Raw genomic sequence first — 56372 nt, forward strand, 5'->3', positions numbered from 1 at the left:
TCGTCGAGGCCATCGGCCCCGGCGTTTCGAATGTTCTGCCCGGCCAGCTTGTTTCGGTCTACGGCGCGCGCACCTGCGGGCTCTGCAAGCCCTGCCGCGAGGGCCGCGACAATCTGTGCGAACATGTTCAGGGCGTGCACGGTTTCCATCTCGATGGTTTCGCGCAGGAAAAGATCAATATTCCCGCCCGCCAGCTCGTGCCGGCCCCGCACGGCATTGACGCCGTTGCTGCGGCGCTTGCGCCGGTGACTTTCGGCACCGTCGAGCACATGCTGTTCGACAATGCCAAGCTCGAGCCCGGTGAAACCATCCTCATCCATGCCGGTGGTTCCGGCATCGGCACGGCGGCGATCCAGCTTGCCAAGAAGATGGGCTGCACCGTCATCACCACCGTCGGTTCGGACGACAAGATCGAACGGGCGAAGGCGCTCGGGGCCGATCATGTCATCAACTACCGGACCGACCGTTTCGAAGGCGTGGTGCGCAAGCTGACGAAAAAGAAGGGTGTCGACGTTGTCTTCGAACATGTCGGCAAGGATACCTTCGTCGCCTCGATGTTCTCGCTGAAGCGCGGTGGCCGTCTTGTCACCTGTGGCTCCACCTCGGGCGTTTCCACCGAAATCAACCTGATGATGCTGTTCCAGCAGCAGCTGAAGCTGCTCGGCTCCTTCGGCTGCCGCATGGAAAACATGGCCAATGCCATGCAGAAGATGGCGCGCGGCATCGTGCATCCCGTCATCGATACCGAAGTGACCTTCGACGATATCAACCGGGCGCTGGAGCGGATGGAAACGCGCCAGGTGTTCGGCAAGATCGTTCTGCGGATGGACTGAGCATCTTGAAGCTGTTCCTGACACGGATCGTCCTGAAACTGGACCACTTCCGGCAGTGGTTGATCGCGACATTCGCCTTCGGCCTCCTCAACCTGCTGAAGCTTTTTCCCGCCGATGCGGGTATCCGTGCCGCCGACCGGCTGGCGCGCTGGGTGGGGCCGAAAACCGGCCGCCACAAGCTGATGCTTTACAATCTGGCCCGCGCCTTTCCGGAAAAATCGGAAGAGGAGCGGCTGGAGATCGCCATGGACAGCTGGGCCAATATGGGCCGGCTTGCGGCGGAATATGTGTTTCTCGACCGGCTGTTCGATTTCGATCCGGAAAAGAACGAGCCCGGCCGCATCGAAGTGCAGGGCATCCCGACCTTTCTCGAACTGCGAGACAATCCGCGGCCCTTCATCGTTTTTACCGCTCACAGCGGCAATTTCGAGCTGCTGCCGGTCGCAGGCTCGGCCTTCGGTCTCGATGTGACGGTGCTGTTCCGGCCGCCGAACAATCCCTTCGTGGCCGACAAGGTGTTCAATTTCCGCAAGGAGCGCATGGGCAATCTCGTGCCTTCGCATGCCGGCTCTTCCTTTGCCCTGGCGCGGCAGCTGGAAAAGGGTGGCGGTGTCGGCGTGCTCGTTGACCAGAAATTCGCCAAGGGGCTGACGACGAAGTTCTTCGGGCTCGAAGTTCGTACCAATCCGCTGCTTGCCAAGCTGGTGCGGCAGTTCAACTGCGATGTTTATCCCGCCCGCTGCGTGCGTCTTCCCGACAATCGCTACAGGCTGGAAATAGAGCCCAGGGTTGAAATTCCGCGCGATGAAAGAGGCAATGTCGATATTCAGGCGACGGCGCAGCTTCTGAACGACAAGGTGGAAAGCTGGGTGCGCGAATATCCCGGACAATGGCTGTGGTATCACGACCGCTGGGATGTGAAGCACCTGATTTGACGTCGTTGCCGATTGACCGTATCAGCGTGGTTTTTTACGAAATTCGACCGCGAGATTGGGCATTTCGACGTTTTTCCGTATTCGTGGAACCTCATTTTTCGTTCATGGATTATCGAAATTGAAAAAATAGCGGCGGCTGTGATATTTTAAACAATAATCCCCGCGGTGTTTTTACGTTTCGTTACGTCATTTTTAAGCGCGAAGACGCTATAATCGGGGGTAGAGGGTGCATCCGTCCGCATTGGAAGCGGGGTGTTTGCCCGTTCAGGGAGAGTTGGGTTGAAAGATTTGATTGAGCTGTTCTGGCTGCGTTATACGGAACTGCAATCTGCCGTTGGTAAAAACGAATCCAACAAGATTGCCGTGCTGGAGCGTGAACTGGAGCAGCTTCTCGAGCGGATCGTCGGACGCGAGACCGGAGGCTCCGAGGATATTCGCGAGCAGTTCCGTTTTGCCATCGACCTCCTCAACCACGAGGCGGAAGATCTGGGCTGCGTGCAGCGTAACTCCGAGCTTCTCAGAACGCTTGTCGATCGATATGTCGGCATGCCGCCCAAGGCCAAGGTCATCGGTGACGAAGACGAGGATACGCTGGCGTGGCATCATCGCCATCTGATCCTCGACGAGGACATGCTCAACGATCTGGACGAGCCCGTGGTGGTCGTCTCTCCCGGTTACCGCGTGTCCTTCGCCAATGCCCTCGATGCGTTTCAGCGCAACGCCCCGGAAGGGCTCATCGGCTGCCACATCGCCGAACTGGTCGGTGTCCACCGTTTCCAGAACGACCTCAGGGAAAAGCTCGATAATTGCTTCAAGGGCGATACGTCGAAATATACCTATGCGGAAGACCAGAACGGCCGCACGATCGTGAAGTCGCTCGAAATGTCGCCCTGCTATTCTTCCGCCTACAAACTCGTTGGCGCCATGGTGGTGATCCGGGAGATCGCCGACCGCCGACGCCGCGCCACGGCGTGACATAAGACGCCCGCTGCCTGCCGTCTCAATGGCAGGCAGGCGCTCCGCTATCCCTTACTTCGGGAAGATGGTTTCCCAGATCGCGGCGATGGACCATGCGGATGAAGCATCCGCAAGGAGCTTTGTCGCCATGGCGAGACATGACAGAACGAGAAGCGGGCGAATGATCTTCGCGCCGTTTTTCATCGCGAAGCGGGATCCGACCTGCGCCCCGATGAACTGGCCGAGGCCCATGGCGAGGCCGAGCTTCCACAAAACCGCGCCACCAATCGCAAAAACGACGAAACCGCCAAAATTCGAGCCGAAATTCAGCAGCTTGGTATGGGCGGTTGCCTTCAGCATGCCGAAACCTGCCAGCGCCACGAAGGCGAGCATGTAGAAGGAACCCGCGCCGGGGCCGAAAACGCCATCGTAAAAACCGATCAGCGGCGCGACCACCAGGCCGAAGACGAAGGGCGTGATGCGGCGATGGCTGTCGATATCGCTGAGCTGCGGCTTGAAGGCGAAATAGAGCGCAATCGCGATCAGCAGAAACGGCATGATGGTGCGCAGGAGATCGGCCGGCACGAAGGCGGCCGTCAGTGCTCCGAGCATTCCGCCGGCCATCGCCATCAGCCCCATCGGCAGTTGCTCTTTCAGATTGACGTGGCCGCGTCTCGCATAGGCAAGCGTCGCGGAGGCCGAGCCGAACTGCGCCTGCAGCTTGTTGGTGCCGAGCGTATCGAGCGGCGCAATGCCCATGATCATCATGGCCGGAATGGTGATGAGACCACCGCCGCCGGCGATGGAATCGATAAATCCGGCAAAGATGGCGACGCAGAAGAGAATGACGAAAATGTTGAGGGCGATGTCTTGCACTGGGAATGTCCGGGCAGGCGGGAGGAGAGGGCTTCTTCTTTCACCGAAAAGGCCACCGCGCAATCTCTTTCTGCGCGCTTGGGCGCGGGCAGGGGGATTGCGGTGTGGCCGCTTATCGTTATGTTTCCGTGGCGCGTCGCCGGAAGGGTCGATGGCGCTTCAGACATACGGATGAGGGCATTATGCATAAAGTGATATTCGATACGGACCCCGGTGTGGATGACGCCATGGCGCTTCTGTTCCTGCACCGTCACCCCGATATCGATCTGATCGGCGTCACCACGGTCTTCGGCAACGCGCCCATCGACATCACCACCCGCAATGCGCTTTTCCTGAAGCGGGAATGGCAGATGACAGCACCGGTCGCCAGGGGGGCCGGCGTGACCTTCGATCCCGCCCGTAAGGAAGGCCATTGGCCGACCTTCATCCATGGCGAAAACGGCCTCGGCGATATCGATATTCCCGAAACCATCGATCTGCCGCTCGATCCGCGCCCCGCGCATCGCTTCATCATCGAGACGGTGAAGGCCAATCCCGGCGAGGTGACGCTGATCGCCGTCGGCCGCATGACCAATCTGGCACTGGCGCTGCGCGAGGAACCGGATTTCGCCGCGCTGGTGAAGGAAGTGATCGTCATGGGCGGTGCTTTCGATATGAACGGCAACGTCTCGCCGGCGGCAGAGGCCAATATTCACGGCGACCCGGAGGCGGCCGATTTCGTCTTCACCGCGCCCTGGCGGGTGGTCGTCGTCGGCCTCGACGTCACGACAAAGACCGTGATGACGAGCGCCTTCATGGCGGAGATGGCAGAGGCCGGCGGCAAGCCCGTGCAGCTTCTCTCCGACCTCTCGCAATTCTATATCGATTTCTACAAGACCCGCACCGGCGACGGCATGGTGGTGCATGACAGCTGCGCCTGCGTCTATCTCGTGGCGCCGGAGCTGTTTGAGACCCGCAGCGGCCCGGTGCGCGTCGTCTGCGGCGGTCTTGCCGATGGCCAGACCATTCAGAAGCCGGATGGTCGCGCCTTTCCGCCGGGCGACTGGGACGGGCATCCGAGCCAGCTCGTCTGCACGGATATCAAGCCGGAGCGCGTGCTTTCGGTCATCCGCGCGGCAATTGTGAAGGGCGAGCGCGGCTGAACGACAGGAATGGCCGTTCTTGAGCATGGCTTGCCTTGCATTTTCCCAGAATCTGGCGTTATGCAAGTTCCTTGATCCTATTGCGCGATCCGCCTTGCCAAAGGGGCTGAAAAGGCTGTGCCAGAGGCACGGGCGGATGATCGTGATGCCGCGTGGGCCCGAGAAAAGCCTTGTAGGTTTTCCCGTGCTTTGCGCTACAATGAATAACGCCTGCCGGGTCGGTTCGTGTCGGCGGCGTTTAAAAACAAAAGACGAACCTTCGTTATGGGCCGGCAGAACCGGTCCATTCCCATGAGGAAAGAGATGGAAGAGTTTCACAAGGTCCGGCGTCTGCCGCAATACGTCTTCGAACAGGTCAACCGTTTGAAAGCGAGCGCGCGAGCGGCCGGGGCCGATATCATCGATCTCGGCATGGGCAATCCCGACCTTCCGACCCCGAAGGCGATCGTCGACAAGCTTTGCGAGGTCGTTCAGGATCCGCGTACCCATCGTTATTCCTCGTCCAAGGGCATTCCCGGCCTCCGTCGCGCGCAGGCCGCCTATTATGCCCGCCGTTTCGGCGTGAAGCTGAACCCCGATACCCAGGTCGTCGCCACGCTCGGCTCCAAGGAAGGCTTCGCCAACATGGCGCAGGCCATCACGGCACCTGGTGACGTGATCCTGTGCCCGAACCCGACCTATCCGATCCATGCCTTCGGCTTCCTGATGGCGGGCGGCGTTATCCGCTCCATGAATGTCGAGCCCGATGACAGCTTCTTCGGCCCGCTGGAACGCGCCGTGCGCCATTCCATCCCGAAGCCGCTGGCGCTGATCGTCAACTACCCGTCGAACCCGACGGCACATGTCGCCTCGCTTGATTTCTACAAGGACGTCATCGCATTCGCCAAGAAGCACGAGATCATCGTGCTCTCCGACCTTGCCTATTCGGAAATCTACTTCGACGACAACAATCCGCCGCCATCCGTTCTGGAAGTTCCGGGCGCAATCGACGTTGCGGTGGAATTCACCTCCATGTCGAAGACCTTCTCCATGCCCGGCTGGCGCATGGGCTTTGCCGTCGGCAACGAGCGGCTGATCGCGGCGCTGACCCGCGTGAAATCCTATCTCGACTACGGCGCCTTCACGCCGATCCAGGTTGCGGCGACGCATGCGCTGAATGGCGACGGCTCCGACATCGCCGAAGTGCGCAATGTCTATCGCCGCCGCCGCGACGTCATGGTCGACACCTTCGGCAAGGCCGGCTTCGAAGTTCCGCCGCCGGCGGCGACGATGTTCGCCTGGGCGAAGATCCCGGAAAAGTTCCGTCATCTCGGCAGCCTGGAATTCTCCAAGCTTCTGGTCGAGAAGGCTGATATCGCCGTTGCTCCCGGCATCGGTTTTGGCGAGATGGGCGATGATTACGTCCGTCTCGCGCTCGTGGAAAACGAGCATCGAATTCGTCAGGCAGCGCGCAATCTGAAGCGTTTCCTGTCGAGCGCAGACGAAACGATGCACAACGTCGTTTCGCTTAACGCCCACAGATAAGGGCAACCGAAGGCGGCCGGGCCTCGGCCGCCACCATCACCAGCAAATCAGGAACATACCCATGGCAGATTCATTGAGAATCGGCATAGCGGGGCTCGGCACTGTCGGCGCTTCGCTCGTGCGCATCCTCCAGCAGAGAAGCAACGAACTTGCGATTACCTGCGGACGCGCGATTGAGATTATTGCGGTGAGCGCGCGCGACCGTTCGCGCGACCGCGGCATCGATCTCAAGGGTATTACCTGGTTCGATACGCCGGAACAGCTGGCGAGCGAAGCCGATATCGACGTGTTTGTCGAACTGGTCGGCGGTGCTTCCGGTCAGGCGGAAAATGCGGTGCGGGCAGCGCTGTCGCGTGGTCTCCATGTGGTGACAGCCAACAAGGCGCTGCTTGCAAAGCACGGTGTCGAACTGGCGACCATTGCCGAAGACAAGGGCGCACTTCTCAATTTCGAGGCGGCGGTGGCCGGCGGTATCCCCGTCATCAAGGCGCTGCGTGAGTCTCTCACCGGCAACCATGTGTCGCGCATCTACGGCATCATGAACGGCACCTGCAATTACATCCTGACCAAGATGGAAAAGGAAGGCCTGTCGTTCGAGGCGTGCCTGAAGGAAGCGCAGCGGCTCGGTTATGCCGAAGCGGATCCGGCCTTCGATATCGAGGGCAATGACACCGCGCACAAGCTCTCGATCCTGACCACGCTTGCCTTCGGCAACAAGATTGCTGCCGACGACATCTATCTCGAAGGCATCACCAATATCTCCATCGAGGATATTCAGGCGGCCGCCGAGCTTGGTTACCGTATCAAGCTTCTCGGTGTGGCGCAGGTGACCGACTCCGGCATCGAGCAGCGCGTGCATCCGACCATGGTGCCGCTCGATTCCGTTATCGCCCAGGTGGATGGCGTGACCAATGCGGTGGCGATCGAATCCGACATTCTCGGCGAATTGCTGATGGTCGGCCCGGGTGCCGGCGGCAACGCCACGGCATCCGCCGTACTTGGTGACATCGCCGATATCGCCAAGAGCCGTCCCGGCGCCCAGCAGGTGCCCGTGCTCGGCCGTCCGGCCAAGTCGCTGACGGATTACCGTCGCGCCAAGATGAAGAGCCATGAGGGCGGTTATTTCATCCGTCTGACGGTGAAGGATCAGGCGGGCGTTTTCGCCTCGATCGCTACCCGCATGGCGGATAACAACATTTCGCTGGAATCCATCGTGCAGCGCCAGCGCGTACATGTGGAAGGCGCGCCGCAGACCATCATCCTCGTCACCCATGCGACGATGGAAGATGCGATCCGCAAGGCGGTGAAGGCGATCAAGAACGAGAAATATCTCGTCAGCGAGCCGCAGGTCATCCGCATCGAGCGCACCTGAGACGCTTTATTATTTTGATGGCATCGAGAGCCGCGCTTCCATCCGGAGGCGCGGTTTTTTGTTGTGTGCCGGCCTGCATCGTGCCGCTCGTTCCACGCCCATAAAATTTGAGGGGATGGCGCCAGAACCGCTGGAAAACAAGGCGATTCGGCACTATGGTTAATCCTGTTCACCAAGCGAGGGAGGCGTGGCCGTGACATCGATCATCCTGTTCAAGGACAATAAGCACGCAGGCGTTGCCGCCGCCCATCACCGGGCGCGCCACAATGCCAATGACAATATTCGCAGCATGGAATTCGACATGGCGGAACATGAGCGCAACTGGTGTTCGCTCGCGGTCTTCTCGTTACTGCTGCTCGTCGCCACTGTCTCGATCATCAGCCCGTTTCTCTCGATTTTTTCGGCGTAGGTCCTGTCAGGCGCGTTTTTGCTTGAAAAACGCGCTGACGCCATTTAGCCCGTTGCTGAAGCGCGGATAAGTGCGCATGACAGGGCGAATGGACAGTATGGCAATGATGGAGCCGGCCGATACCGTGGCCCGCGCATTTTTAAGCGTGGAGCGGTCGGCGACAGAACAGCGTTGGGTGTCGCGGCTGGATCAGGCCGGGCAGAACCGTGCGTTGGCCATGTCCCAGATCCACGCCATTCCCGAATTGATTGCCCGCGTGCTTGCCGGGCGCGGGGTGGGTGTTGATGACGCCCTGGCATTCCTTGATCCCACCATACGCGCCCTGATGCCCGACCCGCATATGCTGACCGATTGCGAAAAGGCCGCCGAGCGGCTGGTGCGCGCCATCGACACCGGCGAGAAGGTGGCGATCTTCGGTGACTACGATGTCGACGGTGCTGCCTCTTCGGCGCTGATGTATCGCTTTCTCGGGCATTTCGGGCTGACGCCGGAAATCTATATTCCCGACCGCATTTTCGAGGGCTACGGGCCGAACCCGGCGGCGATGCAGCAGCTTGCCGCCAATGGTGCGACGCTGATCGTGACGGTTGATTGTGGCTCAACCAGCCATGACTCGCTCAAGGCTGCGAAGGATGCCGGAACGGATGTGGTGGTGATCGATCACCATCAGGTCGGCACGGAACTGCCGCCGGCCGTGGCGCTGGTCAATCCCAACCGGGAGGATGATCTGTCGGGGCAGGGGCATCTCTGCGCAGCCGGCGTTGTGTTCCTCGTGCTGGTGGCCACGTTGCGGCTGCTGAAGGACAGACGCAACCGGCAGGCCTTCACGCTCGATCTGCTGTCGCTGCTTGATATCGTCGCGCTTGCGACGGTCTGCGACGTGGTGCCGCTGAAGGGCCTCAACCGCGCTTATGTCGTCAAGGGCCTGATTGCCGCGCGGCACATGAACAATGCCGGGCTTGCGGCGCTATTCAAGAAGGCGGGGCTGGGTGGGCCTGTCACGCCCTATCATTTCGGCTTCCTGATCGGGCCGCGCATCAATGCCGGCGGTCGTATCGGCGATGCGGCCCTCGGCAGCCGCCTGTTGACCATTGATGATTCCTCGCAGGCGGAGGTGATTGCCGAGCGGCTGGATGAGCTGAACCGCGAGCGGCAGGCCATGGAAGCGGCAATGCTGGCGGAGGCGGAAGCCGAGGCGCTGTTCGAATATGGCGACGGCTCAGGTGCCGGCGTCATCGTCACCGCGCGCGAGAACTGGCATCCCGGCATTGTCGGCCTGCTGGCCTCGCGCCTGAAGGACCGTTTCCGTCGTCCGGCCTTTGCCATTGCCTTCGATCCATCCGGCAAGGGCACCGGCTCCGGCCGTTCGATCAACGGCTTCGATATGGGCCGCATGGTGCGCGCTGCCGTGGAGGCGGGATTGCTGGTCAAGGGTGGTGGTCATGCCATGGCGGCCGGCCTGACGGTGGAACGGGCCAATCTTGGCAGGCTCCGGGCCTTTTTCGAGGAAGCGGCCGCAAAGACGGTGAATGAGCTGGTGGAAAGCAGCGTGCTGAAGATCGACGGCGCCATCGGCGCGTCGGGTGCGACATTGCAGCTTGTCGACCAGCTGGAACAGGCCGGTCCCTATGGTTCTGGCCATTCGCAGCCGATCTTTGCCGTGCCGGCCCATCGCCTGCGCGATGTACGGCTTGTGGGCACAGCACACGTCAAGATCACGCTGGAGGCCATGGATGGCTCGCGGCTGGACGGTATCGCCTTCCGCGCCGCCGAAGCGCCTCTGGGGCAGATGCTGCTCAATGCGCGTGGCAGGAACATTCATGTTGCAGGCACGGTGGGCGCCGATCTCTGGCAGGGCCAGAGGCGCGTGCAGCTGCGGGTGCTGGATGCGGCTTTCGCGCCCTGACGGGGCTGCCGAACGATCCGGAATTCTGAGAAACAAGGGTCTTTGACGGGAGAGCCAGACGTGCGTCGAGGTCTTTACGCGATGCGTGAAGATTTTCGTACAGACTGCTGATTTTCAAGGAGAAGCAAGTGGCACGCCCTAGGGGAGTCGAACCCCTCTTTTCAGAATGAAAATCTGACGTCCTAACCGATAGACGAAGGGCGCGTGCGCTTGTGGTGTGGCGCCCTTATAGTCAGGCTCCGGTTGGTCCGCAAGCGGAAAAATTGATTTTTTTCGCTTCGGGACGAGTTTTTTTATGGAAGCCGAAACGCCTGTGGAAAACTGCATCGGGACTGGCCAAGGCCTTGAAATGTCGCCCCTATCACTGCGCGCCGACAATGCACTCACACGTCGTGGGAGGCCGGGCAGGTGGATTCCCAACCCTTAGCTGGCATCAGGCTGCTGTCTTGGCAGAAGAGACGCTGTGAGTGAGGTGAGGGGGGAAGGCAAGCCGGTTGATCTGCCCGGTGGCATTTCGTCCGGCTTGCCTTCCATCGGGGGGACGCCATTCTAACGTGCCGATAGAGAATCGGTTCCGCGCGATGATGACGCGCGACAAAATCGTAGCGTTGAATGAGGCGTTCACATTTTTGAAGGGGAAGAACACGAAGGCAAGTGGCACGCCCTAGGGGAGTCGAACCCCTCTTTTCAGAATGAAAATCTGACGTCCTAACCGATAGACGAAGGGCGCGTGCGCTTGTGGTGTGGCGCCCTTATAGTCAGGCTCCGGTTGGTCCGCAAGCGGAAAAATGCATGATTTGACAAAAAAATGACATGGGTGGCCAGAAGCCCTGAGAAACAAGGATTCTTGTTTCGTAACAAATGGTTAAATGGGCGGTGTGTCGAGTGGTGTGTACTGTTTTATGCGTTTCACTATCGCTGGGCAGCGATGGTTTCGCGAATCCAGGTATTTCAATCGTATCGACCCAAGGTGGATATTATGTCGAATAGACCCTGTATAAAACCAGAACGATGAGCATCACGATTGCCCCATTGATAAGACGTGCCACCCACCGGACGAACTTTGATTTTGAGGGATGGCCCGATGTCAGGTAGCCCAAAAGGTCTGCCAGGGACCCAACCAGATCGCTCATTGCGAAATCCGCCTGAAAATGTCGTTATCTCACCGCAGTAGTTACGTGAGGCCGACCATTCTCGAATTCAAGGTCCGCCTTGACCGAGAATCAAAGAGGGCCGTGGTTTTACTCACAGCCCTCTGTCACCCTTCGATAGAATAACGGGGCCGTATGGCCCCGTATCTGCGTCTTGGTCCGGAACTGGGATAGAAGTGCCCGTTGCGGACGCATGCCGTCCAAAAATCAGTGCAGAATCTGGCTGAGGAACAGCCGGGTGCGCTCGTGCTGCGGATTGTCGAAGAACTCGGCGGGCGAGTTCTGTTCGACGATCTGGCCCTGATCCATGAAGATGACGCGGTTTGCGACCTGGCGGGCGAAGCCCATTTCGTGGGTCACGCACAGCATAGTCATGCCGTCTTCGGCGAGGCTCACCATGGTGTCGAGCACTTCCTTGACCATTTCCGGGTCGAGCGCCGAGGTCGGCTCGTCGAACAGCATGATCTTCGGCTTCATGCAGAGCGAACGGGCGATCGCCACGCGCTGCTGCTGGCCGCCGGAGAGCTGGCCGGGGTACTTGTGCGCCTGCTCGGGAATCTTGACGCGCTTCAGATAGTGCATCGCCACTTCTTCGGCTTCCTTCTTGGGCATCTTGCGAACCCAGATCGGCGCCAGCGTGCAGTTTTCTAGGATCGTCAGATGCGGGAAGAGGTTGAAGTGCTGGAACACCATGCCGACTTCGCGACGCACTTCATCGATCTTCTTGAGATCATTGGTAAGCTCGATGCCATCGACCTGGATCGAACCCGACTGGTGTTCTTCCAGCCGGTTGATGCAGCGGATCATGGTTGACTTGCCGGAGCCCGAGGGGCCGGCGATGACGATGCGCTCGCCCTTCATGACCTTCAGGTTGATGTCGCGCAGCACGTGGAAATCACCATACCACTTGTTCATGCCGGTGAGTTCGATTGCCACGTCCGTTGTCGAGACGGCCAGTTTTTTTGCTTGGGTTTCTGCCATTTTGAGCGTCCCTTATCGTTTATGCCCGGTGTCGAGGTGCCGTTCCATGAACAGCGAATAACGCGACATGCCGAAGCAGAATATCCAGAATACGAAACCTGCGAAAATATAGCCAGTCATTGCCGTGACAGGCGTCGCCCAGTTCGCATCCGATTGGTTGAGTGTGACAATACCGAGCAGGTCGAACATGCCGATGATCGAAACCAGCGACGTGTCCTTGAACAGCCCGATGAAGGTGTTGACGATGCCCGGAATGACAAGCTTCAGCGCCTGTGGCAGCACGATCAGTCTCGTCTTCTGCCAGTAGTTCAGGCCGAGCGAATCCGCCCCTTCATATTGCCCCTTCGGAATGGCCTGCAGGCCGCCGCGGATCACCTCCGCCATATAGGCCGAGGAGAACAGCGAGACACCGACAAGTGCGCGCAGGAACTTGTCGAAGGTCCAGCCTTCGGGCAGGAACAGCGGCAGCATGATGCTGGCGAAGAACAGGACGGTGATCAGCGGAATGCCTCTGATAACCTCAATGAAGAGCACGCAGAGCATCTTGATGACCGGTAGGTTCGAACGCCGGCCGAGTGCCAGAAGAATGCCGAAAGGCAGCGACACCGTGATCCCGAAGAAGGACAGGATGAGCGTTACCATCAGGCCGCCCCACAGCTGCGTTTCCACCTTCGGCAGGCCGAAGACGCCGCCGATGAGCAGGAAAAACGCAATGAAGGGCAGGATGATGAAAAGCGCCAGCGCGTTGAGGCGCTTGAACGGCGCTTTCGGGATAAGCATCGGGATGAGCAGGATGGCGAATGCCACCATCACCACGATGGGACGCCAGCGCTCGTCGAGCGGATAGCGGCCGAAGACGAATTGCCCGAGCTTGGCCGATACGAAGGCCCAGCACGCGCCGGACTGGCCGTCCGGTAGCGCACCGCCCTGCGAAGCGGTCAGGCAGGCGATACGATCGCTACCGGTCCATACCGCATCGATGAAGAGCCATTCGATGATCGGCGGCACCAGATAGACGAGCAGGGCAAGGGCGATAACCGTAAGGACTGTGTCCTTCGGCGTGGCGAAAAGTTTGGTACGCAGCCAATAGCCAAGTCCGACGGCGCTCGAAGGGGCGGGCCGGGCTTCCTCAATGGTCTGGCGCACGAAGGCGTGATTGCTGATCGTCATCGATTATCGCTCCACCAGGGCCATTTTCGCGTTGAACCAGTTCATGACCACGGCCGTGAGCAGGGACAGCGAGAGATAGATGACCAGCCAGATCGCAACGACTTCGACCGCCTGACCCGTCTGGTTCAGGATCGTGCCGCCGACGGAGACGATGTCGGCGAAACCGACAGCGACCGCAAGCGAGGAGTTCTTGGTCAGGTTGAGATATTGGCTCGTCAGCGGCGGGATGATGATGCGCATCGCCTGCGGAACGATGATCAGACGCGTCGTGATGCTGGAACGGAGCCCCAGCGCTTCCGCAGCTTCCGTCTGGCCCTTCGCCACGGCCTTGATGCCGCCGCGAACGATCTCGGCGATGAAAGAGGCGGTGTAAAAGGAAAGCGCCAGAAACAGCGACATGAATTCAGGTGCGACGACCGCGCCACCGGAGAGGTTGAAGCGTCCGGCAATAGGGTAGTCGAATGTCAGCGGTGCGCCGAGCGCCAGGAATGTCGCGAGCGGCAGGCCGATGAGGAGCAGCGTGAGCGTGATGCCGGTGCGGAACTGCTGGCCGGTTCTTTCCTGTCTCGCCTTTGCCCAGCGATAAACGAAGAAGCCGATGACGATGGCGACGATAAAGGCCAGCGGCACGAGCCAGATGCCGTCCCCCCAGATGGGCTTGGGGAAGAAGAAGCCGCGATTGTTGAGGTAGCTTCCGAGCGGAAGCGACACCGATTCACGCGCCTGCGGCAGAACGGAAATGACACCCTTGTACCAGAAGAAGATAACGAGCAGCGGCGGGATGTTGCGGAAGATTTCCACATAGGCCTGCGCGAGCTTCGAGATCAGCCAGTTGTTGGACAGCCGGGCGATACCGACGATGAAACCGATGACCGAGGCGGCGATGATGCCGAAAAATGCGACCTGGATCGTGTTGAGAATGCCAACGAGCAGAGCCCGGCCATAGGTCTCGTCGCTGGAATAAGCGATCAGCGACTGGCCGATGTCGAAACCGGCTCTTCCATCGAGGAAGCCAAAGCCGGACGAGATGTTTGATCGTTGAAGATTGGTGATCGTATTCGTCACGATGATCCAGACGAAGGCGGCCAGGATGACGACTGTCAGAACCTGGTAGAAAATGCCGCGTATGCGTGGATCGTAGATAAGTGACGACGCGCTTTGCGCGCGCGATCGTTGCGAACTGACCGCGTTGCCTGCCATAGGCACCTTTCCCTTTTATATGCTCTTTGCGAGCTTATTTGTATAATTTTAAAATGGAGGCCGGGCGTTGCCCAGCCTCCTGTCATGATCCAGCCGATGATGGGCCGATCAACGGACCGGCGGTGCGTATTGCAGGCCGCCCTTGGTCCACAGCGCGTTCTGGCCACGCTCGATCTTCAGCGGCGAGCCCGCACCGACGTTGCGGTCGAAGACTTCGCCGTAGTTGCCCACCAGCTTGACGATGTTGTAGGCCCAGTCATTGCCGACGCCGAGATCGGTACCGATCTTGGTGCCTTCTTCCGTGCCGAGCAGACGCTTCACGTCCGGGTTGGCACTGGTCTTCTGCTCGTCAACGTTCTTGGAGGTGATGCCAAGTTCTTCGGCGTTGACCATCGCATAGTGAACCCAGGTCACGATGTCGAACCACTGGTCGTCACCCTGGCGAACGGCCGGTCCGAGCGGCTCCTTGGAGATGACTTCCGGCAGAACGATGTTGTCGTCCGGGTTCTTCAGCTTCAGACGGATTGCATAAAGACCCGACTGGTCGGTGGTGTAGACGTCGCAACGGCCGGCATCATAAGCGGAGGTCGCGTCGGCTTCCTTTTCGAAAACGACCGGGTTGTACTGCAGATTGTTGGTCTTGAAGTAGTCGGCGAGGTTAAGCTCGGTGGTCGTGCCGGTCTGGACGCAGACGGCGGCGCCGGAAAGCTCAAGCGCGGACTTCACGTTCAGGCCCTTCTTGGCGATGAAGCCCTGACCGTCATAATAGTTGACGGTGCGGAAGTTGAAGCCAAGCGAGGTGTCGCGGCTGATCGTCCAGGTGGTGTTACGGGTCAGAACATCGACCTCACCGGACTGGAGAGCCGGGAAACGGTCCTTGCTCGAAAGTGCGACGAACTTGGCCTTCGTAGGATCGCCGAAAACCGCAGTGGCAATACCACGGCAATAGTCGACATCGATGCCGGACCATTCGCCCTTGTCATCGGGATTGGAAAATCCCGGAATGCCAGCGCTTACGCCGCAGGTGACGAAACCTTTCGACTTCACGTCCTGAAGCGTCGCAGCCGAAGCGACCGAGGCTCCTCCCAAAACTGCTGCGCCGATGGCGGCTGACAGAATTGCCTTTTTCATTTTTCCCAACCTTTGTTTGTTATCGTCGATGGAAGGGGACCGGCATGTTTGTTTTACCCCAGCTCCCCCTTCAGCAAGACCTTTTCGATCCGCTTTTTCTATCACAATCGCAATTGGCAGCGGGGTCAAGACGTGCGGGCAATAATTGTGCCTATAAAACGGAATTTTCCAATTTTTGGTCGGGAAGTGTGCAAAGGGTGAAAATATAAGCATATTTTTGCGGAAAATTGCACTTGCACTAAATTTGTATACTTCTTGTATTCTGCTTCGCGATGGATCAATCGGCCATATTCGATGCCCGCTGCGGGACTTGACCTTGCGGTGCGCTCTCAGCATTGTCGCACCCGTCAATGTTCCTTCGAAAGCTGATCTGAAATGACCAAAACCAATGACCTGCTTTCCGCCGCAGGTGTGAATACGCGCCTGACCCATGGCGGCAACGATCCCGCGGACTGTTTCGGTTTCGTCAATCCTCCCATCGTGCGCGGCTCGACCGTACTTTTTCCCGATGCGGAGACGCTTTCGACCGAAAACCAGAAATACACCTACGGCACCCATGGCACGCCGACGACGGACGCGCTGTGCAATCTCGTCAATGAGCTGGAAGGTTCTTTCGGAACCATTCTCGTGCCCTCCGGGCTTGCTGCGATTACCGTGCCGTTTCTGGCCTATCTTAGTGCGGGCGATCACGCTTTGGTGGTTGATTCCGTCTATTTCCCGACCCGCCGCTTCTGCAATACGATGCTGAAGAAGCTGGGTGTCGAGATCGAATATTACGATCCGGCGATCGGCGAGGGTATTGAGGCGCTCATCCGGCCGAACACGAAGCTGGTGCATCTGGAAGCACCGGGTTCCAACACTTTCGAGATTCAGGATGTGCGGCTGATTACCGAGATCGCTCACCGGCACGATTGCGTGGTGACGATGGATAATACCTGGGCGACGCCGCTTTATTTCAAGCCGCTCGATTTCGGCGTCGACATTTCCATTCACGCCGCCACCAAATATCCATCCGGCCATTCCGATGTACTGATGGGCTTCGTTTCGGCCAATGAGAAGCACTGGAAGGCGCTTTATCAGGCCAATGCCAATCTTGGCATCTGCGTCACGTCCGACGATGCCTACCAGATCCTGCGCGGCATGCGCACCATGGGAATCAGGCTGGCGCACCATCAGAAAAGCGCGCTCGACATCGCCACATGGCTGGAGAGCCGGGACGATGTCGTTCGCGTTCTGCATCCGGGCCTGCCGAGCTTTGCCGGGCATGAACTCTGGAAGCGCGATTTCAAGGGCGCGAGCGGCGTCTTCTCCTTCGTGCTGAAGGCGGAAGAAGGCAAATACAAGCAGGCGGCGGCCGCCTTTCTCGATGCGCTGAGCTTCTTCGGGCTTGGTTATTCCTGGGGCGGATACGAATCGCTTGCCGTCTCGGTCTCGCTCATCGACAGGACCATCGCCAAGGGCCCATCGGAAGGGCCGGTCATCCGCCTCCAGATCGGGCTCGAGGATATCGCCGATCTCAAGAAGGATCTTGAGGCCGGATTTGCGGCGGCGGCCGGGGTCTGACCCAGCCCCAACCCTCAGCCCTTCGCGCGGTAGCCGTAGAGCCAGTCGAAGTCCTTCAGGAACGCTTCCGTGGGGCGGGTGGAAAACACCAGGTCGCGGGCAATCCGGACCGGACCTTTGGCATGATAGGCAAAACGATTGAGAGAGGCCCGCTTGCGGGCCTTTTCTATGCGCGGGAGACGCAAGGCCTCGAAGGCGGCAAGGGCCTGTGGCACGGGCAGGGGCTTTTCGCCATTACTGCCGGCCACTGCGCCCGCAAGTTCAAACGCATCCTCTATCGCCATGGCCGCGCCCTGTGCGGCAAACGGCATCATGGCGTGTGCCGCGTCGCCGATCAGCACCGTGTCGCGGCCATTGTGCCAGCGGCCGGGGCCGGCCTGATAGAGCGGCCAGAAGGTCGGGCTTTCGGATGAATTCAAGAGCCGCAGCAGATCCGGGCTGAACCCGCGAAACTGCTCCAGCAGCAGGGCTTTCTGCCGTCCGCTCGATTCCGCCCGCCATGTCGCGCCGGGATCGGCGCCGAGGGCGATGGCAACGATGTTGAAACCGCCGACTTCCTTCAGCGGATAAGCGACGATATGGCCGCCGGAGCTGAGATAGGCCGTGACGGCGCTCTTGTTGATGGCGGATGGAACATCGCTGTCGGTGACCGTAAAGCGCCAGGCCACATTGCCGGAGAAGGTGGCGGTGGGTGCGGCAGGCACGGCAAAACGGGCTGCCGACCAGACGCCGTCCGCGCCGACGACCAGGTCGTGATCGCGAAACGTCGTCGCGGCAATGACATCCGCGGTTGCATTCTCGATTCGTTTGCCAAGATGCAGCCGGCAGAGCGGATTGCGCTTGACCGCATTCAAAAGCGCGCCTTGCAGCGTCGAGCGGTGCAGCACGCCATAGGGGGCGCCCCAGCGGCTGCGGGCGACTGCGCCCATCGGCAGGGACAAGAGCGTGGCAAGGGATTTTCCCGAGGCGAGATCGACGCTCACCGGCTCGGTCCAGCGTGCCTCGATTTCCGGCAGCACGCCAAGCGTGGCCAGGATGCGGGCGGCATTGGGCGACAGTTGCAGGCCGGCACCCACTTCGGTCAGTTCGCCGGCCTGTTCGATGATGTCACAGTCGATGCCGTGCCGGGCAAAGGACAGGGCGGCGGTGAGACCGGCGATGCCGGCACCGACGATGGCCACGGATTTTATGGGCATGATGCGCCCCGATCGGGAAAGGTCAGGCGGCCTTCACGTGGAAGACGCAGCCGGGGGGATTGGTCTGCTCGGCCTTCAGCGACGGATTGTAGCGGTAAAGGGTGGAGCAGTAGGAACAGACCTTCTCGTTGTCGTCGCCCATATCGATGAAGATATGCGGATGATCGAAAGGCACGGAAGCGCCGGTGCACATGAATTCCTTGACGCCGATCTCGATCATGCGGTGTCCGCCATCGTTCTGGAAGTGGGGAATGGAATGCCCGGCCATGTTCGTCTCCAAATGCAATATCGTTATCGAGCCGCGATCCGTCTTCGCGCATCGGCTCGTCGTCGCGGATATGTAGCCTCAAACGCATTGCATCTCCATAAAAATCGTCAGCAAAACATGGTCAATTCATCGAATTCCTGCCATATGGTCCGGCAAAAAGGATGTCCTTGATGAATCTCAACACGCCGCAATTTTCCGATTTTTCCCATGACGGCCTTCGCCTTGCCTATTTCGACGAGGGCGATCCGGCGGGCGATCCGGTTTTGTTGATCCACGGCTTCGCCTCCAGCGCCAATGTTAACTGGGTGCATCCCGGTTGGCTGAAGACGCTGGGAGATGCGGGCTACCGGGTGATCGCCATCGACAATCGCGGCCATGGCGCAAGTGACAAGCCGCATGATCCGGAAGCCTATTATCCGTCGGTCATGGCGGGTGATGCGGTGGCGCTGCTCAATCATCTCGGCATCGCCGAAGCCCATGTGATGGGTTATTCCATGGGCGCGCGCATTTCGGCCTTTCTGGCCATGGCCCATCCGGAGCGTGTGCGCTCGCTGGTGTTCGGCGGGCTTGGCATCGGCATGGTCGAAGGTGTGGGCGACTGGGATCCGATCGCCGAGGCGCTTCTGGCACCTTCGCTCGATGTCGTCACCCATGAGCGCGGCCGTATGTTCCGCGCCTTTGCCGACCAGACGAAAAGCGACCGGCTGGCGCTCGCCGCCTGTATCGAGACGTCGCGGGTTCTCGTCAGCCGCGAACAGGCCGAAAAGATCGACGCGCCGACGCTGATCGCGGTCGGAACGAAGGACGACATCGCCGGATCGGGTGCGGAGCTTGCCGCGATCATGCCACATGCGCGGGCGATCGACATTCCCGGCCGCGACCATATGCTGGCTGTCGGTGACCGGGTGTTCAAGGCGGCGGTTCTGGAGTTCTACCGATCGCTGTGAGCGCCGGCGGCGAGAAACGGTTTTTCATGCTGCATGAAGAAAAACTGAATCCTTGCCGTCTTTAAAGTCGGCATTCGAATCCCATTTCTAATGCACGTCTTTTTCTGTATAAAGAACGACCACTGCAAACGAGGAGACCATTCATGGTCGCACGTACCGAGGCCCGTCAGCCCGAACAGCTGGCGATCGTCGATCCGATCTGGGGCAGCCTGCTCAATGAGGCGCGTAGCGCTGCGGCGCAGGACCCGCTGCTTTCTGCCTTCCTTTATTCGACGATCCTCAATCACCGGTCCCTCGAAGAGTGTGTGATCTACCGTATCTGTGAGCTTCTCGATCATCCCGACATGCAGGCCGTTCTTCTGCGCCAGACCTTCCAGGACATGCTGGATGACTGGCCGGAATGGGGAAGCGTGCTGCGCGTCGATATCCAGGCCGTTTACGACCGTGATCCGGCCTGCACGCGCTTCATGGAGCCGCTGCTCTATTTCAAGGGGTTCCAGGCCATCCAGACCCACAGGCTGGCGCACTGGCTGCTGCAGAAGGGTCGCAAGGATTTCGCGCTTTATCTGCAAAGCCGCTCGTCCAGCATCTTCCAGACGGATATCAATCCGGCTGCGCGCATCGGCAAGGGCATCTTCCTCGATCACGCCACCGGGCTGGTGGTCGGCGAGACGGCTGTCATCGGCGACAACGTCTCCATTCTCCATGGCGTGACGCTCGGCGGCACCGGCAAGGAGGGGGCGGACCGCCACCCGAAGATCGCCAATGGCGTGATGATCGGGGCGGGGGCGAAAATCCTCGGCAATATCGAGATCGGCAGCTGCTCGCGCATCGCCGCCGGCTCCGTTGTGTTGAAGCCCGTTCCGCCCAAGACCACGGTTGCCGGCGTGCCGGCACGGGTGGTTGGAGAAGCAGGGTGTTCCGAACCCTCGCGCCTGATGGACCAGCTTATCGGAGCCGATATCTGACGGGGCCTTTTACGCTCTGACGGCGCCTGCATTTTTACGGTCGTCCGTGTGGAAGACACGGATGACTTGCCGCTTTCACTTTACTTTGGCCTTTGTCCCATGCCAAAAGCGGGCCAACGCGAACCGCACAGGAGAATAGTGGTGAAAGCCGACGAAATCAAAAAACTCGACGCCTATTTCAAGCGCACCTTCAATCCGACGATGGTGGTCAAGGCGCGTCCGCGCAAGGACGATTCCGCCGAAGTGTATCTTGGCGAAGAGTTTCTCGGCGTCGTCTACATCGACGACGAGGACGGCGACCGTTCCTACAACTTCTCCATGGCGATCCTCGACGTCGATCTGTGATCGTCACCATCCGGTGACGGATGGGTTTTCGCATTCATCAGTCGCCCGTGGCGGTCTACGCTACGGGCGATTTGTTTTTTCGCTGCCTCACCTGCATCATCAGGCGGTTTTCCGGCCGCAATGTCACCCTCATCAGCGGCTCGACCCTTGCGGCGGAGCTGTTTTCAAGCTGGACGGTCTGCAAAACGACCGCGAGGATAGCGACAGCCTCCATCATGGCGAAGGCGTTGCCGATGCAGACGCGCGGGCCGGCGCCGAAGGGCATATAGGCATAGCGGTGGCGGGCCCTGGTTTCCTCGGGTCCGAAGCGTGACGGATCGAAACGTTCGGGTTCGTTCCAGAGCGCCGTGTGCCGGTGCACGGCATAGATCGGCACATAAAGGACGGTTCCGACCGGAATATCGTGTTCGCCAAGCGTGAAGTCCTGCAGCGCGGTGCGTGTGATGATGGGGGCGGGCGGGTAAAGGCGCATCGCCTCGGAAAACACCTGTCTGGTATAGGTCAGGCGGGCGATGTGTTCGGCGGCGACCGGTTCGCCGGCGGTGACGGCTTCGATTTCCTCGACGACCCTGCGTTCCTCCTCCCTGTTCTGCGATAGAAGATGGAAGGTCCAGGCGAGACCAAGCGCGGTGGTTTCGTGGCCGGCGGTGATGAAGGTCAAGAGATTGTCGACGATTTCCGTATCGCTCATCATGCGCCCGGTTTCGGGATCTTTCGCCTCAAGCAGCATGGAAACAAGATCGGTCTGGCCCATGGGGTTTTGCCGCCGTCCGGTCACCACTGTCGCAAGGCTGGCGCGCAGGTAATCGACCGCCGCGCGGGCCTTGCGCCGGCCGGGATGCGGCAGCCATTCCGGTGCGCCCAGCACGGCGAGCGCGAAGGTCCAACCCGTGGGTTTCAGATAATCGGTGATGCTTTGCTCGACGCGTCCTATGTCGATGCCATGGCCGCCGGACATCATGGTTTCGACGATGATGTCGAAGGTTGTCCGCATCATTTCATGGCTGATATCGATGTCTCCGGAAGGGGACAGATGCCAATGTTGCCCGGTTCGCCGCGCGGAATCGATCATGACAGGCAGCAATTCCAGCAGTTTTTCATGCCGGAAGGCGGCGGCGACGGATTGCCGTTGCCATTTCCAGTGATCGCCATCGGCCGTCAGCAGCCCCTGGCCGAGTGCGGGGCCAAGCGCCCGGCGCACATCCTCCCCCTTGGCGAGCAGATGGGCGTTCTTGACCAGGGCTTCGTGAATAAGGGCGGGATCGGCAAGGTGGACCCGCATCTTGCCGCCGAGACGGCTAAAGACCGCCGGTTCGCTGAAGATCTCCGGCGGCATTGCTTTCAGCGGATTGCGGATAAGCGACAGGGCAAGGCGTGCCGTGGCAAATTTGGAAAGCGACACGGTCCCGGGCGCTTCCGGGGAGGCGGTGCGAAGGTCGGTTCCGGTCATATTTACAGGTCCATTATTCGCGTTGGTCACTTAAATTTCCTTTTAAGGTGTATGCCTTATTTTTAAATATCTAAGGTGCCCACCTTATGCTTCAATGCCAGCTTCACTATCAATGACGAAAAACGGCACCGGGAAGATGACGAAACGCCCTTTATCCACACGCCAGCGCATCCTTGCCGCCACTCTCGCATTGTTTAACGAGCGAGGGCCAGACCATGTGACGACGGCCGAGATTGCGGCGGCGGTGAAAATCAATGGCGGCAATCTCTATTATCATTTCCGCACCAAGGAAGCGCTGGTGCTGGCACTGTTTGCCCGGTTTGAAGCAGATGCGCTGGCGATCGTCGCCAGGATCGACGGAGCCGATGAGGCGGCCTCGGCGACCTATAGCGGCCTTTTGCGGCAGTGGTTTTCGCTGGTGTGGAATTACCGCTTCCTGTTCCGTGATCTGATCGGTCTCGTTTCTTCCGCCCCGGCGCTGGTGGAACCGATAGGCGCCGTCAGCGCGGCCATGCGCGTTGCCGTCGGCGATATTGTCGGTCGTATGGAGAAGGCGGGACTTGCCGCTATTCCGGAACGGGAGCGCCCGGCCGTTCTGACGAATCTGTGGATCGTCTCCACCTATTGGGCGTCCTATCTCAATCTCCAGGAAGGGGTCACGGAATTCGGGCCTCAGCAGATCGACTGGGGCCTGCGCCAGGTATCGAGCCTGTTCCGGCCCTACCTTTCCCCGGAGGCGACGGCAGAACTGGAGGCTATGCTTGCGGCGGAGCCGTAAATTTCACCGAATGGTGACCATGCCGGACTGAAAACAAAGACGCCCGCGATGGATACCATCGCGGGCGTTGTTCATGGGCCGTATTTTCGAACTCTCGGCGACGTCAGGCCGCCTTCAGCAGATCGCCATGCGGATCAAGCACGAACTTGGTGGCCGCGCCCTGATCGAAGCTTTCATATCCCTGCACGGCATCATCAAGGGCGATGATCTTGGCGTTGACGATATCGGCAATCGGCAGGCGGTCGTGCAGGATGGCCTGCATGAGCTGACGATTATATTTCAGCACCGGCGTCTGGCCGGTGTGGAAGGACTGAGCCTTCGCCCAGCCAAGACCGAAGCGTAGCGACAGGGCGCCCTGCTTTGCAGCATTATCGACCGCACCGGGATCTTCGGTGACGTAAAGCCCGGGAATGCCGATCGAGCCGGCGGCGCGGGTGATTTCCATCATCTGGTTAAGAACGATGGCCGGCTGTTCGCCGCCGGAATGGCCGCGTGCTTCAAAGCCGACGGCGTCGATGGCGCTGTCCACCTCGTTAGTGCCGACGATGTCAGCAATCATGTCGCCCAGCCGGTCGCCCTTGGAAAGATCGACGGGTTCAAAACCGACACGTGCCGCGTGGGCGAGGCGATCCTTGTTGAAATCGCCGACCATGACGACGGCCGCACCCAGAATACGGGCGGAAGCGGCAGCGGCAAGACCGACCGGACCGGCGCCCGCGACATAAACGGTGGAGCCGACGCCGACGCCCGCCTTGACGGCGCCGTGGAAGCCGGTCGGCAGAATATCCGACAGCATGGTGAGGTCGCGGATCTTCGACATCGCCTTGTCGCGATCCGGGAATTTCAGCAGGTTGAAGTCGGCATAGGGGATGGTGACATAACGGGCCTGTCCGCCGATCCAGCCGCCCATGTCGACATAACCATAAGCGCCGCCGGCGCGGGCAGGGTTCACCGTCAGGCAGACGCCGGTATCCTGCGACTTGCAGCAGCGGCAACGGCCGCAGGCGACGTTGAACGGCACGGAGACGATATCGCCGACCTGCAGCATCTCGACGTCGATGCCTTTTTCGATGACTTCACCGGTGATTTCATGGCCAAGGACGAGGCCCGGCATCGCGGTGGTGCGGCCGCGCACCATGTGCTGGTCGGAGCCGCAGATATTGGTGGAAATCACCTTGAGAATGACGCCGTGCTCGATACGGCGGCCATCCGGCGCCTCGAGCTTCGGGTCGTCGATATCGCGAACCTCGACCTGACCCGGCCGCATGTAAACGACGCCTCTGTTCCTGCTCATATCCATCTCCTCCGTGGTTGAACACCGTGCCTGCCAGCTCCTCCGCGGGCAGGATGACTCCATGGCGTAGCAAACCATTTGGCGGGAGATGTCGCGTTCGGGAATACGACACGCGTTGTGGCCGTAACGACACCGGCTTTCACCGGCGTCGCAGTGGCGTTATCGGTCGAGCGGTTTTCTGAGGCGGCCAGCGGCATCCTGGATATATTGCCAGGCCACACGGCCCGAGCGGCCGCCGCGGGTCGTCGCCCATTCCAGCGCCTCGTGGTGCAGGGTCTCGCGGTCCAGCCCCAGATCGAAATGCGCGGCATAACTTTCGATCATCGTCAGATAGTCTTCCTGGCCGCATTTGTGGAAACCGAGCCACAGGCCGAAGCGATCGGAGAGCGAGACCTTTTCCTCGACCGCCTCGGACGGGTTGATGGCGGTGGACTGTTCGTTTTCCATCATGTGACGGGGCAGGAGATGGCGGCGATTGGAGGTGGCGTAAAACAGGACGTTGTCCGGCCGTCCCTCGATGCCGCCGTCGAGCGCGGCCTTCAGCGATTTATACGCCGTGTCGTCATGATCGAAGGAGAGGTCGTCGCAGAAGACGATGACGCGCTGGCCGGACGCCTTCATTATGTCGAGCAAAGCGGGCAGGGTGTGGATGTCCTCGCGGTGCACTTCCACCAGCTTCAGGGAAACGCCGCTTGCCGCGCGCACATCTTCGTGAACGGCCTTGACCAGCGAGGATTTGCCCATGCCGCGCGCGCCCCAGAGGAGCACGTTGTTGGCGGCGAAACCTTCGGCGAAACGCAGCGTGTTTTCATGCAGGATATCGCGGACATGGTCGACGCCACGAATGAGCTTCAGCGCGATGCGGTTGGGTCGGGGAACCGGCTGGAGAAAGGAATTCACCGGTGCCCAGACGAAACAATCCGCCGCATTCCAGTCGTTTACGGCGGGTGCGGGGCCGGCAAGCCGTTCCACGGCAATGGTAAGCCGGCGCAGTTCTGAAAGAAGCAGGGAGGCCGTTTCTTCTCGAATCATGGTGTTTCTTCCGCTTGTCTGGTGTTCAAAACTCTCTTTTGCGCCCGGCCTAGCATGGTGTTTCAGGCCCATAAAGGTTAAGAGGTCCGGAATCGGTACGGCGAGGGCCCTGCATCTGTTGCAATCCCGGCGTTCCCCACTATATTCCGGCGGCTTGAAAGCTGGGGCGGCATCCAAGGTCGTGCCGTAATTCTGAGGAGTTTTATATGTTCATTAGTCAAGCTTTTGCCCAGGACGCAGCAGGCGGCGCATCGGCCTTCGGTTCCGGCCTTGAGATGCTTTTCCTGTTTGCGCCGCTCATGGTGGTCTGGTATTTTTTCCTCATCCGCCCGCAGCGCGCGCAGATGAAGAAGCGCCAGGAAACGCTGACCAACATTCGCCGTGGTGACCAGGTCGTTCTCGGCGGCGGCATCGTCGGCAAGGTGACCAAGGTCATCGACGACAATGAACTCGAAGTCGAAATCGCCGAAGGCGTGAAAATCCGTGCCGCTCGTGCCTACATTGCCGAAGTGCGCGTGAAGGGCGAAGTGGTCAAGACGGAAGCCGCTTCCTGATCCTGCCGGACAACCGAGTGTTCGCTTCCGAATTTTGACGGGTTGCGTGCTGCGCGCGACCCCAACCCTGACCGAGATCGAAATGCTTCATTTTTCCCGTTGGAAAACAGTCTTCATCTGGCTGCTTGTGCTGGCAAGCGTCTTCATCGCCTCTCCCAACCTGTTTTCGGACAAGCAGCTGGAGGGCATGCCTGCCTGGTACAAGGACAACAAGGTAACGCTCGGTCTCGACCTTCAGGGCGGTTCGCACATCATGCTCAAGATCGAGCGTACCGACATCGTCAAGGAACGCCTTGAAACGATCGTGGGTGATGTGCGCACGCAGCTCCGCGACGCCAACATCCGTTATTCGGGGCTGACCGGCAACGGCCAGCAGATCCAGGTCCGCATCAGCGATCCCGCTCAACTGGAAGCCGCCAAGACGGCACTCCGTGATCTGACCCAGCCGGTCTCCGCCGGCACGCTGGTCGGCGGCTCCATCACCGAAGTCACGATGAATGATGGCGGCGACAATCTGCTCAGGCTCAACCTGACGGATGAGGGCATCGATTACCGCCTGTCTTCGGCCGTGTCGCAGTCGATCGAAGTCGTGCGCCGCCGCGTCGACGAAGTCGGCACAACCGAGCCGCTCATCCAGCGCCAGGGTTCCGACCGCATCATCGTGCAGGTGCCGGGCCTTCAGGATCCGCAGCGCCTGAAATCGCTTCTCAACCAGACGGCAAAGCTCTCCTTCCGCATGGTCGACACGACGATGCCGGTGCAGGAGGCCATGAATGGCCGTCCGCCGGCAACGTCTGAGGTTCTCTATTCGCAGGACGATCCGCCGGTTCCTTATCTGGTGGAACGCCGCGCACTCGTCTCCGGCGACAATCTCGTCGACGCGCAGGCAAGCTTCAACCAGCAGACCAACGAACCGGTCGTCACCTTCCGCTTCGACAGCCGCGGCGCGCAGCGCTTCGCGCAGGCGACGCAGCAGAATGTCGGCAAGCCTTTCGCCATCGTGCTCGACAACCAGGTCATTTCCGCGCCTGTCATCCGCGAGCCTATCATCGGCGGTTCGGGCCAGATCTCCGGTAATTTCTCGGTGCAGGGCGCGAATGACCTCGCCGTTCTGCTGCGCGCCGGTGCACTGCCGGCCACGCTGACGGTCGTCGAAGAACGCACGGTCGGCCCGAGCCTCGGTAACGACTCCATCACCGCCGGCCTGACGGCCAGTGCCATCGGCGCCATCGGCGTCCTCATCTTCATGTTCGTTTTCTACGGCTTCTTCGGCCTGCTCGCGAATATCGCCCTTGTGGTCAACGTCGTCATGCTGTTGGCCGTCCTCAGTGTGATCGGATCGACGCTGACACTACCGGGTATTGCCGGTATCGTTCTGACCATCGGCATGGCGGTGGATTCCAACGTTCTGATCTATGAGCGCATACGCGAGGAGGTGAAGAGCGGCAAACCGCTGATCCAGTCCCTGGATAACGGTTTCACCCGTGCCTTTGCGACGATCATCGATGCCAACCTGACGACGCTGATCGTGGCGAGCGTTCTGTTCTACATGGGCACCGGTCCGGTCAAGGGCTTCGCCGTTACGCTTGCGGTCGGTATCATCACCACCGTCTTCACCGCCTATACGCTGACGGCATGGATGTTCGGCTACTGGGTTCGCCGCAGCCGCCCGAAGCACCTGCCGAAGGGTGTTCGCACCGCCATGTTCGACGGCCGCGACATTCCCTTCATGCGGTATCGTCGCGTCGTGTTCATGATCACCGGCGCAGTCATGCTCGCCTGCATCGGCGGCTTCATCGGCAAGGGTCTGAACCTTGGTATCGACTTCCAGGGCGGTTCGGTCATCGAGGTGCGCGCCAAGCAGGGTGAGGCGGATCTCGCCGATATCCGCGAGCGTCTGAATCAGCTGAACCTCGGTGAAATCCAGGCGCAGAACTTCGGTACGCCGCAGGATGTCCTCATCCGCATCCAGGCGCAGGACGGCGGCGAAAATGCCGAGCAGTCGGCCATCACGCTGGTGCGCGGCGAACTTGAAGCCAACTACGATTTCCGTCGCGTTGAAGTTGTCGGTCCGGCCGTGTCGGGTGACCTGACCTTCACCTCCACGATCGGCATCCTGCTCGCGATGAGCGCGATCATGGTCTACATCTGGGTGCGCTTCGAATGGCAGTTTGCGCTCGGTGCGGTCATCTCCATGGTGCACGACGTGGTCTTCACGATCGGCCTCTTCGTCTTCCTGGGGATAGAATTCAACCTCACCAGTATCGCGGCGATCCTGACGATCATCGGTTATTCGCTGAACGACACCGTCGTGATTTACGACCGTATCCGTGAGAACCTCAGGCGATACAAGAAGATGCCGCTGTCGATGATCATCGACGTATCGCTGAACCAGACGCTGTCGCGTACGATCCTCACCGGTCTGACCGTGCTTCTGGCACTTCTGTCGCTGTACCTCTTCGGTGGCGAAGTCATCCGCTCCTTCACCTTCGCCATGCTGTTCGGTGTCGGTATCGGCGTGTTCTCGTCGCTTTATATTGCCGCTCCGGTGCTGATCGCCTTCAAGCTGCGTCCCGACAGCAAGGATGCGGAAGACGAGAAGGATGAAAAGCCCGGTAGCGCCATTGGCGGCAAGCCTGCCGTCTGATGGCTGGCGGGATTGAAATACGCCCGGCCCATTTTCCCGGCCGGGCGCCCATCGATGCCTATGGCAATGGCGGTTTCCGCTTTGCCGACATGTCGCATCGCGGCTCCCTTCTGCTTTTGCCTTCGGGCATTTACGGGTGGGAGCCCGTTGATGCGAAAGAACTGACCGTCGCGCATTTCGAAAAGGTTCTGGCGGAAGCGCAGGATATCGAGGTGCTGCTGATCGGCACGGGTGACGGTATGCGGGTCCTGCCGAAAGAATTGCGTGCCGCCTTCAAGGAGGCGGGCATTTCGGTTGACCCGATGAGCACGGGTGCTGCCGTGCGCACCTATAATATCATGCTTTCGGAATCGCGTGCCGTAGCGGCGGCGCTGATTGCCGTCGAAGGCTGAAGACGTTTCGCGCGCGGGGAACCATGGCACCCACAGAAAATCTCGACGTCTGCCTCGCGACGCTGCGCGACACCGATCGCGACCGCTATCTCGCCTGCCTTCTGTCGCCGGCCGACAAGCGTAATTCTCTCGCCGCACTTTACGCCTTCAACGCCGAAATCGCCCGTATCCGCGATTCCGTGCGCGAGGCGCTGCCCGGCGAAGTGCGCATGCAATGGTGGCGTGATCTTCTCGACGGCAATCCGCACGGTGACAGCCAGTCACACCCCGTAGCCGCGGCACTTTTGAACACCATCGAGCAATATCGCCTGCCGCGCCCTGTGCTGGGCAATATGATCGAGGCGCGTATCTTCGATCTCTATGACGACCTGTTCGAGGATCGTAACGCCCTTGAGGGTTATGCCGGCGAAACCGCCTCGGCCCTCATCCAGCTCGCAAGCCTCGTGCTTTCCGCCGAGGATGCCGCTGCAAGCGCGGAGGCGGCGGGACATGCGGGTGTGGCCCAGGCCATGGCGGGCATGCTGCTGCTCATGCCTCTCCACCGGCGTCGCGGGCAGGTCTATATTCCCGCCGACATGCTCTCGGCCGCCGGGCTTGATCGCGAAACCTTTCTCGAGGGTGAGGACAGGCAGCGTATCGGCATCGCCATTGAAATTTTCGCTACCCATGCGCTCGATCATATCGAGAAGGCAAGACGCGCAAAGATCGCGAAGACTGTCTTTGCTGCCTATCTGCCCGTCGCTTTGTCCGGCCCGGTCATCGCCGCCGCCAGAAAGGCGGGAGCTGGCGTTTTCGACGGCGACCTGCAACTGTCGCAGCTTCGCCGGCAATGGCTGCTGGCCAAGGCTTCTTTCCTCAAGCGCTTCTGATCGTACAAACCGCCTGCCGCGGCGAGCCATACTTCACGCAAGCCTCGATCTTTATGAACCCAAACCGGGTTCGTGTCGTTTTGAGTCGCGAATCGAAAAGTTTCGATGCTGAGGGAGCGTCCCGGATGAATTTGGCGATCTGGATTATCGTTTTCGTGCTGCTTTCGGTCTTTGCTGTTTATGCCTGGCGCATGTCTCAGGCGACCGAGGAAGACAACAGCCATGATGTGGGGCAGGCGATCATGGATTTCGCCCGCGCCTTTCCCAATGAGGCGATCAGAAGCCTGCACATGACGGCGGATGGCGGCGCCGCCTTCGTGCGGCTGCACGACAACAAGGCCGGCTTCATGCGCAACATGGGCTCGCATTATGTGTGCGTGATGATCGATCCCGAGCGCATCCGGGTCGAGAGCCTGGAAAGCGGCGACGGTTTTGTCGTCACCTTCTTCGATATGCCGAAATATAGCGGCTCCTATCGCTTCAAGTCAGCGGGAGAGGCGGCCGAAGTTTCGCTCTGGCTGCTCGGCAGCCTTGTGGAAGCGCAGGATCATCACGACGAAGGCCCGCTGCCCTCGGAGAGCTGACGGGGCTGTGGCCAAACGTCATTGCCCGTCGAGCGGCGGCGTCGTATGGGCCTGTTTGCTTTCCCGCCAGATGATGAACAGGCCAGATGCGACGATGATAAGGATGCCCAGCCATTTTGATGGTGTCGGGAAATCCGAGAACAGCGCGTAGCCGAGAATCGTCGCCGAGATGATCTCGAAATATTGAAACGGCGCCAACAGGGAGAGCGGCGCCAGCCGGAACGCCCTGACGATCAGCAGATGCATGTAGCCGGATATCGATCCCAGCAGGACAAGCAGGGCAAGCGCGAATCCGGATTGCGGCAACGAGACGGCGAAATCCCTGTCGCCCAGCGCATCGCCGGCGAGGAGTGCTGCGCCCATGAACAGCGTCCCGGCAATGCCGGACATGGTCTGCATGACAAGCGGGCTGTCGGCATCGCCGATGGCGCGGTTCAGGAACAGGTAAAGCGTGTAGAGAAAAGCGCAGGCGACCGGCAGCAGCGAGGTCCAGCCGAAGATTTCGAAACTCGGCTGAATGACGATCAACGCACCGCCAAAACCGACGACAATCGCCGTCCAGCGCTTCCAGCCGACCCTGTCACCCAGGAAGAGGGCGGACATCATCGTCAGCATGAAGGGCTCGACGAAATAGATCGCGAAGACATCGGCAAGCGGCATGTATTTAACGGCGGCAAAGAACATCAGGCTGGCGGAGGCATGCAGCACCCCGCGCAGGCAGTTCATCCATGGCCGCTTGGCGCTGAACAGCGCCCTTGGAGATACAACAAGCAATAGCGGCAGGGTGCACACCACCTGGAAGAAGAAGCGATAGAAGGTCACCTGTGCCGGCGACATGCCACCGACTACCGCCATATATTTGGCGATGGCATCCATGACCGGCAGCACCAGCATGCAGCCCGCCATAATGGTCATGCCCCTGGCGACATCGCTGAAACCGGTCTGGCTGGTCATGTGTGGGGCTGCGCTTTCGACCGAAAGGTCCAACGAGGAAAGGGGACACCGGAAAGCGCCCCCTTTGAGGTCAGGCGGCTTTCTGGCGCGGCAGGCTCTTCATATCAATGACGAAACGATAACGCACATCGCTTTTTATCATGCGTTCATAAGCGTCATTGATCTGATCGATATCGATCATCTCGATTTCGGCGGCGATGCCTTTTTCGGCGCAGAAATCCAGCATTTCCTGGGTCTCGGGAATGCCGCCGATCATCGAACCGGCAAAAGTCTTGCGGCCGGGGATGAGGCTGAAGGCCATCACCGAGAGCGGTTTTTCCGGCGCGCCCACCTGCACCAGCGCGCCATCACGTCTCAGCAGCGCCAGATAGGCGTTGATATCGTGGTCGGCGGCGACAGCATCGATGATGAGATCGAGGCTCGACGCGGCCTTCTTCATCTGCTCCGCATCGCGGGAAACGATCACCTCATGGGCGCCGAGCTTCCTGGCGTCTTCCGCCTTGCCAGGTGATGTGGTGATCATCACCACGGTCGCGCCCATGGCATTGGCGAGCTTGACAGCCATATGGCCAAGGCCGCCGAGACCAACCACGCCTATCCGCTTGCCGGGACCGGCATTCCAGTGACGCAGCGGCGAATAGGTGGTGATTCCCGCGCAGAGCAGCGGTGCCGCGGCCGCAGGATCGAGCCCTTCTGGAATATTGAGCACATAGCGGTCATCCACCACCACATGGGCGGAATAACCGCCAAGTGTATGCGCGCCGCCGCCCATGGCCTTGTCGGGCGAATTATAGGTGCCGGTCATGCCGTTTTCGCAATATTGCTCCAGTCCCTCGGCGCAGCTTGCGCATTCCCGGCAGCTATCGACGATGCAGCCGACGCCGACACGGTCACCCGTCTTGAACCGGGTAACCTGCGAGCCCACCCGCCCGACCCGGCCAACGATTTCGTGACCGGGGACGCAGGGGTAGAGGGAGCCCGGCCATTCGCTGCGGGCCGTGTGGATATCCGAGTGACAGACGCCACAGAATTCGATCTCGATTTCGACATCGCGCGGGCCGGGATCGCGACGCTTGATGGTCGAGAGCTTCATCGGCGAAGAACCGTCATCGCAGGCATAAGCGGACGTAGTGAACATGGTCGTTCCTCCTCTTGTGGTGATCGATGCATCAAACACCGGCCTGCGACAAAGGTTGCGGTGGGATCAGCCGCCTGCGCCGGTTTCGGGCACTGCCGGGCCAAAAACCTCCTCGAAGGCCTCGCGCAGCAGAACGTCGACGTCGCCGATCATAACCGGCAATCCGAGATCGACAAGGCTGGTAACGCCATAGGCGCTGATGCCGCAGGGAACGATGCCGGAGAAATGCGAGAGGTCGGGATCGACGTTGATCGACAGCCCGTGAAAGCTCACCCATTTGCGCAGGCGGATGCCGAGCGCTGCGATCTTGTCTTCCGCCATGCCACCATCTGGCAGGAGAGGTTTTTCCGGCCGCCTGACCCAGACGCCGACGCGATCCTCACGCCGCTCGCCACGCACATTCATCTTGTCGAGCGTGCGGATGATGACATCCTCGAGCGCCGCCACATAAGCGCGGACATCCTGCCGGCGACGTTTCAGGTCGAGCATCACGTAGACGACCCGCTGTCCCGGTCCGTGATAGGTATATTCGCCGCCGCGACCGGTGGCGAAGACCGGAAAACGCTCCGGCTCGATGAGGTCGGCGGAATCGGCGCTGGTGCCGGCGGTGTAGAGCGGCGGATGCTCCAGAAGCCAGACGAGTTCGTCGGCCTCGCCGGCAGCGATGGCTCCGACTTCCCGCTCCATCTCCTCTATCGCCTGCTCATAGGGGACAAGGCCGTCCGAGATTCGCCAGCGAACGGGCGGTGATCCGGCGGCGGGGAACATATTTGTCTCGATATCCGTGCGTGTGAGCATGAAAAAGTCCTTTCCACAGCCTTCTCGCAAAATGGCGAGACGGCCGCAACCCCAGCATTTCCGGGCTTCCTGCATATAGGATGGTGCAGTGCGATTTTTAATTTCAAAAAACTGTCACGACGCTCTTGTGCACCCAAAATCCTTTTGCTACATGCACCCCCGTCGGCGCAAGTCGACGCCTACCACGATGCGGTCGTGGCGGAATTGGTAGACGCGCAGCGTTGAGGTCGCTGTGGGGCAACCCGTGGAAGTTCGAGTCTTCTCGACCGCACCAAAGAAACCCGCTTCGGCGGGTTTTTTCTTTTTTAGCCAGTCGTTTAGCTTTCTCTCTGTTTTCTGTCCCGGGGTTGTTGGAACGAATTGGATGTAACCCGGGTCACGTCAATCTGTTTTACCCCGCAGCCAGAGCGCGATAAGTGAGGGCGGCAAATTGTCGACCTGCCGCCGTCCTGATTGAATGAACGGGGTGGCTAGCGTCGGTTGCGCTGCCCGTCGCCGACCCGGTAGGGGTCGCCATCCATCACCTGATCCATGCGCCACTCGGTTCCACGATAAGGACTATGCCAAGTCTGGCACCCGGCTAGTAAGACGGTTGCGGTCAGCAATCCGAAAGTGAGGGCGGCTCGCACCATGTTGAACTCCTTCGACATATCATCACAAGCCATGTAGGCGCGGGCGGGTGATTTTGCGATGCCTCTTCAGAATTTATCATTCATTTCGGGATGCTAGTTGGATTCGATCATCATCAAATTTCGGTGGATATCGATGCACGCTACAGTAGCCGGGCATTTTCCCCCATAAAACCAAGGGGTGGAATCTGAGAGGTCTGATGTTAGCTTTTGTCAGGAAAAAAGTCTGGGGGTTTTCGTGCTGGGGGACAAAACGGATTCAGACAATGCGCTTGGCTATTACATGTGGAGCATTTCCGACAACAGGCTGATCATGGATGCGGTCACCGCGGAATGTCATGGGTTTTCCGAACCGGTTGCGTCGCGCGGGGTGACGATCGAAGAAATTCTCGAAAGAATCGACGCCGAAATGCGAGAGCAGGTGGCGCAGGCGATTTTTGACAGTATCACCACCGGCGTGTTTTTCGACCAGCGTTACAAGGTCAATCTGCCGGATGGTTCGAGCCGGTGGATATTGGCAAAGGGCAGGGCGATTTTCGACGCCGAGAATACGCCGTTTCTCGGCATAGGCAGCGTTCGGGATATTACCCTGAAAAAAGCCTATCAGTTCGATCCTCGTCAATAACGACGGGCGGACAATATCCGCGCATAAAAAAGGCGGCTTTCGCCGCCTGTTTTCATAAGCATTTAAATCGTCACCACAACCGAGCGGGACATCAAAAGACGGCGAGATATTTCAGCAGCGAAATAATGCCGATGATGATGACGATCACCTGTGCGATCTGTTTGACGCCGCCGCCGACCGGCAGTCGCGCGATGAGCCACAAGACGAGCACGATCACCAGGAAAGTGATCAGAATGCTGACGAGCGTAGATGTAACCATATGTCCCAGCTCCCTGTAAAATAATGGTTCAACGGTCGTTCACCGTTGTGTGAGTAAAAAGCGCCAGACAGGTTTTTGTTCCACGCGGTCGGTTGCGCGCGATTAAATCAGGATGTGAGAATGGTTGACGGTGCGAAGGTGAAATTGAGGCCGGTCGGCGCTTCGGCGAAGGTCGGGCGGCTTGGTCGCCCGCTGGTTTCGACGGTGACCGGCGGCTCTCTGGAGATTGTGACCGGTGTCTCGGAGCCGGGTTTTAACCCGATCGATCTTCTTTACGCGTCGCTTGCCGCATGCCTGGCGCTCAGCGCCCGTATCGCGGCAAGCCACATGGGGCTGCTCGATCGATTCGAAGGTGCTGCCGTTGACGTCTCCGGTGAAAAATCCGCTGTGGAACCCTATCGTATCATCCGTTTCGATATCGGGATTGCGATTGCCGGGGATTTCGATGCGGCGACCCGCACTGCAATCGCCCATATGGCGGAGGATATCTGCACCGTCAGCAATACACTGAAGGGCGACGCGGAATTCGCGCTGTCGATAACCGGCTGACCGTCACGGCTTTCGGGATTTTTCCCATTTCTTCACCAGCCGGTCGCGTTTCAGCTTGGAGAGGCGCTTCAGCCAGAAAATGCCGTCCAGCTGGTCGATCTCGTGCTGGATGCAGATGGCGTGAAATCCTTCGGCGGTCTGGCTGTGTTCCGCACCTGATACGTCCTGAAACCGCACTTCGATCCCGGACGGCCGTTCCACCTCGTCGGTAAAGCCCGGCATGGAAACACTGCCCTCCACATGCCGCATGGTTTGCGGGGACTGGCTGATGATTTCAGGGTTGATGTAGGTCAGGACGGTTCCCGGCGTCAGTTCGAGCACGAAGACGCGCTGCTTCACGCCGATATGGGCCGCGGTGATGCCGACGCCGGGGGCGGCGCGCATGGTGTCGATGAGGTCCGTGACCAGTTCCTGCATATGATCGTCAAAAGCCGTCACCGGCGCGCAGATTTCGGACAGGCCGGGATGGGGGTAGGGCAGGATCGGCCTGATTGCCAAGGAATGCTCCGTTCGTTTCAAGCCGGCAAGGAGGCGGCGGCAAGCGCCCGTCCTTCCCCGGTCACCTCCAGAAAACTGCGCTGGGTGCGGGCGTCGCGTTTCGTTACCCGCAGGAAGCCAGGCGACAGCACAGTGATTTCGCGCAGAACGAGGGCATGCGCAAGCCCCAGACGATTGGCGATGCTGCGGCTGTCGGTGGCGATATTCAGATGGACCGCGAGAAGGATGGCGGCACCCGTCGCCGTCAGCGCTGGAGACGATGCCTGAATTCTCGCCACCGCAGCCATGAAAGCGGCTGCGGATTGCTCCTCATCCATCAAGCGGCATCCCGTTCACGGGGCGGCATTGGCGAGCAGGCGGACGGAAACCAGCACCGATTTCGATGTCGGCGTAAAGCTGCCCTCGCCATAGCTCGACAGTGGCACCAGCACGTTCAGTTCCGGATAATAACCGCCGACGCTGCCACGCGGAATATTGTAGGGCACCAGCCGGAAGTTTTTGGCGATGCGCTCCATGCCGTCACCATATTCGCCGATGACATCGACGCGCTGGCGCGAATGGGCGCCGAGCGCCTCCATGTCCTTGGGGTTCATGAAAATGACGTGGCGCTCGCCATAGACGCCGCGATAGCGGTCATCCATGCCGTAGATCGTGGTGTTGTATTGATCGTGGCTGCGGAAGGTCTGCAGCACGAAAAGATTGTCGCGGCTGAGCGCCTGCTGGTGTTCGGTCTGTTCGGGCAGCGGGCCGGTGTAAAACGTCGCCTTTTTCGCCGGCGTATCCCATTGCCGCTCCGCTGCCGCATTACGCAGATGAAAACCGCGTGGCACGCGGACGCGCTCGTTGAAATTGTCGAAGCCGGGAATGACCCTCTCGATCATGTCGCGGATGAGATCGTAATCATCGGCGAGCGCTTTCCAGTTCACATGGGCATTGCCGAGCGTCGCTTCGGCGATGCCGGCGATGATGGCAACTTCCGAGCGCAGCGCATCCGATGCCGGCGGATTGATGCCACCGGAACCATGCACCATGCTCATGGAATCCTCGACGGTCACGATCTGCGGCCGGTCCGCCGAGTTGAGGTCGATTTCCGTTCGGCCGAGGCAGGGCAGCACGAAGGAGGTTTCGCCCGGCACCAGATGCGAATGGTTGAGCTTGGTGGCGATGTTGACGGTCAGCTTCTGCTTTTCGAAAGCCTTGACGATCAGCGGGCTGTCGGGCGTCGCCCGCATGAAATTGCCGCCGAGCGCGATGAAGGTTTCGGCCTTGCCATCCAGCATGGCGGCCACGGCCTCCACGGTATTGTGGCCGGGCTCGCGCGGCATGGGGACGCCGAGTTCCTTCTCCAGCGCGTCGAGAAGTGCGGGCGGGGCTTTTTCGTCGATGCCGACCGTGCGGTCGCCCTGCACGTTGGAATGGCCGCGCACGGGGCAGAGGCCGGCGCCGGGACGGCCGATATTGCCACGCAGCAGCATGAAATTGGTGATTTCACGGACGATGACGACCGAGTGCCGATGCTGGGTGACGCCCATGGCCCAGGTGGCGATGACGGAGCCGGCATTCATATAGATATGGGCGGCTTCCTCGATTTCCGCACGGGTGAGGCCGGATTGGTCGAGGATGCTGTCCCAGCCCGTCGCTTCGACGGCGGCGCGATAGGCCTCGAACTCCGCCGCATGTTCGGCGAGGAAGTCGTAATCGATGATGGCGGGCTCGCCCGCCGCCCTTGCGGCATCGTCGGCGGCGAAGACCGCCTTGCTCATGCCACGCACAGCCGCCATGTCGCCGCCCTGGCGCGGCTGGTAATAATTGGTGGCGATGCGGGTGCTGCCGCCGGTGATCATTTCGACCTTGTCCTGCGGGTCGGCAAAGCGCTCCAGACCCTTTTCGCGGATGGGGTTGAAGACGGCGATCCGCGCGCCGCGAAGGGCGGCGCGGCGCAGGTCGCCCAGCATGCGGGGGTGGTTGGTGCCGGGATTTTGCCCGATGACGAAAATGGCGTCCGTCTGTTCGAAATCCTCGAGCAGCACGGTGCCCTTGCCGACGCCGATCGATGCCTTCAGGCCGACGCCGCTCGCTTCGTGGCACATGTTCGAGCAATCGGGGAAATTATTGGTGCCATAGAGCCGCACCATCAATTGATAAAGGAAAGCCGCCTCGTTGGAGGCGCGGCCGGAGGTATAGAACTCCGCCCGGTTCGGGCTGTCGAGGCTGTTGAGGATGCGGCCGATCTCCGCGAAGGCATCATCCCAGGAGACGGGCAGATATTTGTCACTCGCCCGGTCATAACGCATCGGATGGGTAAGCCGACCCTGCTTCTCCAGATCATAGTCAGACCAGCCACGCAGTTCGGAGACCGTGTGGCTGGCAAAGAAATCCGGCGGTACGCGGGCTTCCGTCGCTTCCCATGCGACAGCCTTGACGCCATTTTCGCAGAATTCGAAGGAGGAACCATGTTCGGGGTCGCCCCAGGCGCAGCCGGGACAATCGAAGCCATCCGGCTGGTTCGTTTTCAGGAGGGTGCGCGCGCCGGAAATCGGGGCCCCGGATTCCAGAAGGCGTTTGCCGACACTTTTGAGTGCGCCCCAGCCGCCTGCGGCGGTCGACGCCTTGCCAATGAAATCCGTCTTGCTCATGGTCCTGATTCCCGGAAACTGTCTTCTCGTGCTTGGCTGTCGGCGTTTGCCGATTGTCAAAATGCATCTTCAGAAGCGCCGTTCCAGGCGGCCTGTCAATGTCTTAATTGTGCATTGCGGCGAAACCTTTCTTTGCCCGTTCGACATTTGAAACGGGAACGGCGTAAAGGGGGTGGGCGTTGTCGCAAAGCAGGCTGCAAAGATCGGCTAAACATGCCTATAGCCGCTGGCCGAGGCCCCGCCGGCGAAGAGGAAGAGGAATGTTGAATGGATTTTTCGCCGCAGTCGGAGAGCTTGTTTATTTGCCGCTATCCGGTTGTTGACAATATACCTTTTAACGCCATTCTGCCTGCGCATCCGTGCACTGCGGCATTTGAAATACGAGGGGACGCCAGATGACAGACCGTGACGACGATCCTGTCGCGCCCGAGGACGTGAAGCCGACAGAGGCACCCTCCGATATCTACGCCGAGGATGGGTCCGTCCGCTCCGATTTCCTGACCATGGTGGGGGCGGCGATCGCCGACCGCGACCTGCTCTTCCTGCGCAAAAATGTGGCCCGGCTGCATGAGTCGGAACTCGGCGACGTGCTCGAATCCATCCTGCCGGAACAGCGCCACGCGCTGGTCAGGCTTCTCGGTTCTGATTTCGACATGACGGCGCTGACCGAGGTGGATGAGGGCATCCGCCTCGACATCGTCGACCAGATGTCGAACGAGCAGATCGCCGCCGGTATCGGCGAGCTCGATTCTGACGATGCGGTCTATATTCTCGAGGATCTCGACGACGAGGACCGCGAGGATATTCTCTCGCAGCTGCCCTTTACCGAACGCGTGCGGCTCATGCGGGCGCTGGATTATCCCGAAAGCTCGGCCGGTCGCCGCATGCAGACGGAATTCGTCGCCGTGCCGCCGTTCTGGACCGTGGGGCAGACCATCGATTATCTGCGCGAGGAGGAGGAATTGCCCGATTCCTTCACGCAGATTTTCGTCATCGATCCCACCTTCAAGCTGGTCGGTGCGCTCGATCTCGACAAGGTGCTGCGCGCCAAGCGTCAGGTGAAGATCGAAACGATCATGCACGAGACCAACCACTCCATTCCGGCCGAGATGGACCAGGAAGAGGCGGCGCAGCTTTTCGAACAATACGACCTTCTCTCCGCCGCCGTGGTCGACGATAACGGCCGGCTGGTCGGTGTGCTCACCATCGATGACGTGGTTGACGTCATTCAGGAAGAGGCGGAGGAGGATCTGCTGCGCCTCGGCGGTGTGGGTGACGAAGAATTGTCGGACAGTATCGTCAGCACCTCGCGCTCGCGCGTGCCTTGGCTTGCCGTCAACCTCCTTACTGCCTTTCTGTCGGCCTCGGTCATCAGCCTGTTCGATGCGACGATCCAGCAGATTATCGCGCTGGCGATCCTGATGCCGGCCGTGGCCGGCATGGGCGGCAATGCGGGATCGCAGACCATGACCGTCTCGGTGCGGGCGCTCGCCACCAAAAGCCTCGATATTCACAATGCCGCCCGCATCATCCGGCGTGAGGCGGGGGTGGGCATCTTGAACGGCATGCTGTTCGGCTGTGCCATCGGCGTCGTTGCCGGTATCTGGTTTCAGGATATCCATATTGGCGGCATCATCGCCACGGCCATGTGTCTCAACATGCTGGCGGCAGCGCTCGCCGGCATTCTCATTCCACTGGTTCTCGACAAATTTGGAGCCGACCCCGCCGTTTCATCGGCGGTGTTCGTGACGGCAGTGACGGATATTGTCGGCTTTTTCGCCTTTCTGGGGATCGCCACCTGGTGGTACGGTATTTCAGGATAGGCGAGGCGGGCAAAAATTGACTTTTACGTGAAGGTCAAATAATGTCTTCCGACCATGAATCGGATAGGCCCTTGGACAAGTATTATAGCATAACCGAACTGACACGCGAATTCGGTGTTTCCACCCGCACCTTGCGATTTTACGAGGATGAGGGGCTGATTCACCCTGAGCGTCGCGGGCGCACCCGGCTTTTCAGGGCTGCGGACCGCCGACTCATCCAGGAAATCCTGCGCGGTCGCCGTATCGGTTTTACCATCTCCGAAATTCGCGAAATCATTCACGTCTACAAGGAACCGCCGGGCGAATCGGGCCAGCTGGTGCTGCTGATGAAGAAGGTCGACGAAAAGCGCGCCGAGCTTCGGCAGAAGCGTAAGGACATCGAAGAGACGCTGGCGGAACTCGACAATGTCGAAGAGGCGTGCCTGACGCGGCTTGCCGAGATCGGCGTGGGGACTTGAAAGCAGCTCGTGCTGCTTGATCTTCCATGACTTGATGCCGAAACAGGTCTCAAGCCTTTTATCTTTACCGCATTCCTTTGAGGGGTGATCGCTAGAGCGGCAATGGGTCGCCTTGGAGCGAATGTGCGCCGCTTGTTTCTTCTCCCCGGCGGGGAGAAGAAAAGGCGGCAAGCCCTGACGTCTCCCTATTGCGCCTCAACCGTACACTGTTGCGCCACTTCGCTGACCTTTGTCTGCTGATCGGCGCTGAGCTTGCTTTCCATCATCGTGTCGAACAGGTTTTCCGCCTGCAGCTTCTCCAGCGTGCAGCCGCAGAAACGCTGGCACAGTTCCAGCCCGTTCGGCTGCTCGACGCAGCTTTTTTCACAGCTCGATTTGTAGAGCTCGACCTGATCGACGGGCGGAGGCGGGGCGAGGACGGACAGGGTGTAGACGAGGCCGATCAGCACCGGCTGGTGGATGAGGTAAAAGGCGAGGCTGTGGCGGCCGGCGCTGGCGACCAGATTGCGCGGCGAGCTTGGATTGCGAAAGCGGTCCAGCCAGCTGCGTGGCGTGACGAATTGTGAAACCGCAAGGCCGGCGAGGAAGGGTGCAAGCCAGGGCAGCAGCGGAACATAGTCGTTCGAACGCGGCGGCATGGTGGAAAAACCGATCCAGGCCAGCCATTTTGCATTGAACAGGTCGGATTGCAGATAGTGCGGCAGGACAAATGCGATGACAGCAAAAAGCAAAGTCACCGGCGCCGGCGCCCGCAGGAATAGCAGTCCCACAAGGCTTGCGGTGGCAATATTGTGCAAGATGCCAAAGAAGATGAAGCTGTCCGGGAAAGCGAAATAGGTGGCGACGGTGATGAGCAGCGCAGAGCCTGCCACCATCGCAAAACGCTTGCCGAAGGACGGCCAGTTTAGGCCCTTGCCATGGGCGAGGAACAGGCTGAAGCCGGCGAGAAACAGGAATGAACTGGCGATGCCGCGCGCATAGAGCTTCCAGAGACCCGTCGTCGCCGTGCCGGGTTCGAGATAGCCGAAATATTCCAGATTCCATGTGAAGTGGTAGGACGCCATGGCGAGGAGGGCGAGCCCTCTCAGCGTATCCAGCCCGCCGATGCGGCCTCTGCGGCGGGTTTCATTTGCGGCTGTGTCTGTGTCCATGGTTTCCGCTTTTTTTCAGCTTTTCGAGGGGCCGGTAATCACTTGAATTGACCTGGGGCTTGGCCCTTGAAGTGCGGCGATTTCAAGGCCTGTTTTCTTCCATGATGGCGAGACGGGCTTCTGAAAAGAACTGGCGGCGCAGGAGTGCGACGATGATGATGACGGTGCTGGCGATGAAGATATAGGGGCTGATGAACCAGCCGAGATAACCGATGGACAGGAAGATCGTCCGCAGGCCGTCATTGAAGTTCTTAGCAGCGATGATGTTCATCTTTATGACATTTTCGGCCGCGCGTTCCGCCGCCTCGCGGTCCGCACCGACATCGTGGACCATGGGGATGGCGCCGAACAGGATGGTGCAATAGTTGAACAGGCGGTAGGACCAGCCGAATTTGAAGAAGGAATAACCGAACAGGCAGGTGAGCCCGATGACCTTCAGCTCGAAGGCCGTGCGCCCGGAATAATGCACGAAAGGCATGTCGCGGAAGACCGATTCGACCTGCTCGGTCGCCCCCAGAAGCGCGAAACATCCGCCGATGGCGAAGATGGAGGTGGAGGCGAAAAAGGCGGTGCCATTCTGAAGGCCGGCCATGATCTGCGTGTCGATCATCTTCAGGTCGCGCTTCAGCGAATTCATAATCCAGTGACGCCGGCGCTCGGCCATGGCCTGATTGAGGCTGGCGCGCGAAAACAGCCGCGATCCCGTCGTGATATGGGTATAGGCGGCCCATAACAGGATGAAAACGATGATCGAGATATAGTCCATGACGGTCATCACGGGCAGGCCACCTTGCTGTTTGCGAATCTTCGAAAGCATATTGATTTGAAGGCTATGGCAAGGCAATGGCGGCGGCTGCCGTCTCCGAATATTCTCTGTTGCGGTTCCATCATTCGGATTTTCGCTAACCTTCCGGTAACCAAGTCGCTTTATCAATCGCTTCGCGGACGAAAGGTCTGCCGGTTCCGGGTAAGGTTTTGCGTACCGGTTCCGCCTGTATCCTGCCGATTGACAGAATTGCCATTCACACCTAGCCTTTCTGGAGGACCGGTGTTTCCGGCATCCGGGGTGGCCAAGGCTTCAATGTCCCGCATCGTGCAGGCAGGTTTTGTTCTCTTCGGCCCGGTATCAGCGGCAGTCCGGCATGAGCAACCGGGGGACGCCTTTTTCTACGAATCGTTCCCTTCATGTCCGCCTGTCACCGGCTTGCGACATTGCAAAAGACACCGGTCCGTTTCATTCTCTTCATCCAGGTTTTCCATGACAGATCAAAACCGCTCCGTTTTCATTCTTGGCGGCGCGCGCTCCGGCAAGTCCCGTTTCGCGGAAGAACTTGCGGGGCAGGCCGGTGCGTGCCTGCATTATCTGGCGACCGGCCGGGCATGGGATGACGAGATGCGTGACCGCATCAGCCATCACCGGGAGCGGCGGGGCGGGGAATGGACCACCCATGAGGCGCCGGTCGATATTGCCGCCGTGCTGCAGCGGCTCGATGAGCCGGAGAACGTCATCCTCATCGACTGCCTGACATTGTGGCTCACCAATCTGATGATGGAAAATGCCGATATCGACGCCGCCTTCGTCGCGCTTGAGGCGGCGATCGCATCGACCAGGGCGAAACTCATTCTCGTCTCCAACGAGGTCGGCCTCGGTATAGTGCCGGAAAACCGCATGGCGCGCGAATTCCGCGATCATGCCGGGCGGCTGCACCAGCGCGTTGCCGCCATTGCCGGCGAGGTCTATTTCGTCGCAGCCGGACTGCCGCTGAAGATGAAGGGCTGAAAAAGGGCCTGCGAAAGCGAAATCGCCACCGCCGTCTTTTTGCTCCTGCGCAATTCCTCCGGTGAAGCCGCCGCCCGATTTACGGGGGCTGCGACAGCTTTGCTTTCTTGATCTGGATCAAGGTGGCCTTCCCCGCCCGGTGGCAATGCTCCAACCGACGCAAAGGCGCGTTTCCGCTCTCCCGGGCGCGTGCCGCGCCTTTCGTCGGTCGGCTTGCACGTTGGGGGAAACCAACAATGAATTACACGTTAGAAACCGCGATCGTGGCCCTCGGGGCCTTTCTCGCGTTGCTCGGGGCAGCCTTTGCCCATGACAGTCTTTTCGCCGCCCATATGTGGGTGCTGTTCTTTACGCTTCTGGTCAGCACGGTGCTTCTGCTGCGCCGGGTTTCCTTCGCGCCTGTCGATCCGGCCGCGCGCGCCCGGCTGAAATCCGAATATTTCGACGAAGTGGTGAAATACGGCGTCATCGCCACCGTGTTCTGGGGTGTCGTCGGTTTTCTGGTCGGGGTCGTGGTCGCGCTGCAGCTCGCCTTTCCCGATCTCAACATCGCGCCCTATTTCAATTTCGGCCGCATGCGGCCGCTGCACACCTCTGCGGTGATCTTCGCTTTCGGGGGAAATGCGCTGATCGCCACATCGTTTTATGTGGTGCAGAGAACCTGTCGCGCGCGCCTGTTCGGCGGCAATCTCGGCTGGTTCGTGTTCTGGGGCTATAATCTCTTCATCATCATGGCCGCCACAGGCTATCTGCTCGGCATCACCCAGGGCCGCGAATATGCGGAGCCGGAATGGTATGTCGATATCTGGCTGACCATCGTCTGGGTCGCCTATCTGGTCGCCTTCCTCGGTACGATCCTGATGCGCAAGGAGCCGCATATCTATGTGGCGAACTGGTTCTATCTCGGCTTCATCGTCACCATCGCCATGTTGCACATCGTCAATAACCTTGCGGTTCCGGTTTCCTTCCTCGGGGTCAAGAGCTACTCGGCCTTCTCGGGCGTGCAGGATGCGCTGACGCAATGGTGGTACGGCCATAACGCCGTCGGCTTCTTCCTGACCGCCGGCTTCCTCGGCATGATGTATTATTTCATTCCGAAGCAGGTGAACCGCCCTGTCTATTCCTACCGCCTGTCGATCATCCACTTCTGGGCGCTGATCTTCATGTATATCTGGGCCGGCCCGCACCACCTGCATTATACGGCGCTGCCGGACTGGGCGCAGACGCTCGGCATGGTGTTCTCGGTCATGCTGTGGATGCCTTCCTGGGGCGGCATGATCAACGGCCTGATGACGCTTTCGGGCGCCTGGGACAAGATCCGCACCGATCCAGTCGTGCGCATGATGGTGATGGCGGTGGCCTTCTACGGCATGGCGACCTTCGAAGGTCCGATGATGTCGATCAAGGCCGTCAACTCGCTCAGCCACTATACCGACTGGACCATCGGCCATGTTCATTCCGGCGCTCTCGGCTGGAACGGCATGATCACCTTCGGCGCGATCTATTACCTGACGCCGAAGCTCTGGGGCAGGAAGCGTCTCTACAGCCTGCAACTCGTCAACTGGCACTTCTGGCTCGCCACGCTCGGCATCGTCGTCTACGCCGCCGTCATGTGGGTGGCCGGCATCCAGCAGGCCCTGATGTGGCGCGAATATGATAGCCAGGGCTTCCTCGTCTATTCCTTCGCGGAATCGGTCGCGGCCCTGTTCCCCTATTACGTGATGCGTGCATTGGGCGGCCTGATGTTCCTCAGCGGCGCGCTGATCATGGCCTACAACGTCACGATGACCATCCTCGGTCATCAACGCGACGAGGGCTTCCATACGGATGCCGAAGCTTTGGCGCAGCCCGCCGAAGCCCGTTCGCTACAGCCCGCGGAATAGGAGGGGCACATGTCCATACTCGACAAACACGCCGTCATCGAACGCAACGCCACGCTGCTTCTGGTCGGCTCCCTGCTGGTCGTCTCGATCGGCGGCATCGTGGAAATCGCACCGCTCTTCTATCTCGAAAACACCATCGAGAAGGTGGAGGGCATGCGACCCTACACGCCACTGGAGCTTGCCGGACGCAATATCTACATCCGCGAGGGATGTTACGTCTGTCACAGCCAGATGATCCGTCCGTTCCGCGACGAGGTGGAGCGTTACGGGCATTACAGCCTGGCGGCGGAATCCATGTACGACCATCCGTTCCAGTGGGGTTCCAAGCGCACGGGACCGGACCTTGCCCGTGTCGGCGACCGTTATTCGAACGAATGGCACGTGCAGCATCTGGCCGATCCGCGCTCGGTCGTGCCGGAATCGATCATGCCGTCCTATGCGTTCCTGAAGACCACGCCGCTGAAGATCACGGACGTCTCCATGGAGCTGAAGGCCAACCGCGCCGTGGGTGTGCCCTATAGCGACGAGATGATCGAGAAATCCACGGCCGATCTTGCCGCCCAGGCCGATCCGAATGCGGATTCCTCGGAACTGCTGGCGCGGTATCCGAAAGCCAAGGTCGGTGATTTCGACGGCGATCCGGCCAAGCTCACCGAAATGGATGCGCTGGTCGCCTATCTGCAGATGCTCGGCACGCTGGTCGATTTCTCGACCTATGACGATGCCGCCGGATACCGGTGAGGAGGCCTGAGCCATGGAAACCTACACGGCCATGCGCCACTTCGCCGATAGCTGGGGCCTGCTTGTCATGACCCTGTTCTTCGCCGGCGTCGTCGTTTTCACCCTTCGCCCCGGCTCGAAGAAGGCCGCGGACGATGCCGCCAGCATTCCGCTCAAGGAGGACTAGGATATGTCCGAAAAACACATTGATGACATCAGCGGCGTCGAAACTACCGGCCATGAATGGGACGGTATCCGCGAGCTGAACAATCCGATGCCGCGCTGGTGGGTCTGGACCTTCTATTTCACGATCCTCTGGGCAATCGGTTACACCATTGCATATCCGGCTTATCCGTTGATCAGCGGCGCAACGAAGGGGTTGCTCGGCTGGAGCAGCCGTGGCGAGATTGCCGCCGATATTGCCGATGCGAAACAGGCGCAGAGCGTTTATGTCGACAGGATCGCCAATTCGTCGCTCGCCGAAATTCAGGCTGATCCGACCCTGATGCAATTTGCCCTTTCCGGCGGTGCTGCCGCCTTCAAGGTCAACTGCATTCAGTGTCACGGTTCGGGTGCCGAAGGCGGGCAGGGCTATCCCAACCTCAATGATGACGACTGGATGTGGGGCGGCAGTGTCGATGATATCTACACGACGGTGAAGCACGGCATTCGTTTTGCCGACGACGCGGATACGCGCGCTTCGGAAATGCCGGCCTTCGGCGACATTCTCAAATCCGACGAAATCCGCGAGGTTGCCGCCTATGTCGTCAGCCTTACCGGAACACCCTCCAACCCGGCGCTGGTGGAGCCCGGCAAGCAGCTCTTCGCCGACAATTGCGCCTCGTGCCACGGGGAAGATGCCAAGGGTAATCGCGAATTCGGCGCGCCCAATCTGGCCGATGCGATCTGGCTGAAGGCGCACGGGGAGGAAGGGATCGTCGCGCAGATCCGGTCGCCCAAGCATGGTGTCATGCCCGCCTGGGGAGAGCGTCTTGGTGATACGACCGTCAAGCAGCTGGCGATCTTCGTGCATTCGCTTGGTGGGGGCGAATGAGGCAGGTAGAATGAAAAGAAGGGGCGCCGGGGAGGCGCCCTTTTTTATTGTTCAGATCAGGCGTTTTCCGCGCGTCCATCCGGATATTCGGCTGGTCCCTTCAGCTCGATCTTGTTGCCGAAGGGATCACGGAAATAGAACGAATGTCCCATTCCTCTCGCGCCGCCGTGAAAGGCTTCGTGTTCTATCGTGACGTTAAATTTCGCCAGATGTGCGCGAAGCGCATCATGGTTCAGAGGACCGGTCGCTATGCAGATGTGATCGACATTACGACCTCCGGCGACGGGCGGCGCAGCCTTTGTGCCGCCGGGGTGCGTGATATCCCACAGCACGATCAAGGCATTTCCGCACCAGACCTGTTCCATCCCGAGAGCGGGGTAAGAGTAACCATCCCTACACCCCAGCACGTTCCGGTAAAAATCGAGCGCCCGCATCATGTCGTCGACGATGAAGACGATATGATCGATACCGACCAACAAAAAAGGCGGCGTTGTCAAAGTCATGGCGGGCTCCTGCCGATCAGTTTTTCGACCAGACGGCCAGTTCATATCCATCCGGATCGGTGAAATGGAAACGCCGGCCGCCGGGAAATTCGAAAAGCGCGACGCTGATCTGGCCGCCGGCTGCCTCGACGCGGCGCTGGGCATCCTCGATGTCGATGGCATAGAGAATCACCAGCGGTCCGCCCTTGGCCGAAACCGGCGCGGTGGTGGTGAAACCGCCGGTCAGCCGACCATCGGAAAATTCGCAATATTGCGGACCGTAATCCTTGAAGGTCCAGCCGAAGGCACTGCCATAAAACTCCTTGCTGCGCTCGATATCGGCGACGTTGAATTCGACATAGTCGATGCGCCGGTCGTTGGCATTTTCTGTCATCATTTACTCCATCAATCCGCTTCGAGCAGTTCTTTCAACGTTTTCAGATCGGCCGTGACGGCCTTGGCGTCCTGCTCGAAATCCTCATCCGTCATGCCCTGAAGGCGAAGCAGCGTGAAGCTGACTTCCGTGCCGCTGCCATTCGGGGTGACCCGCAGCGCGTTATAGACCTTCAATCCGTCCGGCAAAGTCACGACATGATCTATGACGCCGAATTCGTTGTGGGGCGCGAAATTCACGCGCACTTCGCCGAGCGGCCCGCCCTCGGCGATCCAGTCCTCACCATCGGGTTTCAAGCCGCCCGCAAGGCCCGCGGCCCAGCGGGGCATGTTCTGCGGGTCGGCGGCGAAGTCGTAGACCTGGGCCCAGGGTTTTTCGACAGACAGATGAATGATTCTCGACTGCATGACAGGCATTTCATCCTCCCTTGGCGGCGCGTTCCTCTGACTGCGCCACTTTGTCGTCACTTGATGTAAGTCAAGGATGTTTCACCGGGGAGATGGGAGAAAGCAAGGAGATAAAAACGGACACCTTGCCATGAACATCTATCGCGCCGGACAGGACCGCCCGCAACAGCCCGTCGAAAGGCTGGAGGCGGAAGCCGTCAATTCCGCAAAAACGCGCAAACCTCTTTACGAAGCGCGCAGGAAGATTTTTCCCAAGCGTGCCGAGGGCAGGTTTCGGCGGTTCAAATGGCTGGTGATGCTGGTCACGCTCGGCATCTATTATCTGACGCCGTTCCTGCGCTGGGATCGTGGCCCCTATGCGCCCGATCAGGCGGTATTGATCGATATCGCCAACCGACGCTTTTATTTCTTCTTCATCGAAATCTGGCCGCAGGAATTCTTCTTTGTTGCCGGCCTGCTGGTGATGGCCGGGCTGGGACTGTTCCTCGTCACCTCCGCGGTCGGGCGCGCATGGTGCGGTTACACCTGTCCGCAGACCGTCTGGGTGGACCTTTTCCTCGTCGTCGAACGGGCCATCGAGGGTGACAGGAACGCCCGCATGAAACTGGACGCCGCGCCCTTTACATTCACCAAATTGCGCAAGCGCGTGCTGAAACATGCGATCTGGCTGGTGATCGGCGTCCTGACCGGTGGCGCCTGGATTTTCTATTTCGCCGATGCGCCAACGCTGGCGATGCAATTCGTGACGGGGCAGGCGCCGATGATCGCCTATTCGACCGTCGCCATCCTCACCGCCACCACCTATGTCTTCGGCGGGCTGATGCGGGAGCAGGTCTGCACCTATATGTGTCCCTGGCCGCGCATCCAGGCGGCGATGCTGGATGAGAATTCGCTGGTCGTCACCTATAATGACTGGCGCGGCGAACCGCGCTCGCGGCACGCCAAGAAGGCTGCGGCCGCAGGCGAGAGCATCGGCGATTGCGTCGATTGCAACGCCTGCGTTGCAGTCTGTCCCATGGGCATCGACATCCGCGACGGGCAGCAGCTGGAATGCATCACCTGCGCGCTCTGCATCGATGCCTGTGACGGGGTGATGGACAAGATCGGCAAGCCGCGCGGGCTGATCGCCTATGCGACGCTCGCCGAATACCAGTCCAACATGGCACTCGCGACCGGCAACGGCCAGCACGCCATCCGTCCCGCCAATGTGCGCGAGGAGGATGGCAGCTTCAAAAAGAGCGTCCGCCACTTCAACTGGCGCATCGTCTTCCGGCCACGCACGCTGCTTTACACGGCAATATGGGCTGCTGTCGGCATCGGCATGCTGTTTGCGCTGGTGACGCGCGAGCGGCTGGCGCTCAACGTCCTGCATGACCGCAATCCTCAATATGTGCTGGAATCCAACGGCTCGATCCGCAACGGCTATACGGTGCGCATTCTCAACATGGTGCCGCAGCCGCGCACGATGAGCCTGACGATCGAAGGCATTCCGAATGCGGTGATGAAGATAAACGGCATGCCGGATACGGTTGCTCGCGCCTTCGAAGTGACGGTGGAGCCGGATGAGGCGACGACGCTGAAGGTCTTCGTCACCCTTCCGGGCAGGGATGTCGCACGTGCGGCGGAAAATTTCGAATTCATCGTCAGCGATACGGGCGGCCATGAAACGGCCCGTTACGATGCCGTCTTTAATGCTCCGGGAGTGAAAAAATGACAGTGAACAATCAACGCGCCTCCGGCTTCGTTTTCACCGGCTGGCACATGCTCGGCGTCATGCTGCTGTTCTTCGGCACCATCATTACCGTCAACATGATCATGGCGTGGAATGCGGTTCACAGCTGGAGCGGGCTTGTGGTGCCCAACACCTATGTGGCCAGCCAGCAGTTCAACGCCAAGGCGGAGGCCGCCAAGGCAAGGGCGGCAACAGGCATCAAGGGAAGGCTCGTGGTGGATGAAAAGACGGTGCGCTACGAGGTCTTCCATCCGGAAAAAGGCCCCGTCGATACGGATAGCGTGACGGCGCATTTCCGCCGGCCGGTTGGGGAAAACCAGAATTTCGACATGGAGCTGACCCCGGCCTCCACCGGCGTCTTCATCGGCGCGCATGACATGCTGCCGGGCCAGTGGATCGTCGAGGTCACCGCCGTCAAGGACGGGCGGATCATCGTGCATGAGGGCACGCGGATCGCCGTCATCAGGGGGCGCAAATGAGCTGCTGTGCACCGGGAACGGAAGGATCGCTACAACTCGGCGAACCGGTCAATCCGCCATCGTCGGAGGAATTGTTGCTGGCAAGCCGCGATCTGGGGCAGGGGCTGCGCCAGACCGATCTCAGCGTGCCGGATGTCTATTGCGGCGCCTGCATCACCACCATCGAGACCGCGCTCGGTCGTCTGCGGCAAGTGGAGCGGGCGCGGGTGAACCTGTCGTCGAAACGTGTTGCCATCGTCTGGAAAGAGGAGGTCGATGGCGTCAGGACCGATCCCGCCGATCTAGCCCGTGCCATTCTTGCGACGGGATACCGAACGCATCTTTTCGCCAGTGGGCTGGATGCTTCCGACGCCTTGCGTTCGCAGCTGATCAGGGCCGTGGCGCTTTGCGGTTTTGCCTCGGCCAATATCATGCTTTTGTCCGTCTCCGTCTGGTCGGGGGCGGATGCGGCGACGCGTGACATGTTCCACTGGATTTCGGCAATGATCGCCGCGCCGGCGTTGATCTATGGCGGGCGTTTCTTTTACCAGTCGGCCTGGAATGCGCTGAAACACGGCCGCACCAATATGGATGTGCCGATCGCGCTTGCCATTACGCTCTCCTATGCCGTTTCGCTGTGGGAGACGATCCATCACGGCGAACATGCCTGGTTCGACGCGACCGTGTCGCTGCTGTTCTTCCTGCTGATCGGCCGCACGCTGGATCACATCATGCGCGACAAGGCGCGCTCGGCCATTGCCGGGCTTGCCCGGCTTTCGCCGCGCGGCGCAACGGTGATCGGTGAGGATGGGGTGCGAGACTACCGGTCGCTTGCGGATATCGAACCCGGAATGTCGATTGCGATTGCGGCGGGTGACCGGGTGGCCGTGGATGCCGTGGTCATCTCCGGCAGCAGCGATCTCGACATGTCCATCGTCAATGGTGAAAGCGCGCCGCGCCGTGTTGCAGCGGGTGATAGCCTGCAGGCAGGCACGCTCAATTTGACCGGCTCGCTGATTGCCCGGGTGACCGCCTCGGCAAAGGATTCCTTCCTGTCGGAAGTGATCGGATTGATGGAGGCGGCCGAGGGAGGGCGCGCGCGTTACCGCCGCATTGCCGACCGCGCTGCGAGCTATTATTCGCCCGTGGTGCATCTTCTCGCGCTGATGACCTTTCTCGGCTGGGACATTTTCGGCGGCGACTGGAAACAGGCGATGCTGATCGCCATTGCCGTTCTCATCATCACCTGCCCCTGTGCGCTTGGCCTTGCCGTTCCCGTCGTGCAGGTGGTGGCCGCCGGAAGGCTTTTCCGGCACGGCATCATGGTCAAGGAAGGCTCGGCCATGGAGCGTCTGGCCGAAATCGACACCGTGCTGTTCGACAAGACCGGCACATTGACCATCGGCAAACCGAGACTGGTCGATGCCGGCGATATAAAGCCCGCCACCATGGCGATTGCGGCGGGGCTCGCCGCCCATTCGCGTCACCCCCTTTCGAAAGCCCTGTATGCCGCCTATGGCGGGCCCTTGCCGGCCTATGAGGCAGTGCGCGAAATTCCGGGCTCCGGCGTCGAAGCCGAGACGGAAGCGGGAAGCTACCGGCTCGGCAATCGCCGTTTCGCCTGCCCTGATGAAGCGATTTTGGAGACTGGCGCGGCCCGTTCGGAAGTGGTGCTGTCTCTTGATGGCCGGCCTCTGGCGAGCTTCGGCTTCGAGGATAATCCGCGCGCGGGTGCGGTTGCGGCATTGCGCAGCCGCTCAGTGCGGGGCCTTTTGCAGGAAATCGTCTCGGGTGACCGGGCGGCAGCGGTCAAGGCCATGGCGCAGCGGCTGGGGATCGGCAACTGGCGCGCGGACCTGTCGCCGAAGGATAAGGCGGCGCGCTGCGCCGAACTTGCCGGTGAGGGGCGCAGGGTGCTGATGGTGGGAGACGGCATCAACGACGCGCCGGCGCTCGCCGCCGCCCATGTGTCGATGGCGCCCGCCACCGCCGCCGATATCGGCCGGCAGGCCGCCGATTTCGTGTTCATGCAGGAGGATCTCGACGCCGTGCCTTTTGCGATCGAGACATCGCAGCGGGCCGGAAGGCTGATCCGGCAGAACTTCGCGCTCGCTATCGGCTACAACGTCATCGCCGTGCCGATCGCGATTGCCGGTTATGCAACGCCGATGATCGCGGCCATTGCCATGTCGACATCGTCGCTGATCGTCGTCGCCAATGCGTTGCGCCTTGCCGGTGCGGCAGACACCGTCCGTCCTCAAAATGAGGCGAAGGCGGGATTTGTGGGCGAGGGGGCGCAACTGGCATGAACATGCTGATCTATCTTATTCCCGTCGCGCTGTTCCTGGGCGCGCTTGGGCTTTTCGCCTTTCTCTGGTCGGTGCGCTCGGGTCAATATGAGGATATGGACGGGGCGGCCTGGCGGGTCATAGACGATGGCGATGACCGGCCCCGACCGCCATCTTGAGAGCTCGCGCAACTGCTCCTTCGACCTGCTGCAAATATGCAAAGCTGATTTGCGTCATCAAAATTTAATCGTTTCAGTCGCCCCCAGCCTTGCCGTTTGGTGATTACAGTGCCACAACACGACCACCAAAAAGCAAGATGGAGGCACATCCCTTGGAACAGGCAGAAATCGGTTTGATCGGTCTCGGCGTCATGGGCTCGAACCTGGCGTTGAACATCGCGGAAAAGGGCAACAAGATTGCCGTATTCAACCGAACCCCTGAAGCGACGAAAAAATTCTACGCCGAGGCGGGTGAGTTGCAGGGACAGTTGATCCCCTGCGAAACCATTGAGGAATTTGTCGCCGCCATTCGTCCTCCGCGCCCGATCATCATCATGATCAAGGCCGGTGACCCGGTTGACCAGCAGATGGAAATCCTGAAGCCGCATCTGGCCAACGGCGATATCATGATCGATGCGGGTAACGCGAATTTCCGCGATACGATCCGCCGTTTCGATAACCTCAAGGATAGCGGTCTGACCTTTATCGGCATGGGCGTTTCCGGCGGTGAGGAAGGTGCGCGTCACGGACCGTCGATCATGGTCGGCGGCACCGAGGACAGCTGGAAGCGCGTCGAGAAGGTGCTGACCTCCATTTCCGCCAAGTATAATGACGATCCGTGCGTGGCATGGCTCGGCAATGACGGTGCGGGCCATTTCGTCAAGACCATCCATAACGGCATCGAATATGCCGACATGCAGATGATCGCCGAAATCTATGGCATCCTGCGTGATGGCCTGAAGATGAGCGCCGTCGAAATCGCCGATGTGTTCGCCGAATGGAACAAGGGCCGCCTGAATTCCTACCTGATCGAAATCACCGAGAAGGTTCTGCGCGCAGCCGATCCGATCACCGGCAAGCCGATGGTCGATCTGATCCTCGACAAGGCCGGCCAGAAGGGCACCGGCAAGTGGTCGGTCATCGAAGCCCAGAACATGGGTGTCGCCGCAACCGCCATCGAAGCGGCTGTAGCTGCCCGTATCCTGTCTTCGCAGAAGGATGAGCGCGAGGCTGCCGAGAAAATCTTCGGCCTGCCGACGCTTGCAGCAGCACCCGCCGACAAAAAGGCGTTTATCGCCGATCTGGAAAGCGCGCTTCTGGCCGCCAAGGTTGGTGCCTACGCGCAGGGCTTTGCCATCATGTCGGCAGCTTCCAAGGAGTTCAACTGGAACCTGCCGATGCCGACGATCGCCCGCATCTGGCGCGCCGGCTGCATCATCCGTTCGGAATTCCTCGATGAGATCACCTCGGCCTTCACCAAGGATCCGCATGTGGCCAACCTCATCGTAACGCCGGCCTTCTCCAGCATCGTCAAGGATACCGACGCGCCGCTGCGCCGTGTGGTTTCCTACGCCGTGCTGTCGGGCCTGCCGGTTTCGGCACTGGCTTCGGCACTTGGTTATTTCGATGCCTATCGCCGTGGCCGCGGCAGCGCCAACCTCATCCAGGCGCAGCGCGACTTCTTCGGCGCCCATGGCTTCGAGCGCACCGACGGTGTGGACAAGCCGCACGGCCCCTGGGGCAGCGGCGCCGACATTTTCTGATCGGCTAAACGATAAACGACAAAAGGCCCGCGCAAGCGGGCCTTTTTCATTCGGCTGTGGATTTACTCAGCGAGCGGCGGCGAGGCCGACGATCAGGCCGCTGACGGCATTGATGAGCAGGAACTGGTTGTCGACGCGCACCCAGCGCTGGTCGCGGCGCGGCTCGGCCAGATGGTAACGGCGATAATCACGACGATCCACCATGTTGCGACGTTCACGAGCGGAAAGGCGCTGACCACGATCCCAGCGGTGCTTCTTGACGATGACCTTCTTGGTGACGTGACGTTCGACGGTGACACCGCGATGGCGATCATCGTGTCGGCTTTGCGCCTGCGCCATCGGAGCTGCAAGAACGGTGGCGGCCAGAAGAATGGTGACGAACTTTTTCATGGATGCTTCCTCTCGGGTTTCGATGAGAAGAACCTACGAATAAACGAATGAACGGAAACTGAATTTAAAATTACAATTATGTAATGGTTGTTAACGGTTAGGCGCGGTCGTTAATCTTTCAGTTGCGGATTTACGTCGCGCTTTTACAGGTCAAGACCGCCCGGCGAAGGCCGGACGGTCTGTTTAATGCATCAAACGCGCTCGGCGGATTTTGCCCAGAGGTTGATATCCGCGTCCTTGGCGTAACGGTCGATTTCGGCCAGTTCCTCGACGGAGAAATCGGCATTGTCGAGTGCCCTCACGCAATCCTCGACCTGTTCCACACGGCTTGCACCGATGAGTGCCGACGTGATGCGGCCGCCGCGCAGCACCCAGGCGATCGCCATCTGCGCCAGCGTCTGGCCGCGCCGTTCGGCAATGCTGTTCAGCGCGCGGATGTTCTCGACATTGCGTTCATTGAGGAAGGCGGGGTTCAGCGACTTGCTCTGCGATGCGCGGCTGCCCTGCGGTACGCCGCCCAGATATTTCGTCGTCAGCATGCCCTGCGCCAGCGGCGAGAAGACGATGGAGCCGATGCCCAGCTCTTCCAGCGTGTCGACGAGACCATCTTCCTCGATCCAGCGGTTGATCATCGAATAGCTCGGCTGGTGGATGATGCAGGGCGTGCCGAGGTCCTTCAGGATGGCGGAGGCCTCACGGGTGCGCTTCGAATTGTAGGACGAGATGCCGACATAAAGCGCCTTGCCCGAGCGCACGATCTGGTCCAGCGCACCGCAGGTTTCCTCAAGCGGCGTATTGGGGTCGAAACGGTGGGAATAGAAGATATCGACGTAATCGAGCCCCATGCGCTTCAGGCTCTGGTCACAGGAGGCGATCAGATATTTGCGGCTGCCCCATTCGCCATAGGGACCGGGCCACATGTTGTAACCGGCCTTGGAGGAGATGATCATCTCATCGCGATAACCTCTGAAATCCGTCTTGAGGATTTCACCGAAAGCGGTTTCGGCACTGCCGGGCGGCGGGCCATAGT

At 60.0% G+C, this 56372-nt stretch carries 56 protein-coding genes and 3 tRNA genes (2 of these 59 running past the window's edge); 33 read left to right on the forward strand and 26 right to left on the reverse strand.

Annotation, left to right across the window (positions count from 1 at the left end):
* The 3 genes from O3S81_RS04715 to O3S81_RS04725 form a co-directional block, all read left to right on the forward strand.
* Positions 1-833, forward strand: partial view of a zinc-binding dehydrogenase gene (locus O3S81_RS04715; RefSeq protein ID WP_269341282.1) — the 3' portion only. It extends 196 nt beyond the left edge of the window; 833 of the gene's 1029 nt are visible here — the last part of the coding sequence; its start codon lies beyond the left edge, outside the window; the stop codon is at positions 831-833.
* 5 nt (positions 834-838) lie between these two features.
* Positions 839-1768: a lipid A biosynthesis lauroyl acyltransferase gene (locus O3S81_RS04720; protein WP_442864864.1), complete on the forward strand. Its 930-nt coding sequence runs from the start codon at positions 839-841 to the stop codon at positions 1766-1768.
* A gap of 279 nt (positions 1769-2047) precedes the next feature.
* Entirely contained in the window at positions 2048-2743 is a 696-nt protein-coding gene (locus tag O3S81_RS04725; RefSeq protein ID WP_269341283.1) for a hypothetical protein, read from the forward strand.
* Positions 2744-2797: 54 nt separating this feature from the next.
* Here the strand turns inward: O3S81_RS04725 and O3S81_RS04730 are convergent, their stop codons facing one another.
* Entirely contained in the window at positions 2798-3601 is an 804-nt protein-coding gene (locus O3S81_RS04730; protein WP_269341284.1) for a TSUP family transporter, read from the reverse strand.
* A gap of 182 nt (positions 3602-3783) precedes the next feature.
* Between O3S81_RS04730 and O3S81_RS04735 the strand changes: the two genes are divergently transcribed.
* The 5 genes from O3S81_RS04735 to recJ all read left to right on the forward strand — a co-directional run bounded on the left by O3S81_RS04735 (position 3784) and on the right by recJ (position 9954).
* Entirely contained in the window at positions 3784-4743 is a 960-nt protein-coding gene (locus O3S81_RS04735; protein WP_269341285.1) for a nucleoside hydrolase, read from the forward strand.
* A 303-nt stretch (positions 4744-5046) separates the two neighbouring features.
* The gene (locus O3S81_RS04740) at positions 5047-6267 is read left to right on the forward strand and encodes an LL-diaminopimelate aminotransferase (RefSeq protein WP_020012585.1); all 1221 of its coding nucleotides are present in this window, start codon (positions 5047-5049) and stop codon (positions 6265-6267) included.
* A gap of 61 nt (positions 6268-6328) precedes the next feature.
* The gene (locus O3S81_RS04745; protein ID WP_269341286.1) at positions 6329-7639 is read left to right on the forward strand and encodes a homoserine dehydrogenase; all 1311 of its coding nucleotides are present in this window, start codon (positions 6329-6331) and stop codon (positions 7637-7639) included.
* Positions 7640-7826: 187 nt separating this feature from the next.
* Positions 7827-8048 (forward strand): hypothetical protein, encoded by a 222-nt coding sequence (locus O3S81_RS04750; RefSeq protein WP_331284177.1) that lies wholly within the window; start codon positions 7827-7829, stop codon positions 8046-8048.
* A 97-nt stretch (positions 8049-8145) separates the two neighbouring features.
* On the forward strand, positions 8146-9954 hold the full coding sequence (gene recJ / locus O3S81_RS04755) for a single-stranded-DNA-specific exonuclease RecJ (RefSeq protein WP_269341407.1): 1809 nt from the start codon (positions 8146-8148) through the stop codon (positions 9952-9954).
* Positions 9955-10083: 129 nt separating this feature from the next.
* Here recJ and O3S81_RS04760 read toward each other — a convergent pair.
* The 6 genes from O3S81_RS04760 to O3S81_RS04785 all read right to left on the reverse strand — a co-directional run bounded on the left by O3S81_RS04760 (position 10084) and on the right by O3S81_RS04785 (position 15587).
* Positions 10084-10158 (reverse strand) — tRNA-Glu (locus tag O3S81_RS04760).
* Between the two features lie 451 nt (positions 10159-10609).
* Positions 10610-10684, reverse strand: a tRNA-Glu gene (locus O3S81_RS04765).
* A 628-nt stretch (positions 10685-11312) separates the two neighbouring features.
* The gene (locus tag O3S81_RS04770) at positions 11313-12086 is read right to left on the reverse strand and encodes an amino acid ABC transporter ATP-binding protein (RefSeq protein ID WP_080808739.1); all 774 of its coding nucleotides are present in this window, start codon (positions 12084-12086) and stop codon (positions 11313-11315) included.
* A gap of 12 nt (positions 12087-12098) precedes the next feature.
* Positions 12099-13256, reverse strand: a complete 1158-nt coding sequence (locus tag O3S81_RS04775; protein ID WP_269341288.1) for an amino acid ABC transporter permease — start codon at positions 13254-13256, stop codon at positions 12099-12101.
* Between the two features lie 3 nt (positions 13257-13259).
* Complete coding sequence (locus O3S81_RS04780) at positions 13260-14456, reverse strand: amino acid ABC transporter permease (RefSeq protein WP_269341289.1); 1197 nt, start codon at positions 14454-14456, stop codon at positions 13260-13262.
* 108 nt (positions 14457-14564) lie between these two features.
* A complete protein-coding gene (locus O3S81_RS04785; protein WP_269341290.1) occupies positions 14565-15587 on the reverse strand; it encodes an amino acid ABC transporter substrate-binding protein in 1023 nt (340 codons plus the stop codon).
* 375 nt (positions 15588-15962) lie between these two features.
* Here O3S81_RS04785 and O3S81_RS04790 point away from each other — a divergent pair, with 375 nt between their 5' ends.
* A complete protein-coding gene (locus tag O3S81_RS04790; RefSeq protein ID WP_269341291.1) occupies positions 15963-17150 on the forward strand; it encodes a cystathionine beta-lyase in 1188 nt (395 codons plus the stop codon).
* 14 nt (positions 17151-17164) lie between these two features.
* Here O3S81_RS04790 and O3S81_RS04795 read toward each other — a convergent pair whose 3' ends face one another.
* Together O3S81_RS04795 and O3S81_RS04800 are read right to left on the reverse strand one after the other, a co-directional pair.
* The gene (locus O3S81_RS04795) at positions 17165-18346 is read right to left on the reverse strand and encodes an FAD-dependent monooxygenase (protein ID WP_269341292.1); all 1182 of its coding nucleotides are present in this window, start codon (positions 18344-18346) and stop codon (positions 17165-17167) included.
* Between the two features lie 22 nt (positions 18347-18368).
* Positions 18369-18614, reverse strand: coding sequence for a zinc-finger domain-containing protein (locus O3S81_RS04800; RefSeq protein WP_003502857.1), 246 nt, complete (start codon positions 18612-18614; stop codon positions 18369-18371).
* Between the two features lie 170 nt (positions 18615-18784).
* On the opposite strand from O3S81_RS04800, the gene O3S81_RS04805 reads away from it, so the two are divergent.
* The 3 genes from O3S81_RS04805 to O3S81_RS04815 all read left to right on the forward strand — a co-directional run bounded on the left by O3S81_RS04805 (position 18785) and on the right by O3S81_RS04815 (position 20874).
* Positions 18785-19561 carry an alpha/beta fold hydrolase gene (locus O3S81_RS04805; protein ID WP_269341293.1) on the forward strand — a complete coding sequence of 259 codons (777 nt, stop codon included), beginning with the start codon at positions 18785-18787 and terminating at the stop codon, positions 19559-19561.
* Between the two features lie 143 nt (positions 19562-19704).
* Positions 19705-20529, forward strand: coding sequence for a serine O-acetyltransferase (cysE, locus tag O3S81_RS04810; RefSeq protein WP_269341294.1), 825 nt, complete (start codon positions 19705-19707; stop codon positions 20527-20529).
* A 141-nt stretch (positions 20530-20670) separates the two neighbouring features.
* Complete coding sequence (locus O3S81_RS04815; protein WP_003524869.1) at positions 20671-20874, forward strand: DUF3126 family protein; 204 nt, start codon at positions 20671-20673, stop codon at positions 20872-20874.
* Positions 20875-20929: 55 nt separating this feature from the next.
* Here O3S81_RS04815 and O3S81_RS04820 read toward each other — a convergent pair whose 3' ends face one another.
* Complete coding sequence (locus tag O3S81_RS04820) at positions 20930-22324, reverse strand: cytochrome P450 (protein WP_269341295.1); 1395 nt, start codon at positions 22322-22324, stop codon at positions 20930-20932.
* 136 nt (positions 22325-22460) lie between these two features.
* Here O3S81_RS04820 and O3S81_RS04825 point away from each other — a divergent pair, with 136 nt between their 5' ends.
* The gene (locus tag O3S81_RS04825) at positions 22461-23102 is read left to right on the forward strand and encodes a TetR/AcrR family transcriptional regulator (protein ID WP_442864866.1); all 642 of its coding nucleotides are present in this window, start codon (positions 22461-22463) and stop codon (positions 23100-23102) included.
* Between the two features lie 103 nt (positions 23103-23205).
* Here the strand turns inward: O3S81_RS04825 and fdhA are convergent, their stop codons facing one another.
* Positions 23206-24396, reverse strand: a complete 1191-nt coding sequence (gene fdhA, locus O3S81_RS04830; RefSeq protein ID WP_269341297.1) for a formaldehyde dehydrogenase, glutathione-independent — start codon at positions 24394-24396, stop codon at positions 23206-23208.
* A 159-nt stretch (positions 24397-24555) separates the two neighbouring features.
* On the reverse strand, positions 24556-25428 hold the full coding sequence (locus tag O3S81_RS04835; protein ID WP_269341298.1) for an ATP-binding protein: 873 nt from the start codon (positions 25426-25428) through the stop codon (positions 24556-24558).
* A gap of 206 nt (positions 25429-25634) precedes the next feature.
* Here O3S81_RS04835 and yajC point away from each other — a divergent pair, with 206 nt between their 5' ends.
* The 5 genes from yajC (at position 25635) to O3S81_RS04860 (ending at position 30474) form a co-directional block, all read left to right on the forward strand.
* Positions 25635-25982, forward strand: coding sequence for a preprotein translocase subunit YajC (gene yajC, locus O3S81_RS04840; RefSeq protein WP_003524964.1), 348 nt, complete (start codon positions 25635-25637; stop codon positions 25980-25982).
* An 82-nt stretch (positions 25983-26064) separates the two neighbouring features.
* Positions 26065-28629, forward strand: a complete 2565-nt coding sequence (secDF, locus tag O3S81_RS04845; protein ID WP_269341299.1) for a protein translocase subunit SecDF — start codon at positions 26065-26067, stop codon at positions 28627-28629.
* Positions 28629-29021 carry an Mth938-like domain-containing protein gene (locus tag O3S81_RS04850; RefSeq protein WP_269341300.1) on the forward strand — a complete coding sequence of 131 codons (393 nt, stop codon included), beginning with the start codon at positions 28629-28631 and terminating at the stop codon, positions 29019-29021. The genes secDF and O3S81_RS04850 overlap by 1 nt, the downstream gene beginning before the upstream one ends.
* A gap of 23 nt (positions 29022-29044) precedes the next feature.
* Positions 29045-29890: a phytoene/squalene synthase family protein gene (locus tag O3S81_RS04855; RefSeq protein ID WP_269341301.1), complete on the forward strand. Its 846-nt coding sequence runs from the start codon at positions 29045-29047 to the stop codon at positions 29888-29890.
* 125 nt (positions 29891-30015) lie between these two features.
* On the forward strand, positions 30016-30474 hold the full coding sequence (locus tag O3S81_RS04860; protein ID WP_269341302.1) for a hypothetical protein: 459 nt from the start codon (positions 30016-30018) through the stop codon (positions 30472-30474).
* Between the two features lie 18 nt (positions 30475-30492).
* Here the strand turns inward: O3S81_RS04860 and O3S81_RS04865 are convergent, their stop codons facing one another.
* From O3S81_RS04865 to lipB, 3 genes are all read right to left on the reverse strand, one after another.
* The gene (locus O3S81_RS04865) at positions 30493-31428 is read right to left on the reverse strand and encodes a DMT family transporter (protein ID WP_269341303.1); all 936 of its coding nucleotides are present in this window, start codon (positions 31426-31428) and stop codon (positions 30493-30495) included.
* A 70-nt stretch (positions 31429-31498) separates the two neighbouring features.
* Positions 31499-32566 carry an NAD(P)-dependent alcohol dehydrogenase gene (locus tag O3S81_RS04870; protein ID WP_269341304.1) on the reverse strand — a complete coding sequence of 356 codons (1068 nt, stop codon included), beginning with the start codon at positions 32564-32566 and terminating at the stop codon, positions 31499-31501.
* Positions 32567-32632: 66 nt separating this feature from the next.
* Positions 32633-33364, reverse strand: coding sequence for a lipoyl(octanoyl) transferase LipB (gene lipB, locus O3S81_RS04875; protein ID WP_269341305.1), 732 nt, complete (start codon positions 33362-33364; stop codon positions 32633-32635).
* A gap of 189 nt (positions 33365-33553) precedes the next feature.
* Here lipB and O3S81_RS04880 point away from each other — a divergent pair.
* Together O3S81_RS04880 and O3S81_RS04885 are read left to right on the forward strand one after the other, a co-directional pair.
* Positions 33554-33638: transfer RNA gene (locus tag O3S81_RS04880), tRNA-Leu, on the forward strand.
* A 593-nt stretch (positions 33639-34231) separates the two neighbouring features.
* Positions 34232-34618: a PAS domain-containing protein gene (locus O3S81_RS04885; RefSeq protein WP_269341306.1), complete on the forward strand. Its 387-nt coding sequence runs from the start codon at positions 34232-34234 to the stop codon at positions 34616-34618.
* A gap of 91 nt (positions 34619-34709) precedes the next feature.
* On the opposite strand, the gene O3S81_RS04890 is transcribed toward O3S81_RS04885, so the two are convergent.
* The gene (locus O3S81_RS04890; protein WP_269341307.1) at positions 34710-34877 is read right to left on the reverse strand and encodes a Thivi_2564 family membrane protein; all 168 of its coding nucleotides are present in this window, start codon (positions 34875-34877) and stop codon (positions 34710-34712) included.
* Positions 34878-34997: 120 nt separating this feature from the next.
* On the opposite strand from O3S81_RS04890, the gene O3S81_RS04895 reads away from it, so the two are divergent.
* Entirely contained in the window at positions 34998-35426 is a 429-nt protein-coding gene (locus tag O3S81_RS04895; RefSeq protein WP_269341308.1) for an OsmC family protein, read from the forward strand.
* A 3-nt stretch (positions 35427-35429) separates the two neighbouring features.
* On the opposite strand, the gene O3S81_RS04900 is transcribed toward O3S81_RS04895, so the two are convergent.
* The 3 genes from O3S81_RS04900 to O3S81_RS04910 are packed head-to-tail and all read right to left on the reverse strand — an operon-like array spanning position 35430 to position 38560.
* Complete coding sequence (locus tag O3S81_RS04900) at positions 35430-35924, reverse strand: peptide deformylase (protein ID WP_269341309.1); 495 nt, start codon at positions 35922-35924, stop codon at positions 35430-35432.
* Positions 35925-35941: 17 nt separating this feature from the next.
* Positions 35942-36241, reverse strand: coding sequence for a hypothetical protein (locus tag O3S81_RS04905; RefSeq protein ID WP_269341310.1), 300 nt, complete (start codon positions 36239-36241; stop codon positions 35942-35944).
* A gap of 15 nt (positions 36242-36256) precedes the next feature.
* Complete coding sequence (locus O3S81_RS04910; RefSeq protein ID WP_269341311.1) at positions 36257-38560, reverse strand: FdhF/YdeP family oxidoreductase; 2304 nt, start codon at positions 38558-38560, stop codon at positions 36257-36259.
* 395 nt (positions 38561-38955) lie between these two features.
* On the opposite strand from O3S81_RS04910, the gene mgtE reads away from it, so the two are divergent.
* A complete protein-coding gene (mgtE, locus tag O3S81_RS04915) occupies positions 38956-40383 on the forward strand; it encodes a magnesium transporter (protein ID WP_269341312.1) in 1428 nt (475 codons plus the stop codon).
* 71 nt (positions 40384-40454) lie between these two features.
* Complete coding sequence (locus tag O3S81_RS04920) at positions 40455-40841, forward strand: MerR family transcriptional regulator (protein WP_003524989.1); 387 nt, start codon at positions 40455-40457, stop codon at positions 40839-40841.
* A 185-nt stretch (positions 40842-41026) separates the two neighbouring features.
* Here O3S81_RS04920 and O3S81_RS04925 read toward each other — a convergent pair whose 3' ends face one another.
* Positions 41027-41992, reverse strand: a complete 966-nt coding sequence (locus O3S81_RS04925) for a heparan-alpha-glucosaminide N-acetyltransferase (protein ID WP_269341313.1) — start codon at positions 41990-41992, stop codon at positions 41027-41029.
* 82 nt (positions 41993-42074) lie between these two features.
* Positions 42075-42767: a DUF599 domain-containing protein gene (locus tag O3S81_RS04930; protein ID WP_269341408.1), complete on the reverse strand. Its 693-nt coding sequence runs from the start codon at positions 42765-42767 to the stop codon at positions 42075-42077.
* A gap of 483 nt (positions 42768-43250) precedes the next feature.
* Here O3S81_RS04930 and cobU point away from each other — a divergent pair, with 483 nt between their 5' ends.
* From cobU to ccoP, 5 genes are all read left to right on the forward strand, one after another.
* Complete coding sequence (gene cobU / locus O3S81_RS04935; RefSeq protein WP_269341314.1) at positions 43251-43772, forward strand: bifunctional adenosylcobinamide kinase/adenosylcobinamide-phosphate guanylyltransferase; 522 nt, start codon at positions 43251-43253, stop codon at positions 43770-43772.
* A gap of 236 nt (positions 43773-44008) precedes the next feature.
* Positions 44009-45655 carry a cytochrome-c oxidase, cbb3-type subunit I gene (gene ccoN / locus O3S81_RS04940; protein ID WP_269341315.1) on the forward strand — a complete coding sequence of 549 codons (1647 nt, stop codon included), beginning with the start codon at positions 44009-44011 and terminating at the stop codon, positions 45653-45655.
* A 9-nt stretch (positions 45656-45664) separates the two neighbouring features.
* A complete protein-coding gene (gene ccoO / locus O3S81_RS04945; protein ID WP_269341316.1) occupies positions 45665-46396 on the forward strand; it encodes a cytochrome-c oxidase, cbb3-type subunit II in 732 nt (243 codons plus the stop codon).
* 13 nt (positions 46397-46409) lie between these two features.
* Positions 46410-46562 carry a cbb3-type cytochrome c oxidase subunit 3 gene (locus O3S81_RS04950; RefSeq protein WP_269341317.1) on the forward strand — a complete coding sequence of 51 codons (153 nt, stop codon included), beginning with the start codon at positions 46410-46412 and terminating at the stop codon, positions 46560-46562.
* A 3-nt stretch (positions 46563-46565) separates the two neighbouring features.
* Positions 46566-47429: a cytochrome-c oxidase, cbb3-type subunit III gene (gene ccoP / locus O3S81_RS04955; RefSeq protein ID WP_269341318.1), complete on the forward strand. Its 864-nt coding sequence runs from the start codon at positions 46566-46568 to the stop codon at positions 47427-47429.
* A 56-nt stretch (positions 47430-47485) separates the two neighbouring features.
* On the opposite strand, the gene O3S81_RS04960 is transcribed toward ccoP, so the two are convergent.
* Genes O3S81_RS04960 through O3S81_RS04970 form a run of 3 tightly spaced genes read right to left on the reverse strand, consistent with a single transcriptional unit; the run spans position 47486 to position 48721 of the window.
* On the reverse strand, positions 47486-47932 hold the full coding sequence (locus O3S81_RS04960; RefSeq protein ID WP_269341319.1) for a VOC family protein: 447 nt from the start codon (positions 47930-47932) through the stop codon (positions 47486-47488).
* 16 nt (positions 47933-47948) lie between these two features.
* Positions 47949-48305: a VOC family protein gene (locus O3S81_RS04965; protein WP_269341320.1), complete on the reverse strand. Its 357-nt coding sequence runs from the start codon at positions 48303-48305 to the stop codon at positions 47949-47951.
* 11 nt (positions 48306-48316) lie between these two features.
* Positions 48317-48721, reverse strand: coding sequence for an SRPBCC family protein (locus O3S81_RS04970; protein ID WP_269341321.1), 405 nt, complete (start codon positions 48719-48721; stop codon positions 48317-48319).
* Between the two features lie 121 nt (positions 48722-48842).
* On the opposite strand from O3S81_RS04970, the gene ccoG reads away from it, so the two are divergent.
* The 5 genes from ccoG to gndA all read left to right on the forward strand — a co-directional run bounded on the left by ccoG (position 48843) and on the right by gndA (position 54952).
* Positions 48843-50426: a cytochrome c oxidase accessory protein CcoG gene (gene ccoG, locus O3S81_RS04975; RefSeq protein ID WP_269341322.1), complete on the forward strand. Its 1584-nt coding sequence runs from the start codon at positions 48843-48845 to the stop codon at positions 50424-50426.
* A complete protein-coding gene (locus O3S81_RS04980; protein ID WP_269341323.1) occupies positions 50423-50923 on the forward strand; it encodes a FixH family protein in 501 nt (166 codons plus the stop codon). The genes ccoG and O3S81_RS04980 overlap by 4 nt, the downstream gene beginning before the upstream one ends.
* Positions 50920-53211: a cation-translocating P-type ATPase gene (locus O3S81_RS04985; RefSeq protein WP_269341324.1), complete on the forward strand. Its 2292-nt coding sequence runs from the start codon at positions 50920-50922 to the stop codon at positions 53209-53211. The genes O3S81_RS04980 and O3S81_RS04985 overlap by 4 nt, the downstream gene beginning before the upstream one ends.
* Positions 53208-53369: a cbb3-type cytochrome oxidase assembly protein CcoS gene (ccoS, locus tag O3S81_RS04990; protein ID WP_269341325.1), complete on the forward strand. Its 162-nt coding sequence runs from the start codon at positions 53208-53210 to the stop codon at positions 53367-53369. The genes O3S81_RS04985 and ccoS overlap by 4 nt, the downstream gene beginning before the upstream one ends.
* 152 nt (positions 53370-53521) lie before the next feature.
* Positions 53522-54952: an NADP-dependent phosphogluconate dehydrogenase gene (gndA, locus tag O3S81_RS04995; protein ID WP_269341326.1), complete on the forward strand. Its 1431-nt coding sequence runs from the start codon at positions 53522-53524 to the stop codon at positions 54950-54952.
* A gap of 66 nt (positions 54953-55018) precedes the next feature.
* Here the strand turns inward: gndA and O3S81_RS05000 are convergent, their stop codons facing one another.
* Positions 55019-55342 carry an RcnB family protein gene (locus O3S81_RS05000; RefSeq protein ID WP_269341327.1) on the reverse strand — a complete coding sequence of 108 codons (324 nt, stop codon included), beginning with the start codon at positions 55340-55342 and terminating at the stop codon, positions 55019-55021.
* A 191-nt stretch (positions 55343-55533) separates the two neighbouring features.
* On the reverse strand, positions 55534-56372 hold the 3' portion of the coding sequence (gene mgrA / locus O3S81_RS05005) for an L-glyceraldehyde 3-phosphate reductase (protein ID WP_269341328.1). The gene runs 193 nt beyond the window's last position; only the last 839 of its 1032 coding nucleotides appear in the window; its start codon lies beyond the right edge, outside the window; it ends in the stop codon at positions 55534-55536.

Origin of the sequence: Agrobacterium sp. SOY23, assembly GCF_027212525.1 — a bacterium.
Classification (GTDB): domain Bacteria; phylum Pseudomonadota; class Alphaproteobacteria; order Rhizobiales; family Rhizobiaceae; genus Agrobacterium; species Agrobacterium tumefaciens_I.

Bases quoted from the DNA above. Each gene is read 5' to 3' on its own strand.
- O3S81_RS04740 (WP_020012585.1), top strand. From the start codon at position 5,047: ATGGAAGAGTTTCACAAGGTCCGGCGTCTGCCGCAATACGTCTTCGAA.
- O3S81_RS04890 (WP_269341307.1), bottom strand. From the start codon at position 34,877: ATGGTTACATCTACGCTCGTCAGCATTCTGATCACTTTCCTGGTGATC.
- mgtE (WP_269341312.1), top strand. From the start codon at position 38,956: ATGACAGACCGTGACGACGATCCTGTCGCGCCCGAGGACGTGAAGCCG.
- O3S81_RS04860 (WP_269341302.1), top strand. From the start codon at position 30,016: ATGAATTTGGCGATCTGGATTATCGTTTTCGTGCTGCTTTCGGTCTTT.
- O3S81_RS04970 (WP_269341321.1), bottom strand. From the start codon at position 48,721: ATGCCTGTCATGCAGTCGAGAATCATTCATCTGTCTGTCGAAAAACCC.
- O3S81_RS04985 (WP_269341324.1), top strand. From the start codon at position 50,920: ATGAGCTGCTGTGCACCGGGAACGGAAGGATCGCTACAACTCGGCGAA.
- O3S81_RS04805 (WP_269341293.1), top strand. From the start codon at position 18,785: ATGAATCTCAACACGCCGCAATTTTCCGATTTTTCCCATGACGGCCTT.
- O3S81_RS04775 (WP_269341288.1), bottom strand. From the start codon at position 13,256: ATGACGATCAGCAATCACGCCTTCGTGCGCCAGACCATTGAGGAAGCC.
- recJ (WP_269341407.1), top strand. From the start codon at position 8,146: ATGGCAATGATGGAGCCGGCCGATACCGTGGCCCGCGCATTTTTAAGC.
- O3S81_RS04820 (WP_269341295.1), bottom strand. From the start codon at position 22,324: ATGACCGGAACCGACCTTCGCACCGCCTCCCCGGAAGCGCCCGGGACC.
- lipB (WP_269341305.1), bottom strand. From the start codon at position 33,364: ATGCTCACACGCACGGATATCGAGACAAATATGTTCCCCGCCGCCGGA.
- O3S81_RS04855 (WP_269341301.1), top strand. From the start codon at position 29,045: ATGGCACCCACAGAAAATCTCGACGTCTGCCTCGCGACGCTGCGCGAC.
- O3S81_RS04745 (WP_269341286.1), top strand. From the start codon at position 6,329: ATGGCAGATTCATTGAGAATCGGCATAGCGGGGCTCGGCACTGTCGGC.
- secDF (WP_269341299.1), top strand. From the start codon at position 26,065: ATGCTTCATTTTTCCCGTTGGAAAACAGTCTTCATCTGGCTGCTTGTG.
- O3S81_RS05000 (WP_269341327.1), bottom strand. From the start codon at position 55,342: ATGAAAAAGTTCGTCACCATTCTTCTGGCCGCCACCGTTCTTGCAGCT.
- O3S81_RS04865 (WP_269341303.1), bottom strand. From the start codon at position 31,428: ATGACCAGCCAGACCGGTTTCAGCGATGTCGCCAGGGGCATGACCATT.
- O3S81_RS04790 (WP_269341291.1), top strand. From the start codon at position 15,963: ATGACCAAAACCAATGACCTGCTTTCCGCCGCAGGTGTGAATACGCGC.
- O3S81_RS04910 (WP_269341311.1), bottom strand. From the start codon at position 38,560: ATGAGCAAGACGGATTTCATTGGCAAGGCGTCGACCGCCGCAGGCGGC.
- O3S81_RS04780 (WP_269341289.1), bottom strand. From the start codon at position 14,456: ATGGCAGGCAACGCGGTCAGTTCGCAACGATCGCGCGCGCAAAGCGCG.
- O3S81_RS04850 (WP_269341300.1), top strand. From the start codon at position 28,629: ATGGCTGGCGGGATTGAAATACGCCCGGCCCATTTTCCCGGCCGGGCG.
- O3S81_RS04960 (WP_269341319.1), bottom strand. From the start codon at position 47,932: ATGACTTTGACAACGCCGCCTTTTTTGTTGGTCGGTATCGATCATATC.
- fdhA (WP_269341297.1), bottom strand. From the start codon at position 24,396: ATGAGCAGGAACAGAGGCGTCGTTTACATGCGGCCGGGTCAGGTCGAG.
- O3S81_RS04895 (WP_269341308.1), top strand. From the start codon at position 34,998: ATGGTTGACGGTGCGAAGGTGAAATTGAGGCCGGTCGGCGCTTCGGCG.
- ccoG (WP_269341322.1), top strand. From the start codon at position 48,843: ATGAACATCTATCGCGCCGGACAGGACCGCCCGCAACAGCCCGTCGAA.
- cobU (WP_269341314.1), top strand. From the start codon at position 43,251: ATGACAGATCAAAACCGCTCCGTTTTCATTCTTGGCGGCGCGCGCTCC.
- cysE (WP_269341294.1), top strand. From the start codon at position 19,705: ATGGTCGCACGTACCGAGGCCCGTCAGCCCGAACAGCTGGCGATCGTC.
- O3S81_RS04925 (WP_269341313.1), bottom strand. From the start codon at position 41,992: ATGGACACAGACACAGCCGCAAATGAAACCCGCCGCAGAGGCCGCATC.
- O3S81_RS04785 (WP_269341290.1), bottom strand. From the start codon at position 15,587: ATGAAAAAGGCAATTCTGTCAGCCGCCATCGGCGCAGCAGTTTTGGGA.
- ccoO (WP_269341316.1), top strand. From the start codon at position 45,665: ATGTCCATACTCGACAAACACGCCGTCATCGAACGCAACGCCACGCTG.
- ccoS (WP_269341325.1), top strand. From the start codon at position 53,208: ATGAACATGCTGATCTATCTTATTCCCGTCGCGCTGTTCCTGGGCGCG.
- O3S81_RS04950 (WP_269341317.1), top strand. From the start codon at position 46,410: ATGGAAACCTACACGGCCATGCGCCACTTCGCCGATAGCTGGGGCCTG.
- yajC (WP_003524964.1), top strand. From the start codon at position 25,635: ATGTTCATTAGTCAAGCTTTTGCCCAGGACGCAGCAGGCGGCGCATCG.
- O3S81_RS04825 (WP_442864866.1), top strand. From the start codon at position 22,461: ATGACGAAACGCCCTTTATCCACACGCCAGCGCATCCTTGCCGCCACT.
- O3S81_RS04800 (WP_003502857.1), bottom strand. From the start codon at position 18,614: ATGGCCGGGCATTCCATTCCCCACTTCCAGAACGATGGCGGACACCGC.
- O3S81_RS04835 (WP_269341298.1), bottom strand. From the start codon at position 25,428: ATGATTCGAGAAGAAACGGCCTCCCTGCTTCTTTCAGAACTGCGCCGG.
- O3S81_RS04930 (WP_269341408.1), bottom strand. From the start codon at position 42,767: ATGACCGTCATGGACTATATCTCGATCATCGTTTTCATCCTGTTATGG.
- O3S81_RS04795 (WP_269341292.1), bottom strand. From the start codon at position 18,346: ATGCCCATAAAATCCGTGGCCATCGTCGGTGCCGGCATCGCCGGTCTC.
- O3S81_RS04735 (WP_269341285.1), top strand. From the start codon at position 3,784: ATGCATAAAGTGATATTCGATACGGACCCCGGTGTGGATGACGCCATG.
- O3S81_RS04905 (WP_269341310.1), bottom strand. From the start codon at position 36,241: ATGGATGAGGAGCAATCCGCAGCCGCTTTCATGGCTGCGGTGGCGAGA.
- O3S81_RS04870 (WP_269341304.1), bottom strand. From the start codon at position 32,566: ATGTTCACTACGTCCGCTTATGCCTGCGATGACGGTTCTTCGCCGATG.
- O3S81_RS04980 (WP_269341323.1), top strand. From the start codon at position 50,423: ATGACAGTGAACAATCAACGCGCCTCCGGCTTCGTTTTCACCGGCTGG.
- O3S81_RS04770 (WP_080808739.1), bottom strand. From the start codon at position 12,086: ATGGCAGAAACCCAAGCAAAAAAACTGGCCGTCTCGACAACGGACGTG.
- O3S81_RS04965 (WP_269341320.1), bottom strand. From the start codon at position 48,305: ATGACAGAAAATGCCAACGACCGGCGCATCGACTATGTCGAATTCAAC.
- ccoN (WP_269341315.1), top strand. From the start codon at position 44,009: ATGAATTACACGTTAGAAACCGCGATCGTGGCCCTCGGGGCCTTTCTC.
- ccoP (WP_269341318.1), top strand. From the start codon at position 46,566: ATGTCCGAAAAACACATTGATGACATCAGCGGCGTCGAAACTACCGGC.